This is a genomic window from Streptomyces sp. NPDC001848, assembly GCF_042891915.1.
In the GTDB taxonomy this organism is placed as follows: Bacteria; Actinomycetota; Actinomycetes; order Streptomycetales; family Streptomycetaceae; genus Streptomyces.
In genome coordinates, this window is sequence record NZ_JBIATP010000005.1 from 1 (window position 1) to 54,256 (window position 54,256).

55 protein-coding genes and 3 pseudogenes (1 of these 58 cut by a window edge) are annotated in these 54,256 nt (G+C 71.7%); 20 read left to right on the forward strand and 38 right to left on the reverse strand.

Features of this window, described 5'->3' with window-relative positions; all coding sequences use genetic code 11:
* Positions 1 to 176: 176 nt before the first annotated feature.
* The 8 genes from ACFYZJ_RS11245 to ACFYZJ_RS11280 form a co-directional block, all read right to left on the reverse strand.
* Entirely contained in the window at positions 177 to 650 is a 474-nt protein-coding gene (locus ACFYZJ_RS11245) for a hydrogenase maturation protease (RefSeq protein ID WP_388565609.1), read from the reverse strand.
* Positions 647 to 2,008: a Ni/Fe hydrogenase subunit alpha gene (locus ACFYZJ_RS11250; protein ID WP_388565611.1), complete on the reverse strand. Its 1,362-nt coding sequence runs from the start codon at positions 2,006 to 2,008 to the stop codon at positions 647 to 649. Before ACFYZJ_RS11250 ends, ACFYZJ_RS11245 begins: the two co-directional genes overlap by 4 nt.
* The gene (locus tag ACFYZJ_RS11255) at positions 2,005 to 2,928 is read right to left on the reverse strand and encodes an oxidoreductase (protein WP_388565613.1); all 924 of its coding nucleotides are present in this window, start codon (positions 2,926 to 2,928) and stop codon (positions 2,005 to 2,007) included. Before ACFYZJ_RS11255 ends, ACFYZJ_RS11250 begins: the two co-directional genes overlap by 4 nt.
* A gap of 1 nt (position 2,929) precedes the next feature.
* On the reverse strand, positions 2,930 to 3,748 hold the full coding sequence (locus ACFYZJ_RS11260) for an FAD/NAD(P)-binding protein (RefSeq protein WP_388565616.1): 819 nt from the start codon (positions 3,746 to 3,748) through the stop codon (positions 2,930 to 2,932).
* Positions 3,745 to 4,146: a Crp/Fnr family transcriptional regulator gene (locus ACFYZJ_RS11265; RefSeq protein ID WP_388566622.1), complete on the reverse strand. Its 402-nt coding sequence runs from the start codon at positions 4,144 to 4,146 to the stop codon at positions 3,745 to 3,747. The genes ACFYZJ_RS11260 and ACFYZJ_RS11265 overlap by 4 nt, the downstream gene beginning before the upstream one ends.
* Positions 4,147 to 4,199: 53 nt before the next feature.
* Positions 4,200 to 5,381 (reverse strand): 4Fe-4S dicluster domain-containing protein, encoded by a 1,182-nt coding sequence (locus tag ACFYZJ_RS11270; RefSeq protein WP_388565619.1) that lies wholly within the window; start codon positions 5,379 to 5,381, stop codon positions 4,200 to 4,202.
* Positions 5,382 to 5,554: 173 nt separating this feature from the next.
* Positions 5,555 to 6,169 carry a CBS domain-containing protein gene (locus ACFYZJ_RS11275; RefSeq protein ID WP_388565622.1) on the reverse strand — a complete coding sequence of 205 codons (615 nt, stop codon included), beginning with the start codon at positions 6,167 to 6,169 and terminating at the stop codon, positions 5,555 to 5,557.
* A gap of 64 nt (positions 6,170 to 6,233) precedes the next feature.
* The gene (locus ACFYZJ_RS11280; RefSeq protein ID WP_388565625.1) at positions 6,234 to 6,656 is read right to left on the reverse strand and encodes an Hsp20/alpha crystallin family protein; all 423 of its coding nucleotides are present in this window, start codon (positions 6,654 to 6,656) and stop codon (positions 6,234 to 6,236) included.
* Between the two features lie 226 nt (positions 6,657 to 6,882).
* Between ACFYZJ_RS11280 and ACFYZJ_RS11285 the strand changes: the two genes are divergently transcribed.
* From ACFYZJ_RS11285 to ACFYZJ_RS11295, 3 genes are read left to right on the forward strand one after another with little or no spacing between them, the layout of a single operon-like run.
* A complete protein-coding gene (locus tag ACFYZJ_RS11285; RefSeq protein WP_388565627.1) occupies positions 6,883 to 6,984 on the forward strand; it encodes a hypothetical protein in 102 nt (33 codons plus the stop codon).
* An 11-nt stretch (positions 6,985 to 6,995) separates the two neighbouring features.
* Complete coding sequence (locus tag ACFYZJ_RS11290; RefSeq protein WP_388565630.1) at positions 6,996 to 7,880, forward strand: universal stress protein; 885 nt, start codon at positions 6,996 to 6,998, stop codon at positions 7,878 to 7,880.
* Between the two features lie 3 nt (positions 7,881 to 7,883).
* Positions 7,884 to 10,235 carry a heavy metal translocating P-type ATPase gene (locus tag ACFYZJ_RS11295; protein ID WP_388565632.1) on the forward strand — a complete coding sequence of 784 codons (2,352 nt, stop codon included), beginning with the start codon at positions 7,884 to 7,886 and terminating at the stop codon, positions 10,233 to 10,235.
* Between the two features lie 5 nt (positions 10,236 to 10,240).
* On the opposite strand, the gene ACFYZJ_RS11300 is transcribed toward ACFYZJ_RS11295, so the two are convergent.
* Entirely contained in the window at positions 10,241 to 11,116 is an 876-nt protein-coding gene (locus ACFYZJ_RS11300) for a universal stress protein (protein WP_388565635.1), read from the reverse strand.
* 268 nt (positions 11,117 to 11,384) lie between these two features.
* Between ACFYZJ_RS11300 and ACFYZJ_RS11305 the strand changes: the two genes are divergently transcribed.
* Both ACFYZJ_RS11305 and ACFYZJ_RS11310 read left to right on the forward strand, forming a co-directional pair.
* Positions 11,385 to 12,374: an Acg family FMN-binding oxidoreductase gene (locus ACFYZJ_RS11305; protein ID WP_388565637.1), complete on the forward strand. Its 990-nt coding sequence runs from the start codon at positions 11,385 to 11,387 to the stop codon at positions 12,372 to 12,374.
* Positions 12,375 to 12,444: 70 nt separating this feature from the next.
* Positions 12,445 to 13,170 (forward strand): CBS domain-containing protein, encoded by a 726-nt coding sequence (locus ACFYZJ_RS11310; RefSeq protein WP_388565640.1) that lies wholly within the window; start codon positions 12,445 to 12,447, stop codon positions 13,168 to 13,170.
* A 316-nt stretch (positions 13,171 to 13,486) separates the two neighbouring features.
* On the opposite strand, the gene ACFYZJ_RS11315 is transcribed toward ACFYZJ_RS11310, so the two are convergent.
* The 3 genes from ACFYZJ_RS11315 to ACFYZJ_RS11325 all read right to left on the reverse strand — a co-directional run bounded on the left by ACFYZJ_RS11315 (position 13,487) and on the right by ACFYZJ_RS11325 (position 16,332).
* The gene (locus tag ACFYZJ_RS11315; RefSeq protein ID WP_388565643.1) at positions 13,487 to 13,930 is read right to left on the reverse strand and encodes a universal stress protein; all 444 of its coding nucleotides are present in this window, start codon (positions 13,928 to 13,930) and stop codon (positions 13,487 to 13,489) included.
* Between the two features lie 693 nt (positions 13,931 to 14,623).
* Positions 14,624 to 15,802: an acyl-CoA dehydrogenase family protein gene (locus ACFYZJ_RS11320; RefSeq protein WP_388565646.1), complete on the reverse strand. Its 1,179-nt coding sequence runs from the start codon at positions 15,800 to 15,802 to the stop codon at positions 14,624 to 14,626.
* A gap of 143 nt (positions 15,803 to 15,945) precedes the next feature.
* The gene (locus ACFYZJ_RS11325) at positions 15,946 to 16,332 is read right to left on the reverse strand and encodes a ferredoxin (protein WP_388565648.1); all 387 of its coding nucleotides are present in this window, start codon (positions 16,330 to 16,332) and stop codon (positions 15,946 to 15,948) included.
* Positions 16,333 to 16,456: 124 nt separating this feature from the next.
* Between ACFYZJ_RS11325 and ACFYZJ_RS11330 the strand changes: the two genes are divergently transcribed.
* Together ACFYZJ_RS11330 and ACFYZJ_RS11335 are read left to right on the forward strand one after the other, a co-directional pair.
* Positions 16,457 to 16,861: a ChaB family protein gene (locus ACFYZJ_RS11330; RefSeq protein WP_388565651.1), complete on the forward strand. Its 405-nt coding sequence runs from the start codon at positions 16,457 to 16,459 to the stop codon at positions 16,859 to 16,861.
* Positions 16,862 to 16,906: 45 nt separating this feature from the next.
* Positions 16,907 to 17,257 (forward strand): hypothetical protein, encoded by a 351-nt coding sequence (locus tag ACFYZJ_RS11335; RefSeq protein ID WP_388565653.1) that lies wholly within the window; start codon positions 16,907 to 16,909, stop codon positions 17,255 to 17,257.
* A gap of 15 nt (positions 17,258 to 17,272) precedes the next feature.
* Here the strand turns inward: ACFYZJ_RS11335 and ACFYZJ_RS11340 are convergent, their stop codons facing one another.
* Together ACFYZJ_RS11340 and ACFYZJ_RS11345 are read right to left on the reverse strand one after the other, a co-directional pair.
* On the reverse strand, positions 17,273 to 18,628 hold the full coding sequence (locus ACFYZJ_RS11340; protein ID WP_388565655.1) for an NAD(P)/FAD-dependent oxidoreductase: 1,356 nt from the start codon (positions 18,626 to 18,628) through the stop codon (positions 17,273 to 17,275).
* Between the two features lie 150 nt (positions 18,629 to 18,778).
* A pseudogene (locus ACFYZJ_RS11345) lies at positions 18,779 to 19,084 on the reverse strand (cell wall anchor protein); the annotation flags it as partial.
* 35 nt (positions 19,085 to 19,119) lie between these two features.
* Here ACFYZJ_RS11345 and ACFYZJ_RS11350 point away from each other — a divergent pair.
* Positions 19,120 to 19,998, forward strand: coding sequence for a family 43 glycosylhydrolase (locus ACFYZJ_RS11350; RefSeq protein WP_388565657.1), 879 nt, complete (start codon positions 19,120 to 19,122; stop codon positions 19,996 to 19,998).
* Positions 19,999 to 20,216: 218 nt separating this feature from the next.
* Here the strand turns inward: ACFYZJ_RS11350 and ACFYZJ_RS11355 are convergent, their stop codons facing one another.
* On the reverse strand, positions 20,217 to 21,857 hold the full coding sequence (locus ACFYZJ_RS11355; protein ID WP_388565660.1) for an APC family permease: 1,641 nt from the start codon (positions 21,855 to 21,857) through the stop codon (positions 20,217 to 20,219).
* Positions 21,858 to 22,212: 355 nt separating this feature from the next.
* On the opposite strand from ACFYZJ_RS11355, the gene dhaK reads away from it, so the two are divergent.
* From dhaK to ACFYZJ_RS11370, 3 genes are all read left to right on the forward strand, one after another.
* On the forward strand, positions 22,213 to 23,205 hold the full coding sequence (dhaK, locus tag ACFYZJ_RS11360) for a dihydroxyacetone kinase subunit DhaK (protein WP_388566625.1): 993 nt from the start codon (positions 22,213 to 22,215) through the stop codon (positions 23,203 to 23,205).
* Positions 23,206 to 23,276: 71 nt separating this feature from the next.
* Positions 23,277 to 23,876: a dihydroxyacetone kinase subunit DhaL gene (gene dhaL, locus ACFYZJ_RS11365; protein ID WP_388565662.1), complete on the forward strand. Its 600-nt coding sequence runs from the start codon at positions 23,277 to 23,279 to the stop codon at positions 23,874 to 23,876.
* On the forward strand, positions 23,869 to 24,285 hold the full coding sequence (locus ACFYZJ_RS11370; protein WP_388565665.1) for a PTS-dependent dihydroxyacetone kinase phosphotransferase subunit DhaM: 417 nt from the start codon (positions 23,869 to 23,871) through the stop codon (positions 24,283 to 24,285). Before dhaL ends, ACFYZJ_RS11370 begins: the two co-directional genes overlap by 8 nt.
* 246 nt (positions 24,286 to 24,531) lie before the next feature.
* Here ACFYZJ_RS11370 and ACFYZJ_RS11375 read toward each other — a convergent pair whose 3' ends face one another.
* From ACFYZJ_RS11375 to ACFYZJ_RS11385, 3 genes are all read right to left on the reverse strand, one after another.
* Positions 24,532 to 25,077 carry a PadR family transcriptional regulator gene (locus ACFYZJ_RS11375; protein ID WP_388565669.1) on the reverse strand — a complete coding sequence of 182 codons (546 nt, stop codon included), beginning with the start codon at positions 25,075 to 25,077 and terminating at the stop codon, positions 24,532 to 24,534.
* 43 nt (positions 25,078 to 25,120) lie between these two features.
* The gene (locus ACFYZJ_RS11380) at positions 25,121 to 27,136 is read right to left on the reverse strand and encodes an FAD-dependent oxidoreductase (protein WP_388565672.1); all 2,016 of its coding nucleotides are present in this window, start codon (positions 27,134 to 27,136) and stop codon (positions 25,121 to 25,123) included.
* Positions 27,137 to 27,237: 101 nt separating this feature from the next.
* The gene (locus ACFYZJ_RS11385) at positions 27,238 to 27,660 is read right to left on the reverse strand and encodes a MarR family winged helix-turn-helix transcriptional regulator (RefSeq protein WP_388566628.1); all 423 of its coding nucleotides are present in this window, start codon (positions 27,658 to 27,660) and stop codon (positions 27,238 to 27,240) included.
* Between the two features lie 112 nt (positions 27,661 to 27,772).
* On the opposite strand from ACFYZJ_RS11385, the gene ACFYZJ_RS11390 reads away from it, so the two are divergent.
* The gene (locus ACFYZJ_RS11390; RefSeq protein WP_388566631.1) at positions 27,773 to 28,594 is read left to right on the forward strand and encodes an alpha/beta fold hydrolase; all 822 of its coding nucleotides are present in this window, start codon (positions 27,773 to 27,775) and stop codon (positions 28,592 to 28,594) included.
* Here the strand turns inward: ACFYZJ_RS11390 and ACFYZJ_RS11395 are convergent.
* On the reverse strand, positions 28,591 to 29,367 hold the full coding sequence (locus ACFYZJ_RS11395; protein WP_388565675.1) for a putative protein N(5)-glutamine methyltransferase: 777 nt from the start codon (positions 29,365 to 29,367) through the stop codon (positions 28,591 to 28,593). The genes ACFYZJ_RS11390 and ACFYZJ_RS11395 overlap by 4 nt on opposite strands.
* A 349-nt stretch (positions 29,368 to 29,716) precedes the next feature.
* Here ACFYZJ_RS11395 and ACFYZJ_RS11400 point away from each other — a divergent pair, with 349 nt between their 5' ends.
* Positions 29,717 to 30,136 carry a MarR family winged helix-turn-helix transcriptional regulator gene (locus tag ACFYZJ_RS11400; protein ID WP_388566633.1) on the forward strand — a complete coding sequence of 140 codons (420 nt, stop codon included), beginning with the start codon at positions 29,717 to 29,719 and terminating at the stop codon, positions 30,134 to 30,136.
* Between the two features lie 71 nt (positions 30,137 to 30,207).
* Here ACFYZJ_RS11400 and ACFYZJ_RS11405 read toward each other — a convergent pair whose 3' ends face one another.
* Positions 30,208 to 30,921 carry a GNAT family N-acetyltransferase gene (locus ACFYZJ_RS11405; RefSeq protein WP_388565677.1) on the reverse strand — a complete coding sequence of 238 codons (714 nt, stop codon included), beginning with the start codon at positions 30,919 to 30,921 and terminating at the stop codon, positions 30,208 to 30,210.
* Positions 30,918 to 31,844: an NADP-dependent oxidoreductase gene (locus tag ACFYZJ_RS11410; protein ID WP_388565680.1), complete on the reverse strand. Its 927-nt coding sequence runs from the start codon at positions 31,842 to 31,844 to the stop codon at positions 30,918 to 30,920. The genes ACFYZJ_RS11405 and ACFYZJ_RS11410 overlap by 4 nt, the downstream gene beginning before the upstream one ends.
* 392 nt (positions 31,845 to 32,236) lie before the next feature.
* Between ACFYZJ_RS11410 and ACFYZJ_RS11415 the strand changes: the two genes are divergently transcribed.
* Positions 32,237 to 32,821: a hypothetical protein gene (locus ACFYZJ_RS11415; protein ID WP_388565682.1), complete on the forward strand. Its 585-nt coding sequence runs from the start codon at positions 32,237 to 32,239 to the stop codon at positions 32,819 to 32,821.
* Between the two features lie 100 nt (positions 32,822 to 32,921).
* Positions 32,922 to 33,887: an acetylxylan esterase gene (locus ACFYZJ_RS11420; protein WP_388565684.1), complete on the forward strand. Its 966-nt coding sequence runs from the start codon at positions 32,922 to 32,924 to the stop codon at positions 33,885 to 33,887.
* Between the two features lie 24 nt (positions 33,888 to 33,911).
* Here ACFYZJ_RS11420 and ACFYZJ_RS11425 read toward each other — a convergent pair whose 3' ends face one another.
* Positions 33,912 to 34,637, reverse strand: coding sequence for a class I SAM-dependent methyltransferase (locus tag ACFYZJ_RS11425; RefSeq protein WP_388565686.1), 726 nt, complete (start codon positions 34,635 to 34,637; stop codon positions 33,912 to 33,914).
* Positions 34,638 to 34,715: 78 nt separating this feature from the next.
* On the opposite strand from ACFYZJ_RS11425, the gene ACFYZJ_RS11430 reads away from it, so the two are divergent.
* The 3 genes and pseudogenes from ACFYZJ_RS11430 to ACFYZJ_RS11440 all read left to right on the forward strand — a co-directional run.
* The gene (locus ACFYZJ_RS11430; protein ID WP_388565688.1) at positions 34,716 to 35,378 is read left to right on the forward strand and encodes a protein-L-isoaspartate(D-aspartate) O-methyltransferase; all 663 of its coding nucleotides are present in this window, start codon (positions 34,716 to 34,718) and stop codon (positions 35,376 to 35,378) included.
* Positions 35,379 to 35,727: 349 nt separating this feature from the next.
* Positions 35,728 to 36,864 carry a transcription termination factor Rho gene (rho, locus tag ACFYZJ_RS11435; protein WP_388565691.1) on the forward strand — a complete coding sequence of 379 codons (1,137 nt, stop codon included), beginning with the start codon at positions 35,728 to 35,730 and terminating at the stop codon, positions 36,862 to 36,864.
* Between the two features lie 121 nt (positions 36,865 to 36,985).
* Positions 36,986 to 37,810: pseudogene (locus tag ACFYZJ_RS11440) on the forward strand (D-alanyl-D-alanine carboxypeptidase family protein); the annotation flags it as partial.
* Positions 37,811 to 37,896: 86 nt separating this feature from the next.
* Here the strand turns inward: ACFYZJ_RS11440 and ACFYZJ_RS11445 are convergent.
* The 15 genes and pseudogenes from ACFYZJ_RS11445 to ACFYZJ_RS11515 form a co-directional block, all read right to left on the reverse strand.
* Positions 37,897 to 39,264, reverse strand: coding sequence for a glycosyltransferase 87 family protein (locus tag ACFYZJ_RS11445; RefSeq protein ID WP_388565694.1), 1,368 nt, complete (start codon positions 39,262 to 39,264; stop codon positions 37,897 to 37,899).
* Positions 39,261 to 40,811, reverse strand: a complete 1,551-nt coding sequence (gene mptB, locus ACFYZJ_RS11450) for a polyprenol phosphomannose-dependent alpha 1,6 mannosyltransferase MptB (RefSeq protein ID WP_388565697.1) — start codon at positions 40,809 to 40,811, stop codon at positions 39,261 to 39,263. The genes ACFYZJ_RS11445 and mptB overlap by 4 nt, the downstream gene beginning before the upstream one ends.
* Positions 40,812 to 40,933: 122 nt before the next feature.
* Entirely contained in the window at positions 40,934 to 41,857 is a 924-nt protein-coding gene (locus tag ACFYZJ_RS11455) for a glutaminase (RefSeq protein WP_388565700.1), read from the reverse strand.
* Between the two features lie 172 nt (positions 41,858 to 42,029).
* The gene (gene aspA, locus ACFYZJ_RS11460) at positions 42,030 to 43,442 is read right to left on the reverse strand and encodes an aspartate ammonia-lyase (RefSeq protein ID WP_388565702.1); all 1,413 of its coding nucleotides are present in this window, start codon (positions 43,440 to 43,442) and stop codon (positions 42,030 to 42,032) included.
* Positions 43,439 to 44,512, reverse strand: a complete 1,074-nt coding sequence (locus ACFYZJ_RS11465; protein ID WP_388566636.1) for an asparaginase — start codon at positions 44,510 to 44,512, stop codon at positions 43,439 to 43,441. The genes aspA and ACFYZJ_RS11465 overlap by 4 nt, the downstream gene beginning before the upstream one ends.
* A gap of 11 nt (positions 44,513 to 44,523) precedes the next feature.
* A complete protein-coding gene (locus tag ACFYZJ_RS11470) occupies positions 44,524 to 45,966 on the reverse strand; it encodes an amino acid permease (RefSeq protein WP_388565704.1) in 1,443 nt (480 codons plus the stop codon).
* Positions 45,963 to 46,640: a FadR/GntR family transcriptional regulator gene (locus ACFYZJ_RS11475; protein WP_388566638.1), complete on the reverse strand. Its 678-nt coding sequence runs from the start codon at positions 46,638 to 46,640 to the stop codon at positions 45,963 to 45,965. The genes ACFYZJ_RS11470 and ACFYZJ_RS11475 overlap by 4 nt, the downstream gene beginning before the upstream one ends.
* Positions 46,641 to 46,839: 199 nt before the next feature.
* Positions 46,840 to 47,673: an undecaprenyl-diphosphate phosphatase gene (locus tag ACFYZJ_RS11480; RefSeq protein ID WP_388565707.1), complete on the reverse strand. Its 834-nt coding sequence runs from the start codon at positions 47,671 to 47,673 to the stop codon at positions 46,840 to 46,842.
* A gap of 85 nt (positions 47,674 to 47,758) precedes the next feature.
* A complete protein-coding gene (crcB, locus tag ACFYZJ_RS11485) occupies positions 47,759 to 48,133 on the reverse strand; it encodes a fluoride efflux transporter CrcB (RefSeq protein WP_388565710.1) in 375 nt (124 codons plus the stop codon).
* Between the two features lie 9 nt (positions 48,134 to 48,142).
* Complete coding sequence (locus tag ACFYZJ_RS11490; protein ID WP_388565713.1) at positions 48,143 to 48,532, reverse strand: DUF190 domain-containing protein; 390 nt, start codon at positions 48,530 to 48,532, stop codon at positions 48,143 to 48,145.
* A 34-nt stretch (positions 48,533 to 48,566) separates the two neighbouring features.
* The gene (gene crcB, locus ACFYZJ_RS11495; RefSeq protein WP_388565716.1) at positions 48,567 to 49,043 is read right to left on the reverse strand and encodes a fluoride efflux transporter CrcB; all 477 of its coding nucleotides are present in this window, start codon (positions 49,041 to 49,043) and stop codon (positions 48,567 to 48,569) included.
* 190 nt (positions 49,044 to 49,233) lie between these two features.
* Positions 49,234 to 50,196, reverse strand: a complete 963-nt coding sequence (locus ACFYZJ_RS11500; protein WP_388565719.1) for an SMP-30/gluconolactonase/LRE family protein — start codon at positions 50,194 to 50,196, stop codon at positions 49,234 to 49,236.
* Positions 50,197 to 50,314: 118 nt separating this feature from the next.
* On the reverse strand, positions 50,315 to 50,755 hold the full coding sequence (locus ACFYZJ_RS11505; RefSeq protein ID WP_388565721.1) for a hypothetical protein: 441 nt from the start codon (positions 50,753 to 50,755) through the stop codon (positions 50,315 to 50,317).
* A gap of 311 nt (positions 50,756 to 51,066) precedes the next feature.
* Positions 51,067 to 51,354, reverse strand: a complete 288-nt coding sequence (locus tag ACFYZJ_RS11510) for an ArsR family transcriptional regulator (RefSeq protein ID WP_388565723.1) — start codon at positions 51,352 to 51,354, stop codon at positions 51,067 to 51,069.
* A gap of 148 nt (positions 51,355 to 51,502) precedes the next feature.
* Positions 51,503 to 52,042 (reverse strand): annotated as a pseudogene (locus tag ACFYZJ_RS11515) (glycosyl hydrolase 53 family protein); the annotation flags it as partial.
* 165 nt (positions 52,043 to 52,207) lie between these two features.
* On the opposite strand from ACFYZJ_RS11515, the gene ACFYZJ_RS11520 reads away from it, so the two are divergent.
* Positions 52,208 to 52,558 (forward strand): VOC family protein, encoded by a 351-nt coding sequence (locus ACFYZJ_RS11520; protein ID WP_388565726.1) that lies wholly within the window; start codon positions 52,208 to 52,210, stop codon positions 52,556 to 52,558.
* Positions 52,559 to 52,639: 81 nt separating this feature from the next.
* Positions 52,640 to 53,056 carry a MarR family winged helix-turn-helix transcriptional regulator gene (locus tag ACFYZJ_RS11525; protein WP_388565729.1) on the forward strand — a complete coding sequence of 139 codons (417 nt, stop codon included), beginning with the start codon at positions 52,640 to 52,642 and terminating at the stop codon, positions 53,054 to 53,056.
* 150 nt (positions 53,057 to 53,206) lie between these two features.
* Here the strand turns inward: ACFYZJ_RS11525 and ACFYZJ_RS11530 are convergent, their stop codons facing one another.
* Positions 53,207 to 54,256: the 3' portion of a hypothetical protein gene (locus ACFYZJ_RS11530; RefSeq protein WP_388565731.1), read on the reverse strand. 36 nt of this gene lie beyond the right edge of the window; 1,050 of the gene's 1,086 nt are visible here — the last part of the coding sequence; its start codon lies beyond the right edge, outside the window — the gene reads right to left on this strand; it ends in the stop codon at positions 53,207 to 53,209.

Here is a 54,256-nt window from a genome sequence, read left to right on the forward strand (position 1 = left end):
CACCCCCCAGGTCATCCGTTCGACAGGGGGGAACAGCCATGCCGGGCCCGGAGGCCAGCGGCCCTCTTGCAGGACCGCGAAGAACATAACGGGGGACGACGGCTCCGTCCCGGTTCTGTCTCCGGCACTTGCGTCGCAGCGCAGCACCACCGGCCGCAGAGGTGGTCGTCCGCCTCCTAGCGATCACGACCACATGCCTTGCGTACGGAAGCGGCAACACGGTCGATCAGTTCGGGGAGGGCCGAACGCACCGGTTCGCTCAGGTCGGTACCCAGGCCGATGTCGGACGCCTCCACGGCATGCACCACAAGCTCGCGTGGGAGCCGGTCGAGGGTTTTCCCCAGGGCCAGGCACTCCCCCAGGCCCAAGGCATGGGTGCTCGCCGGACCCGTTGCCTGCGCGGCTGCTTCCGCCGCTGACAGGGTGTGGAGCCGGCCGGGCCGGGCAGGGTGCGTGCGGACGGCTTCCACCACGACCACGGTGTCGGCGCCGTGCCACAGGTCGAGCATCCGGCTCGGTTCGCCGTCACTGACCGCGAGCACGGTGCCGTCGGGAACCTGGTCCCGCAGTGCCTCCACCACCGCCGGCCCGACGCCGTCGTCGCGGCGGAATGGATTGCCCACACCGATCACCACGACCCGGCCGGTCATGTGCGCTCCACCGTCAGGTCGAGGAAGTGGGTGGAGCAGGAGATGCAGGGGTCGTGGTTCCTGATGGCGCGCTCGCAAAGGGTGGTGAGCTCCTCATCGTCCGCGGCGGGGCCCGGCCGGTCGAGTCGCGCCTGGACGGCCCGGCGCAGGTCCTCCTCGATGGCCGACTGGTTCTGGGCGGTGGGCGGAACGATGCGGGCCGCGGTGAGCGTGCCGTCCTCCGCCAAGGCGTAGCGGTGGTAGAGCAGTCCGCGAGGTGCCTCGGTGGCGCCGGTGCCGACCGCCTTGCGTGGCGGGACGTCGACGGCCGGACGTGGAGGTGGTTCGTAGGCGTCGATGATCCGCAGGGCTTCCTCGACGGCCTGCACCACTTCCACGGCGCGTACGACGATGCTGCGGAAGGGGTTGCGGCAGACCGCGCCCGCGGCCGGGTCGCCGAGCCCGGCGTCTCGCGCGGCCTCGGCCGCCACGGGGTGCAGCCACCGGCCGTTGAGGGCGTAGCGGGCCAGCGACCCGGTCAGGTAGCGGCGGCCGTCCAGGGCGGCGGTCAGGGCGGTGGAGTGCGGTACCTGCTCTTCGCGCACGTGCTGCTCGAAGTCGGCGACCGGGAACTCGCGCAGGGCCGGCCCCCGCTCGGTGCCGCTGCCGTCGGGAGCGGCCATGACGGTGGGTGTCCCGGAGTCGATGGCGTAGCGGCCCGGATCCCGTAGGGCCAGCAGTTCGTAGTCGCACACTGCGTCGGGGAAGTCGAACGCGGCCACCCAGCGCACGGTCTCCAGCGCGTCCTCGCGAGCCTGCCGCAGCCGGTCCGCCACGGGGCGCAGTTCCTGGATCGTCGGCGTGCGGTAGAAGCCACCGACGCGGACGTTGACCGGGTGGATGGAGCGGCCGCCCAGCAGTTCCAGGATCGCGTTGCCGGTCTGCTTGGTCCGCAGGCCGCGTTCGACGGCGGCGCGGTGGTCGCGGGCGAGTTCGACCGCGCTCGGGCAGCCGAAGAAGTCCGGAGCGTGGAGCAAGTGGATGTGCAGGGTCTGGCTCTCGATCCATTCGCCGCAGTACAGCAGGCGGCGCAGCTCGGCGAGGGGGCCGTCCACAGTGACGCCGCAGGCGTTCTCGACCGCCTGGCAGGCGCTCATCTGGTAGGCGACCGGGCAGATGCCGCAGATGCGGGAGGTGATGTCCGGTGGCTCGGTGTGTCCCCGGCCGATCAGGAAGGCCTCGAAGAACCGTGGCGGTTCGTAGATGCGCAGCCGTGCCTCGGCGATCGTTCCGTCGTGGACGCGCAGGTGGAGGGCGCCTTCGCCTTCCACGCGGGCCAGTGCGTCCAGCCGCAGGACGCGGGATCCGCGATGGCTCATACCGGCCCTTCCGGGGTGGTGTCTGTCCTGGTCTGGGAGTCGTCCTGCTCCTCGGCAGCCTCAGCCGCGAGATCGGGTACGGGGGCATATTCCGGCGACGCGGCGTTGAAGGTGTGGAAGACACGCAGGATGTCGCGCTCGCTCATCCCGTCGTGGCGCAGTTGCCGGACCATGGAGCGCAGGTTGGGGCTGTTGCTCGGGCCGAAGCAGCCGTAGCAGCCGCGTCCGTAGGCGGGGCAGATCGCGCCGCAGCCGGAGTGGGTGACCGGGCCCAGACATGGGGTGCCGTGGGCCACGGTGATGCAGGTCGTGCCGCGCCTCTTGCACTCGAAGCAGACGCTGTGATCGGGGATGCCCGGTTTGCGTCCGGCCAGGTAGGCGGTGATCACTTCCAGGAGTTGGCGGCGGTCGATGGGACAGCCGCGCAGTTCGAAGTCGACCGGTACATGGGCCGAGATCGGCGTCGAGGTCTCCAGCGTGGCGATGTACTCCGGGCGGGCGTAGACCGCGGCGCGGAACTCGGCGACATCCCCGAAGTTGCGCAGCGCCTGGATGCCGCCCGCGGTGGCGCAGGCTCCGATGGTGACCAGGCGACGGGAGATGCGCCGGATGTGCCGGATCCGCTCGGCGTCCTCGGCCGTGGTGATCGACCCTTCGACCAGGGAGAGGTCGTACGGTCCGCGCCCGGACAGCTCCGCGCGCTCCCCGTCGGGTCCCTCGGCGGCGGACATCTCCAGGAAGTGCTCGATCCGTATCCGCTCGGTGAGACCGAGCAGTTCGTCCTCGCAGTCGAGCAGGGTCAGCTGGCAGCCGTCGCAGGAGGCGAACTTCCACACGGCGAGTGTCGGCCGGGGGTCGGCGTCCGGGTGGGGACCGGTGTCCGGTCGGGTACCGGCGCCAGGAGGGATGTCGGTGGTCATCTCACAACTCCCGTACGGCGAGCAGTGGTTCAACCCGGTCGTAGCCGACGACCGGGCCGTCCCGGCACAGCAGGATCGGGCCGAGCTGGCAGTGACCGCAGTGGCCGGTGGCGCAGCGCATGTTGCGTTCCAGGGACACCTGGACGCGGTGCGGGGGCACGCCCCGGTCCGTCAGGGCGCGTGCGGTGTGACGGATCATCACCTCGGGGCCGCACACCAGCGCACACGTGCGGTCGGGCCGAATGTCGAACCGGTCCAGGAGTGCGGTGACCACCCCAACCGCGCCGTGCCAGCCCGGGTCGGGGCGGTCGACGGTCACTGCCACCCGGGCCGGGCCGCGCCAGCTTTCGATCTCCTCCCGGTGGACCAGGTCGCCGGGGGTACGGGCGCCCACCAGAATCCCGAGCCGGCCGTACGCCGCGGGCCGCTCCAGAACCGTGTGCACCACCGGCCGCAGCGGCGCCAGCCCGATGCCGCCGGCGATCACCAGCACGTCCTGGCCGACTGCCGCGTCCATGTCCCAGCCGGCGCCATACGGCCCGCGCAGCCCCACGGTGTCCCCCGGGCGCAGTCGGTACAGCGCCGTAGAGACTGCGCCCACCGCGCGCACGGTGTGCACCAGCCCTCCGTGCCGGCCACGCAGGGCGCTGACCGAGACGGGCACCTCTCCGACACCGAACGCGTAGATCATGGCGAACTGCCCCGGCGAGAACGGCGGAAGCTCCCGCCCGACCGGCACCAGCTCCACCGAACAGGTGTCGGCGGTCTCCGGCCGGGTGCCGACGACCCGGTACGGCAGCGGAGGCGTCACCGTGCTCATGCCGGGCCGCTTCCGTAGGGCGCGTACAGGTCCAGCAACCTGATGCGGGTCGCCTGCAGGCGCTCGGCGACGACCTCGGTGAAGCGGCGCATCAAGGCGTAGCCGAGTTCGGGGTCGGCCGCGCACACGCCGAGTACGTCGGCGGCGGGGAACTGCGTCGCCTCCACCGCGGTCACCGCCTCCGCCCCCAGGTGCCAGCGGTACGGCGGGGAGATCCACGACCAGCCCAGCAACTGACCCGGGCCGAGCGTCTCCACCACGGGCGCCGGGTGCCGACCGGGGACGTACAGGTCGAGGGCGACCTCTCCGGAGCGCAGCAGCCAGAAGCGGTCGGCCTTCCCGCCCTCGTCGAACAGCCGCGTACCGGCCGGGTACGAGACGTCCAGTCCTGTGACCATCAGCCGTTCGCGGTGTTCGGCCGGGAGGAAGTCCAGGGCCGACGGCAGGGCGGTCACGGAGCATCCGCCTCCCCCGCTGCCCGGGACTGCGTCCAGTCGTGCAAGGCGGCGGCCTCCTCGGTGATGTCGATGCCGACCGGGCACCACACGATGCAGCGACCGCAGCCCACACAGCCGGAGGAGCCGAACTGGTCGTACCAGGTGCCCAGTTTGTGGGTCATCCACTGCCGGTAGCGGCTGCGCGCGGACGCGCGGACCGGGCCGCCGTGCAGGTGGGAGAAGTCGAGGTCGAAGCAGGAGTCCCAGAGCCGCCAGCGCTCCGCGTGGTCACCGGTGAGGTCGGTGACGTCCTCGGTGGTGGTGCAGAAGCAGGTGGGACACACCATGGTGCAGTTGCCGCACGTCAGACAGCGCCCCGCGACGTCGTCCCAGCGGGGGGCGTCCAGCGTGCCGGCCATCAGTTCCCGCAGGTCGGCTTCGGGCATGGTCCGTCCCATGCGGTCCGCGGCGGAGGCGACGCCCGCGCGGGCCGCATCGCGGGTGGCGGGGTCCGCCGGGCGGGCGGGCAGTTCGGCGAGGACCTCCGCGCCTTCCTCGCTGCCGCCGCGGATCCAGAAGCGGTGACCGTCGTCGTCGACCACCTCGGTCATCACCAGGTCGTAGCCCGGTCCGGCTGCCGGTCCCGTGCCCATCGAGACGCAGAAACAGGTGCTGCCGGGCTCCGTGCACTCCACCGCCACCAGGAACGCTCCGGTGCGCCGCTCCTGGTAGACGGGGTCGCGGTGCGGCCCCCCGGTGAGCACCCGGTCCTGGATCGCGATGGCCCGCAGGTCGCAGGATCGCACCCCGAGGAATGCGTACCGGACCGGCGGGGGCTCGTCGGCCGTGAACACCGTCTCGTCCCCCACCCGGTCGGCACTCCACTGCCGTACCCGCGCCGGGTGCAGAAACGTCTTCCACGACTGCGGGCCCGCCGCGTTCGCGAACGCGGCACCGTCCGGCCTCTCGCGCAGCCGGTACTGCCCGGCCTCCAGCTCCACGCCCCATCCGTAGGGCAACTGGTCGGCCGACTCCAGCTCCGCCAGCACGATCGCGCCGTCCCGCACGGTGGGGCCGACCACGGTGAAGCCGCGCCCGATCAGGGCGTCGACCAGCGCGGCCATCCCGTCCTTGCCGATCACCATCCCGTCGCAGACGGATGGCGACGAGGAGTTCACGTCGGTGTACGTGTTCATGGCCTTGCTCCCTCAGCACCGCGGAAAGCAGGTGCGGCGGCCGTCAGCTCACTGGAGACCAGGGACGCTGGAGCCCACGGATGCGGGACTTCCGGCACAATCGTACAAATACGGAGGTATCGGAAGCATGTGCATGTGGCTTCCCGTCCCCGCCCTACCAGCGTCGAAGTCGCCTACGGAGCAGTCCCGAGCACGGTGTCGTCCCGGTCGAAACCCAGCCGGTCGACCACGTCCACCACGCCGTCGACGCTCTCGCACAGCCGCACGACGACCGGGACCATGCTCTTGTGCTCCACGGTGCCGCTGAGCGTGACCCTGCCGTCGGTGACCCCGACGGTCAGCGCGGAGGGAGCCAGGCCGAGCGTCCGGACGATGACGTCCTCAAGGATCTCCTCCTGGATCGCGCGGTCCCTGCGGAGAAAGAGCTGCACCAGGTCGCTCCGGCTGAGCACGCCGATGAGCCGGCCGTCGCCGTCCACCACGGGCAGCCGCTTGACGCCGCGCCGTTCCATGGTTCGCGCCGCACGCACCGCGTTCCACCCCGGCTCCGCGACCACGGCGGGACTGGTCATCAGCTCCCGGGCGCTGCTCCCGACGCCGACGGACGTCTGCTTGCGGATCAGGTCCGCCTCCGAGACCACCCCGACCGGCCTGCCCTCGTCGTCGACCACCGGAACGGCGGTGATGTCGTACTCGTCGAGGAGGCGTGCGATCTCCTTGAACGTGGTGTCCGGTCGCACGCTGACGGCGGTCGGGGTCATCAGATCGCCCACGCTGCGGTGTCTCACCGCCTCGGCCCCCTTCTCGACTCACTGTGCGGGTGGCTGGAACGTTCCGTCCGTGGAGGCACGATCACCCACCATGCCTGACCTCGATGTGCTTCGCCTCGGCCTTCTCACGCCCCAACCCGACGCTGATGGTGAGCATGCCGTTGGTGAAGTCGGCCCGGACGTCATCCTCGTTGGCTCCGGGCGGCAGGGTGACGCTGCGGCTCAGGGAGCCGTAACGGATCTCGCTGCGGTTCTTCTCCACATCGCGCTCGGTGCGCTCGGCCTTGACGGTCAACGTCCCTTCGCTGATCACGACGTCGATGTCCTCGGGCGAGACGCCCGGAAGCTCCGCCCTCATCACGTACCGGTCGCCCTCCGTGTAGTCCTCGATCCGCATCGCGGAGAGGTCGCCCATCGTGGGCATCCCGAACCGCGTGGGGAAGGACTCGAACCACTCGGGAATCTCCGGGAAGGGGAACCTCTGCCTGCGTGAGAGTGTCGCCATCGCCGTACCTCCTGCAGTGTGGGTCGACTGCCGACGCTTCCAGTCCACCGCGTGCACTTCTTGATCGCAGAGGTCGAACGGCCCATGCCGGGGGCCGGAAGGTCCCTTCCCCATCGGTGCCGGGGCGGGGACCAACGGCCCTGGAAACCCTGGCGTACCGGTCCTTTCATGAAGGACGCAAAGAAGCAATCGGTGTCCACCACCAGGACGGGAGCCGCCATACGACGTGCGTTGGGACTCGGGACGGGTGACGCTGTATTTCTCCGGACCCGACGCGTACGCCAAGCACCCGGGTACGCGCCCCGCATCCCCTGACCGCCACTCATGACGGAGATCACGATGGCACGACCGGATGCCCATCTGCCGATCGTGGTCGGTGTGGATCCCGACCCCGCGAAGCGCATGGCGCTGGCTTGGGCGGCCGACGAGGCGGCACGGCGCGGACTGCCGCTGCGCCTGGTGCACGCCGAGAGCATGCCGACCGTCGGATTCGGTCGGTGGGAGGTACCGCCCTCCTGGGAGGCGTGGAACGAGGTGCTGCACAGGGCCGGCGAGCGTGTGCTGAAGGAGGCGGTGTCCTTCGTGGAGGCTCGGCAGTCCCGGGTGCCGGTCTCCGGGCTGCTGGCTGAGGGGAGCCCGGCGTGGGTCCTGCGGGAGCAGAGCCGTCAGGCCACAGCCGTCGTGCTGGGCTCGTGGCACCTCAGCCGAGCGCGGGAGGTGTTCGGCTCCTCGTCCGTCGCCGTGCCCGTCATGGCGCATGCCCGCTGCCCGGTGGTCGTGGTCCCCGAGCCGGAGCACGTGACCCAGCAGCCGGCGCACTTCGTCGTCGGCGTGGACGGCAGCGCGCATTCCGCCGCCGCCATCGACTTCGCCTTCCAGGAGGCCGCCTTGCGGGGCGCCGCGCTGCGCGCCGTGTACGCGTGGCAGCCGGGCCCCTTGCACTGGATGTTCGACGAGGACGCGGAGCAGCAGGAGTACCGGCGGGTGCTGTCGGAAACCGTCGCGGGGCGCGGCACGGCGTACCCGGACGTGGAGGTGCATCACGAACTCGTCAGCGGCCATCCGGTGGAGGTGCTGACCGGGGCGTCCGCCCACGCTCTCGGTCTGGTGGTGGGGACCCGGGGGCGCGGCGGCTTCGCCGGCATGCTGCTCGGCTCGGTGAGTCAGGGCGTGCTGCACTACGCCCGCTGTCCCGTCATCGCCGTCCCGCACACATCGGCGTGAGCCATGAAGACAAAGGCCGGTGGCCGCGGCGGGCGGCAGGAGACGAACCTTGGGGCGGTATCGGCTCGGCAGGGCCGGCGTCTGCCGGAGTCCGGACTGCTGGCGGTGACCGCGGGCGCCCTGCTCGCCGGCGGTATCGCATGGCTGCTGGGGCGTCACGATGTCGCGGGTGCCTGCTGGGCGGCCGGTACCGCGCTGGCCCTCGTTCCTGCGATCGCCTGGGTGGTGGGCGATCTGCGCAGGGGACGGGCCGGCGTCGATCTGATCGCGGTGCTGGCGCTGGCCGGGACTCTCGCGGTCGGCGAGTACCTGGCGGGTGCGCTGATCGGACTGATGCTGGCGACCGGGCGGGCACTGGAGAAAGCTGCGGAACGGCGCGCCTCACGGGACCTGCGTTCCCTGCTGGAGCACGCCCCGCGTTCGGCCCGTCGACGCGACGGGGCGGCCGTCCAGGTCGTGCCGCTGGACGTGGTGGTACCTGGTGACGTGCTCGTCGTCGGCTCCGGTGAAGTGGTCCCTGTGGACGGCGAGGTCACAATCGGCCTGGCGGTGCTCGACGAATCCGTGCTGACGGGTGAGTCCGCCCAGGTGGAGCGGGGTGTCGGCGAGGCGGTGCGCAGTGGTGTGGTGAATGGTGGGACTGTCTTCGAGCTGAGAGCGAAGGCCACCGCCGCCGACAGCACCTACGCCGAGATCGTGCGCCTCGCCCGGCAGGCCGCGGCGGAGCGGGCTCCCATGGTGCGGCTGGCGGAGCGCTACGCCGCCTGGTTCCTGCCCCTGTCGCTGGGGTTGGCCGCCGTCGCCTGGGTGGTGAGCGGTTCCGCTGTTCGTGCGGTGGCCGTCCTTGTCGTCGCGACCCCCTGCCCGTTGCTGCTCGCGACTCCGGTCGCCGTCGTCTCCGGCCTGTCGCAGTGCGCCCGGCGGGGCGTCGTGGTACGGGACGGCGGTGCCCTGGAGCGGCTGGGCCGGGCCCGCACCCTGGTGATCGACAAGACGGGGACGTTGACTGTGGGACGTCCGCGGGTGCTTGAGGTGGTGGGCGCTCCGGGCGGTCCGGCTCCGGCGGAGGTGCTGCGGCTGGCCGCCTCGCTCGACCAGGTGTCGGCGCACCTCCTGGCCGAAGCCATCGTCCATGAGGCCAGGGCACGCAACCTGCCCCTGACCGTTCCGCAGGACGTGACCGAGGAACCCGGACGAGGAGTCACCGGCACCGTGGACGGCCTGCGCATCGCCGTCGGCAGGACGGGACTGTCCCCTGCCGACCTGCCCGGCTGGGCGCGTGCGGTGGACAACCGGGCCCTGCTGGACGGCGCCGCGACCGTCTGGCTGACCGTGAACGGCATGGTGTCCGGTGCCCTGCTGCTGCGCGACCCGCTGCGCCCCGATGCGCCCCGCACCATCCGCCGTCTCAGGGCGGCCGGGCTGGAGCGGCTGCTGATGCTCACCGGAGACCGTCCCGAACCGGCCCGTGAGGTGGGGGCGGTCCTGGGCCTGGACAACGTACGCGCCGGGCAACTGCCCACCGACAAGATCGCCGCGGTGCGCGAGGAAAACAAGCGGGCCGTCACGGTCATGGTCGGCGACGGTGTCAACGACGCTCCCGCCCTCGCCGCGGCCGACGTCGGTGTCGCCATGGGCGCCCGCGGGTCCACCTCAGCCTCGGAGGCCGCCGACATCGTCCTCACCACAGATCACGTGGGACGCCTGGCCGACGCCATGGAGATCGCCGCACGCGCCCGCCGGATCGCGGTGCAGAGCGCCGCGGGCGGCATGGCGATGTCCCTGGCCGCCATGACGGCCGCGCTCCTCGGCCTGCTCCCGCCAGCGCCCGGCGCCCTCCTCCAGGAGGCCATCGACGTCACCGTCATCCTCAACGCGCTACGGGCCCTGCTCCCGCCACCCGGCGTACGCCCCACGCTCGAACCGGAGGCGGAGAGCCTCATCCACCGCTTCGCCACCGAGCACGACGACCTCAGGGACGCCCTCGACGCCATCCGGGAAGCCGCCGGCCTCCTCACCACGGACCACGGCCCCCGAGCCCTGGCCGCCGTACGTGAGATCGACCACCTGATCAGAGACCGTCTGCTTCCCCACGAACACGCGGAGGAACACGAGCTCTACCCCGCGCTGGACCGGCGACTGGGCCCGGAGGTCACCGACACCATGAGCCGCGCCCACGCCGAGATCGAACGCCTGGCGGAGCGCATCGCCACCCACGTACGCCTCGCCGACGAGGAAGGAGGGCTCCGGCCGGAGCAACTCGACGACCTGCGCGCCTCGCTGTACGGCCTCCACACGATCCTGCGCCTTCATTTCGCGCAGGAGGAGGAGAGCTACTTCTCGCTGGCGCAGTGACCCGCTCACGGCAGCTCCGGTACGACGGCCACCGGGCACTGGGCGTGGTGCAGCAGAGTGTGTCCCACCCTCCCCAGGCGCAGTCCATGGGGGTCGTGGCCGCGGCGGGCTCCGATGACCGCGAGGTCCGCGGCAGCCGAGCGGTGCAGCAGCACCCTGTGGGCGGGCCCCTCAACCGTGGTCCTGTTCACCCGGACGTCCGGATGGTCGACCATGGCGTCCTGCAGCAGAGCGTCGATCAGCGTGGACGCCCGCTCCTGGTGATAGAGCGCCGGATCCCCGGTGAGCAGCGGGTGCTGCATGGGTTCGTGTCCCGGACGGCGCCAGGCGCGGACGACATCCAGGACGCAGTGGCGCACCTCGGCCTCCCGCAGGGCGAACCGCGCCGCCGCACCGCTCGTGCCCGGTTCGCCGACGCCGAGCAGGATCCGCTCGTGGGTGCCCCGCAGCCCCGCCTCGTCTCCCCGGACGACGATCACCGGCCCGGAGGCGCGACCCGCCACGGCCAGGCTGACCGTGCCGAGGAGCAGCCCCTGCAGCTCGCCACGGCCACGGCATCCCGTCACCACGGCCGTGGCGTTGCCACTCTCGCGCAGCAGGGCGTCCACCGCGTCCTGGGGCAGGACCTCGGCCGTGACCGTCACGTCCGGATCGCGGCGCCGGGCGCGTTCCGCCGCCGTGCCGACGATGTTGTCCGCCATCACCTGGTGCGCCGGCCGCTGCAGACCGGCCGAGGGCACGACACCTTCGTACCGCTCCCACAGGGACGCGTAGACGAGCCGCAGCGGCAGGCCGTGCCGAGCTGCCTCGTCGGTCGCCCAGTCCACCGCGAGGAGACTGGAGTCCGATCCGTCGACGCCTACGACCACAGGCAGTCCCATGGTCCCCACCGCCTTTCCTCAGTCCGGGAAACCACGCAGGACCAGGTACTGCCACCATCACGCCGAACAGGGGCCGCATGAAGGGCATGTTGCCCTCTTCGGTGCGGCATTCGGCCCAAGCCGCTCGATGTGCCGGCCACACATCTCCGTCCGGAAGACACGGTCCGCACGGTCCTCCAGGAGGTCCGAACGGCCCTACCCCGGCGTCCCCGGCACGCCACACTCTGGAAGGTGATCAACCATCCGGATCGACTCCGGAGGGGGTTCAGTGACCGCACCGCCTATGGACGTGTCCGTCATCGCCGCATTCGTCGAAGACGCCACGGCCGCTCCGTCCCAGCACAACGCGCAGCCCTGGAGATTTCGGTTCATCAGTGACAGCGGTCTTCTGCAGCTGTACGCCGACCCGGAACGCACCCTCCCCAAGACCGACCCCGACACCCGCGGCATGCACCTGGGCTGCGGTGCCGCACTGTTCAACCTGCGGGTGGCCGCGGTGGCGGCGGGCCGGGAGCCCGACACGCGGCTCCTGCCCGACTCGTCCGTCCCCGAGTTGCTGGCAGAGGTGGACCTCACGCGTGACGCGCGCCCCGATGACGATCTCGCCCTTCTCCACCCGGCGATCCGACGGCGCCACACCAGCCGAAATCCCTTCCGTGAGGACGACATCCCGGATGCCCTGAAGGACGGACTGTGCGCAGCGGCCCGCCTAGAAGGCGCCCGGCTGGTCTTCCCCGAAGCCTGGCACGCGCGATCGGTCCTGGAACTGGTGCACGACGCCGAAGGCCGGGAGGCACGGAACCCCGGTGTGCGTGGCGAGACGGCCCATTGGGCCCGGACCGAGCCCGCCGACGGGCCCCCGGCTTCGGAGGGGATCCCCGCCGAGGCGTTCGGCCCCCGCCAGTGGGGAGCCGACTCCCCCGTACGGGACTTCGCCGTCGGCCGCGAGGTACCCGGGCGCGGTTGGGCCCCGTTCGAGAAACGGCCTCAGATCGCTCTGCTGGGTACGGCGCAGGACCGGCGGCTGGACTGGGTGCGGGCGGGCCAGGCGCTGGAGCGGGTCTGGCTCCAGGCCACTCTCGACGGCCTCGTCGCGTCCCTGACCTCCCAGCCACTCGAATGGCCCGAACTGCGGTGGGTGGTGCGGGACCCGACGACGGCCATGGGGCACGTACAGATGGTGATCCGTCTGGGATACGGCCCTGAGGGCGCCTCGACTCCGCGACGTCCGGTGGCCGATGTGCTCGACGTCGTCTGACGGCTCGCCCTCGCCGCGCCCACTTTCCACAGCCATGAGGCTTGTGACCACGCGTGGAAGGAGTGGAAGCATGCAGCACCGAACAGTCGCCGAAGTCATGACGCACAGTGTCGTCACGGCACACCCCCGCTCGTCCTTCAAACAGATCGCCCAGCTGCTGCGCGACAACGACGTCACGGCCCTCCCCGTCGTCGACGACGAGGGACGTCCCGTCGGTGTCGTGTCCGAGGCGGACCTGCTCCGCAAGGCGGCGAGTCTGCCCGACCCGGAGGGACGGACGCTCGGTCGCCCGCTGGGGCCGGAGGAGCTGGCACGCGCCGGTGCCGAGACCGCGGAAGCGATGATGACCACACCCGCGGTCATGGCACGTCCGGGCTGGAACGTCGTCGAGACGGCAAGGACCATGTACCGCCACAAGGTGAAGCGGCTGCCCGTGGTCGACGAGACCGGCAGGCTCGTCGGGATCGTCAGCCGCTCGGATCTGCTGCGGCCGTTCCTGCGCAGCGACACGGCGATCAGCGACGAGATCCACCAGGACGTGCTGCGCGCGACCCTGGGTCTTCCCTCGGACGCCGTGCAGGTCGACGTGCGGGACGGCGTGGTGACGCTGACGGGCCGGGTGGAGGAGAGAACGCTGATTCCGGTCATCGACCGTCTGTGCCGGTCCGTGGACGGCGTGGTCGCCGTACACCAGTCGATCGGCTACGCCTACGACGACCTCGGATCCGACCTCGAACCGCCCCGGCTGCCCGGCAGGGAAGGCAGCGGCCAGGAGACATCTGCTCACCATGGGTGAGCGATGATGCCGCCCGGCCTGGGGAGTCCTTCCCGGCATTGGGGTGATCCCCCCCGTCGCCACGGGTGTCGTGTGCCCTGCCGACGCGAAAGTCCCCACACCTTGAGGACCGACCGTCGTGCAGCACCGCACAGGCCGCCACCGCTGCGGCCGGTGGCGTGTGCCGGATGCCAGGAGGACTCCATGGACATGCGTACATCAACGAGTGCTCGGTGGAGGCGTGTTCGGACAACGTCGGCAGCGCATGCCACGCACTGGCCATCACCGTCGGCGATCCCCCGCACGCCCACTGCGACACGTAGCCGGCCGGACCGCCTCATCGCGATTCCGGGCGCACGATGACGACCGGGCACTTCGCATGCTGAGCGACATGCTGGCTGACGGACCCCAGCAAGGCCCGCGCGAACCCGCCCCGCCCCCTGCTGCCCACCACCAACGCCTCAGCGCCCTCGGCGGCCAGCAGAAGCACCTCGACGGTGTTCCCTCGGACCAGGAGCGCTCTGACCGAGTCGGTCTCCTCGGCTCCCAGCACCTCGCTCAGCTCGTGGCTCAGCCGTTGCCGGGCCACGGCCTCGTCGAAGTCGGCGTCCACGGCCAGAGCCGACCAGCCGTACGCGCCGGGCATGTCCCACGCCGTCACCGCGTCCACCGTGCCGCCGATCAGGCCGGCGTACCGCACGGCCCAGCGCAGCGCCGCGTGTGACGACGGCGAACCGTCGACACCGACGACAACACGAGGCCTGGAAGTGTCCGTGCCCATAGGTCTCCCCTCTTCCGCGGCCTTCTCGCCGACCACGCCGGATGCCGTCCTCCACCTCCACGCTGCGCGACTTCGGGGTGGCGCGCCAGGGAAGCGCAGCCGAGTGGGCCCTGTGCGCCGCTCAGTGGGCCGATCGGCCCTTGGCGCGCTGCGGGGAACGGGAGGACCGGAGAAGGCGGGCGTCGAAACAGCCCGACGAAGGCCCGGCTCAAGGATCTCGTCGAGCGGGCCGTAGGTGAACGGCGACCGCTACCCGGTCGCCCCAGGTCCCTTCACCCAGCGCGACGCCCCGTCCACCGTGGTTCCCCGAACTCCCACTCCCGATCGCACGGCTCGAAGCGGCGACGATCGAGGCAGATGCGCACACCGTTCCACGCGCCGCCGCCCAGGATCAGGGCAGCACCCGCCGCGACAGCGAAGCCCGTCTCGACACCGGCGAGCGCTGCCGAGTCCGACGTGGGAGGCGGCGTGGAGACGTGGCTGTACCGACGGTCGTTCCAGGGGCTTTCCCAGCGCCTCGTGCCCACCGTGGCGTGCTACGGCCCGGACCGGTAAGGGCCCTGCAGCCCCAGGTCGAACACAGCCTGCGCCACCTGCCTCGAAGTGATGCCCCGTCGGCTCCGAAAGCGAGAGCGGATCGCGGTGCCAACCGGAGATCGCAAGTGCCGACCGTGAATCCTGGTCACACTGCCGTCACCTGCGCACCCGGGGCATGCCGAGGCCGATCCACGAGATGATCTCGCGCTGGATCTCGTTGTTCCCGCCGCCGAAGGTGAAGATCACCGCCGAGCGGTAGCCGCGCTCCAGTTCGCCGTGGAGCGCGGCGCCCGCCGAGCCCTCCTTCAGCGCCCCTGCGGCCGCCACGATCTCCATCAGCCAGGCGTACGCGTCACGGCGGGCCTCGGAGCCGTAGACCTTGACCGCGGAGGCGTCCTGCGGGGTGAGTGTGCCCTCCTCGACCGCGCTCACCATCTGCCAGTTCAGCAGCTTCATCGCCTCCAGCTTCGTGTGCGTCAGGGCCAGGCGGCGGCGCACCCAGGGCAGGTCGATCACCCGGCGGCCGTCGGTGAGCTTGGTCTCCATGGCCCAGCGCTGCACGTCGTGCAGGGCGCGGACGGCCATGGTGCCGTGGGCGGCGAGGGTGACGCGCTCGTGGTTCAGCTGGTTGGTGATCAACCGCCAGCCGTGGTTCTCCTCGCCCACGCGACGGGAGAGGGGGACGCGGACGTTCTCGTAGTAGCTCGCGGTGGTGTCGTGCCCGGCGAGCGTGCGGATGAGGGTGCAGGAGTAGCCGGGGTCGGACGTCGGCACGAGCAGCATGGTGATGCCCTTGTGCGGCGGGGCATCGGGGTCGGTGCGTACGGCGAGCCACACCCAGTCGGCGGTGTCGCCGTTGGTGGTCCAGATCTTCTGCCCGTCGACCACGTACGCGTCGCCCTCGCGGACCGCTCGGGTCTTCAGGGAGGCGAGGTCGGTGCCGGCGCCGGGCTCGCTGTAGCCGATCGCGAAGTCGATCTCCCCGGAGAGGATCCTCGGCAGGAAGTACGTCTTCTGCTCGTCCGTGCCGAACCGCATGAGCGTCGGACCGACCGTGTTCAGCGCCATCAGCGGCAGCGGCACCCCCGCCTGGGCGGCCTCGTCGAAGAAGATGAACTGCTCCATGGCGGTCATCCCGCGCCCGCCGTACTCCTTCGGCCAGCCCACGCCCAGCCAGCCGTCACTGCCGAGACGGCGGATGGTGTCGCGGTAGAACCGCTTCTGTGCCGCCGGGTCGGTGTGCCGGGCGTAGGCGCCCTCGGGCACCAGCTGCGCGAAGTAGCCGCGCAGCTCGTTGCGCAGCCGCTGCTGTTCGGGCGTGTAGTCGAGATGCACAGCGCCTCCAGGCTCCCCAAGGCCGGTCCTGACGGCGCTCACCGTAGAACGTGTTCCAGAAATTGGGAATGCCGAGGAAGCGGAATGCTCGGCGGGGCGTCCGGCCCGATCAGGCCCGGTGTGCGGAACCGTCGGCCCGGGGTTCAGCCCAGGGTCCGGAGGAAGTCGGAACAGGCCCGCGCAGCCCCGCGGCAGGCCCGTGCCGCCTCCTCACCACCCGGATCCACGTCGAAGACGTGCGCGGTGTCCAGGCAGACGGCCCGGCACCACGTCACCTGACCGCAGATGTCGTCCTCGTCCTGGCTGCCGTACGCGGACAGCACGCGGCAGGTCGCGTCGCAGACCTCCGCGCACATGATGCCCTTGCGCCGCAGACGTTCCTGGCTCTCGGTACCGCCCGGTTCGGCGAGGCTCGCGCGCAGGGCGCAGGCCCGCGCGCACTCGGTGCACGCCTGTGCGCACGCGAAGCGATCCTCCAGGAACCGGATGGGATCCTGCTGTGAAGTCGTGTGCGAAGTCGTGGCTGTCACACCGCGCGGGTAGCCGATGGCGACCCGGTCAAACCGGCCTTCGCGGGGGCTCTGCCCGTTTTTCGGCCGGGCCCCAGGGCACTCGTGGGGCACGGAGCAAGCGACGAGACGAGGAGGTGGATCCATGCCCGGACGACAGGAACTGCCGTCGACGCTGGAGCGCTCCTCCCAGGAGGCGCAGCGCACCTGGATCAAGGTGCACGACTCGGCGGTCGAGAGTTACGGCGAGGGCGAGCGGGCGCACCGGGTGGCGTACGGCGCGCTCAAGCACACCTTCGAGAAGGTCGGCGACCACTGGGAACGCAAGGAGGGCGGCCGCAAGGGCCCCTCGGACCCCAGGTCGGCGCGGCCCCGGCAGCAGGGCGGGCGCAGCGGCGAGGGCGTCGACGAGAAAGCCTCCAAGGAGCACCTCTACCACGTCGCGCAGCGCCTGGGCATCGACGGGCGGTCCCGGATGTCGAAGGCGGAGCTGCTGGACGCGATCCGCAAGGAGAACCGCTCGCGCACCCGGGCCGCACGGTCGCGGTGAGCCGCGTCCCACGTCAGGCCGTCGCACAGAGGGAAGTGAAGATCCATGGCTGAGCCCGGCCGCGGCACCCTGCCGCTGCCCGACTACGACGAACTGCCGCTCGGCAGCCTGGAGAGCCGCATCCGTGCGCTGCACGCGGACGAGGTGCAGCAGCTGCTCGCGTACGAACGTGAGCACGCCGGCCGGGTCCCGGTGACCGAGCTGCTCACGGCCCGGCTGGAGCAGTTGCGCGCGGGCGCCGAGCCGACGTCCGGTGACACCGCGGGCCTGCGTCCCGAGGCGAGCCGGAGCAGTGGGGGCTCGCCGGTGTCCCCGGCGACCTCACCGGAGCCCATGAGCCCGCCTCCGCACGGGACCCCCGATCAGCGCGGCAAGCCGAAGGGCAACCGCACCTGAGGGGCGTCGGTCGGCTCAGTCGGCCGCCTTCGGTGCCGTGTACGAGGCGATCAGGTCGGGCGTGAGGTAGGCGTCGGTCCGCTCGAAGTCCTTGAGTGTGGCCGGGCGACCGGCCTGGAAGCCGGTGCGGACGAAATCGTAGCCCGCCATCGCGTTCAGGGCCCAGTTCGTCAGGGTGCGCAGGCGGGCCGGAACCGTGCGCAGGGCGCCCACGTGGTAGCCACGTGCGACGACCTGCGCGGGCAGTCCGGTCAGCTCCACGCCGAGCGGTTTGGAGACGGCCTGGACGCCGCCGAGGTCGACGACGAGGCCCAGGTCCCGGTGGCGGTAGGGGGTGAGCCGCGCGCCGTGCAGCGCCGCCGCGACGTTCTTCGCGGCCCTCCAGCCCTGCCGCATGGCGTGCTGGGCGGTCGGCGGGCAGATGGCGTCGGGGCCCTTGGCGAGGTCGGGCACCGCCGCGGCGTCACCGAGGGCGAACACGCCGTCCAGGCCCGGCACGGCCAGGTCGTCGCGCACGACCAGCCGGCCGCGGTCGGTCTTGGCGTCCAACGTGGCGATCAGCGGGCTGGGTGCCACCCCGGCGGTCCAGATCAGGGTGTGGCAGCGCAGCTTGCGGCCGTCGGTGAGGGTGACGGTGTCGGCCGTGACCTCGGCGACCGAGACGCCGAGTGAGACGTGCACGCCGCGCCGCTGGAGGATGGCGAGGGCCTTCGCGCCGAGCCGGTCGCCGAGTTCCGGCATGAGCCTGGGCGCGATGTCGACGAGGTGCCATTTCACCAGGGAGGGGTCCAGGCCCGGGTAGCGCTTCACGGCGGCGGTGGTGAGGTGGTGCAGATAGGCGGCCGTCTCGGTGCCCGCGTAGCCGCCGCCGACGACCATGAACTGCAGCCGGGTCTCGCGCTCGACCGGGTCGGAGCTGGCCGCGGCGAGGTCGAGCTGGGAGATGACGTGGTCGCGCACCCAGGCCGCCTCCGCCAGCGTCTTCATGCCCACCGCGTGCCGGTCCACGCCCGGGATGTCGAACTGCCGGGTCACGCTGCCGGGCGTCAGCACCAGGTAGTCGTAGTGCTCGACGGTCGTCTCGCCGTTGATCTTGTGCACCACCACGGCCTTGGCGGAGGGATCGACGCCGACGGCCTGGCCGGGCAAGAGCAGCGTACGGTGCAGCAGCCTGCGCAGCGGAACCGCGACCGACTGCGGGGTGAGGATTCCCGACGCTACGTGCGGCAGCAGGGGCAGATAGAGCTGGTGGCTGTAGGGGGCGACCAGCCGGATCGCGGCCTCGGCGGGTTTGAGGATGCGCTCCAGTCGGCGCGCGGTCTCCATCCCGGCGAATCCGCCGCCGATGATCAGGATGCGGGGCACGGCCATGACAGTTCCTCCCAGCGGGAGATTTCGACCCCTGCCACGCTAGGGAACTCCGCCCACATCCGCACCCCTGCAACCACCGCCCGTTCCGGGCGGTCCGGCGCGGGCTCGCGGGCGACTCTGCCGCGGCGAGCCCGCTCCCTTCCGCCTCCGCTACTTGGCGTACGTCAGCGTGCCGAAGCCGAGCTGGTCGTAGCCGCCGCTGGTGGAGCCGTAGTCACCGCCGCCGCCCTCGGGGGCGACGAGGATGTAGTACATCGCCGAGATGTACGTGTCGTCGAGGTACAGCCGCCGGTTGTAGTGCAAGTGGAGCATCGCCCACACCGGGCGGATCTGTCCGCGGGAGGCGGAGGAGATCGCCGTCTGCGAGTTCTGGGCGCAGGTCGTGCCGCTGCCCAAGGTGTAGGTGGTGAAGGGCACGTCCTGGCCGATGTTGTACTTGGCCGCTGGCCGACACGCCCCTGCTGACGAGCCGGGACGACCCCTCACTGCCCTTGCAGAAGGCAGGGCACGCGGAGCTCGTCGAGACGCCGGACGGATCCTGGGTCATGAGCCATCTGGCGGCCCGTCCGCTACGGACCCCGCACGGTCCCCGGTGCACCCTCGGCCGTGAGACGGCGATCCAGGCCGTGACGTGGGACGCGGACGGGTGGCGCCGGCTGCGTCAGCAAGGCCACCATCCCGCGGTCGAGGTCGAGGTCCCCACACGGCCCGACCCGGCGCCACCGACCGCGCGGCCCGACGCCGGCACGCTGCCCTGGCCGTGGAGCACCCTGCGCGGATACCCGGACTCCTCCTGGGCCGACACCACCAGCCGCCCGGGCTGGATCCGGCTGCGCAGCCGTCACGGGCCCGAGTCGCTGTGGGCGCAGAGCCTGCTCGCCCAACGCATCACCGAGCACCGCGCGGAGGCCGAGGTCACGGTGGAGGCGACGCCGCGCACCTTCACCCAGGCCGCCGGCCTCGTCCTGTGGTACGACACCCGGTCCTACCTCACGCTCGATCCGACCTGGGCCGAGCCCGACGGCGAACCGCAGCGCGGCCGGCAGTGGCGGGGCGCCGGCCGTACCGTGCTCAGCCTGGTGGAGCGGGACGAGCAGGACCTCCGGCAGGTGGCCCTGCTCGACGTACACAAGCGCGGCCCGGTCACGCTGGGCGTCACCGTCGACGGCGCGGAGGCCCGGTTCTGGTTCCTGCGGGCGGGGACGCCCACACCGATCGGACCGCCGCTCGACTTCAGCCGGCTGTCCGACGACCACGGCTCCCGGCTGCGGTTCACGGGCGCCTTCGCGGGCATCCACGGGCGCGACCTGGTCGACGCGGCGTTCACCGCCGACTTCACCGGCTTCCGTCTCACCTGTACGCCCGGGTGACGGTGCCGGGGGTGCGGAGCCGACGCCGCATCGCCGGTGAGGCTGCCGTCGGCGCACGGCGGCTCGGGTGTCCCGGGGAAACAAGAGGCGGGGGTCCTGCCGGAACGACGATTCCGGCAGGACCCCCGCCATGCCGCTGAGAGATCCGAGTCGAAAGGTGCGGTGTCCCGTCAGCCATGGCTCGGCTGACGGGACACCGTTCGCTCAGGCGACAGGGGTCAGTGCGTGGGCACGTCCACGACCACGACCTCGTCGATGCTGCGCTGGATCTCCTCCGGGCGCGGGGCGACGGCGCGGGCCCAGAAGTAGATCACCAGGGAGAAGGCGGCGATGACCAGGATGTCCCACCACAGCGGGAGGTTGCCCTGGCCGCCGAAGGTGCCCTGCCAGGAGATCAGGCCCATGCCCAGCAGGTAGACCGGCAGCCACTGGGCGGCCTTGAAGTCCATCCGGGGCGCGTCGGGCAGACCCTTGTTGTTGGCGTAGAGGGCGTAGCCGCCGAGCAGCGCGTATCCCAGGACGATCGCCACGCCGAGCCGCCAGAGGATGTCCCAGCCGGACCAGAAGATGATCAGGTTGGCCACCACGAAGGACAGCGGGGCGATCACCTTGCCGCCGGGCAGGCGGTAGGGGCGCTCACGGTCCGGCAGCTTGTCGGTGAAGACACCGTAGGCCAGCGGGGCGCCCGCGTACATCAGGACGCTCGCCGAGGTGATGAAGCCGACCAGCTTCTGCCAGCTCGGGAAGGGCAGGAAGCAGAGGACGCCGGTGGCGAAGGAGAGGAGCAGACCGAACCACGGCACGCCGCGGGCGTCGACCTTCTCGAACAGCTTCGGCGCGTAGCCGTTCTTGGAGAGACCGAAGGAGACGCGGGAGGTGGCGGTGGTGTAGATGAGGCCGGTGCCGCCGGGGGAGATCACCGCGTCGATGTAGAGCACGACGGCCAGCCAGCCGAGGCCGACCAGCGTGGCAAGGCCGGCCCAGGGGCCCTCGATGCCCTTGAAGGCGAGCTTGGCCCAGCCGTGTGCGAAGGAGCTGTGCGGCAGCGCGGCGATGAACACGACCTGGAGCAGGACGTAGATGATCGCGCCGATCGCGACGGAGCCGAGGGTCGCGCGCGGCAGGTCGCGCTTGGGGTCGCGGCTCTCACCGGCGAGCTGGATCGCCTGCTCGAAGCCCAGCAGGGCGAAGATGATGCCGCTGGTGCTGATGGCGCCCAGCACACCCTTCGCACCCATCGGGGCGAAGCCCTCCGAGGTGAAGTTGCCCGGGTGGAAGTTGCCCACCGCGACGATGAAGATCGCGGCCAGCGGGACGGCGATCTTCCACCAGGTGGCCGCGCTGTTGGTGTGCGCGAGGACCTTGACGCCGAGGAAGTTCACGGCGACGAAGACGGCCATCAGGAAGATGGCGACCACGAGACCGCTGGCCGTCAGGGTGCCGTCGGAGGCGTGCTGGAAGCCCTGGGCGAAGTGCCAGTGCCCGAGGTAGCCGATCATGGCCTCGACCTCGATGGGGGCCACGGTCGCCGCCTGCAGCCAGGAGAACCAGCCGAAGGACATACCGGCCAGGCCGCCGAAGGCGTAGTGCGGATAACGTGCGGTGCCGCCCGCCACCGGGAACATGCCGCCGAGTTCGGCGTGCACGAGGGCGAGGAGGACGATGGCGACAGCGCCGATCACCCACGAGATGGTCGCCGCAGGGCCGGCTGTCATCACGGCGTTCTTGGCGCCGTAGAGCCAGCCGGAGCCGATGATGGACCCCACCGAGGCCCACATCAGTCCGATCAGGCCGACGTCCCGCCGCAGACCGGTTCGGTCACGGGTGGCGTCGGGGGCTGCATGGTCAAGGTTCACCATGTCAAGGGGCCTCTCACTATCTGAGCAGGGAATTAACGCGCAATTGGCGGCTCAGGGTAGGAACGGAGACCTGATCGACAGAAGGTCGTCACCTGAAATTTGACTCTTCCAGGGGGATTTCTTTTACTCGCCCTTTGCGCAGGTCAGCTGGGCTTCCGGAATGTCCGTATTCAGCCCGGGAATGCGAGAAGAGAGTAAGACAGGTCACACCTGCCGAGATATTGAACCGGCCAATGCGGTCATGCTCATGACCAACACCTTGGGCGCGACGGACGCGCTCGAGAACGTCCGCCCACGTGACCACCGCCTCCCGAACATCGATACTGCCGACAGCGAGTGGACGCAGGAGGCTCCGATGAAGATGTTGATCAATGTCCCGGAGACGGTGGTCGCCGACGCACTGCGGGGCATGGCGGCCGCGCACCCCGAGCTGACCGTCGACGTGGAGAACCGGGTGATCGTACGGCGTGACGCCCCGGTCGCCGGAAAGGTGGCGCTCGTCTCCGGCGGCGGCTCGGGTCACGAGCCGCTGCACGGCGGCTTCGTGGGCCCCGGCATGTTGTCGGCGGCCTGCCCCGGCGAGGTGTTCACCTCCCCGGTGCCGGACCAGATGGTCCGTGCGGCGGCGGCCGTGGACAGCGGCGCCGGCGTCCTGTTCATCGTCAAGAACTACACCGGCGACGTGCTGAACTTCGACATGGCGGCCGAACTCGCCGAGGACGAGGGCATCCAGGTCGCGAAGGTCCTGGTCAACGATGACGTCGCCGTCACCGACAGCCTCTACACGGCGGGCCGGCGCGGCACCGGTGCCACCCTGTTCGTGGAGAAGATCGCGGGGGCGGCGGCCGACGAGGGGCAGCCGCTGGAGCGGGTGCAGTCCGTCGCCCGGCAGGTCAACGAGAACTCCCGCAGCTTCGGTGTCGCCCTGAGCGCCTGCACCACGCCCGCCAAGGGCACCCCCACCTTCGACCTGCCGCCGGGCGAGCTGGAGCTGGGCATCGGCATCCACGGCGAGCCGGGGCGCGAGCGGCGCCCGATGATGACCGCGCGGGAGATCGCCGACTTCTCGGTGAACGCCGTCCTGGACGACCTGGAGCCGCGCAACCCGGTGCTGGTCCTGGTCAACGGCATGGGCGCCACCCCGCTGCTGGAGCTGTACGGCTACAACGCGGAGGTGCAGCGGGTGCTGTCCGAGCGTGGCGTGGCGGTGGCCCGGACACTGGTCGGCAACTATGTGACCTCCCTCGACATGGCCGGCGCCTCCGTCACCCTGTGCCAGATCGACGAGGAGCTGCTGCGGCTGTGGGACGCGCCGGTGAGCACGCCGGCGCTGCGCTGGGGCCGGTGAGCGACCTGTCCGCCGGGCCGGTGGCGGGGCAGACGAGTGGGGTCAACGTCCGTATCACGCAAGGAGATGCAGTGCTCGACGCCGACTTCTTCCGCCGTTGGATGACGGCGGCCGCCGCGTCCGTCGACCGCGAGGCCGAGCGGCTGACCGCGCTCGACTCGCCGATCGGCGACGCCGACCACGGCAGCAACCTGCAGCGTGGCTTCCGCGCGGTCACGGCCGCACTGGAGAAGGAGGCGCCCAACACGCCCGGTGCGGTTCTCCAGCTCGCCGGCCGTCAGCTGATCTCCACGGTCGGCGGTGCCTCCGGCCCGCTGTACGGGACGCTGCTGCGCCGTACCGGCAAGGCCCTCGGGGACGCCACCGAGGTGACCGAGCAGCAGCTGACGGACGCCGTGCGGGCGGGCGTCGACGCGGTGATGACGCTGGGCGGGGCCGCGCCCGGCGACAAGACCATGGTCGACGCCCTGGTGCCCGCGGTCGACACACTCGGCACCTCCTTCAGGGCGGCGGCGGCCGCCGCCGAGGAGGGTGCCGTGGCCACGACCCCGTTGCAGGCCCGCAAGGGCCGGGCGAGCTATCTGGGTGAGCGCAGCATCGGGCACCAGGATCCCGGCGCCACCTCCTCCGCCCTGCTGATCGCCGCGCTCGTGGAGGCCTCCGGTGAGTGACGGCACGGAGAAGCTGGTCGGGATCGTGCTCGTCTCGCACAGCCCGGCGGTCGCCGAGTCGGTGGCGACGCTGGCGAAGGCGCTGTCGGGCGGCGGGACCACCGCGCCCATCGCCGCGGCGGGCGGCACGGCTGACGGCGGGTTCGGAACGAGCTCGGAGCTGGTGTCGGCCGCGGCGGCCGCCGTCGACCGGGGCGCGGGGGTCGCCGTACTCATGGACCTGGGCAGCGCGGTCCTCACCGTGAAGGCGCTGCTGGCGGAGGGCGACGAGCTGCCGCCGAACACCCGGGCCGTCGACGCTCCCTTCGTCGAGGGCGCGGTCGCCGCGATGGTCACGGCGTCGACGGGCGCGGACCTGGCTGCGGTGGAGGCGGCGGCCAGGGAGGCGTACTCCTACCGGAAGGAGTGACGGGGCACCCGGACCGCGGGGGTGTGCGGCCGAGGGCCGGGGCGGAACGGGGCCCCGGCCGCTCGGCCGCTTTCGTCGGCGCGGGATCAGCGACGACAGCGAACCGCGCCGTCGGCACGAACTGCCCTGGAAGGCAAGCGAGTTCACGCCGCGTCGGGCACCAGCATACGTAGCCCGGGCGCGCCCCGGCCAACGCCGCCCCCGTTCGCGGGCCCCGGTTGGGCTGTCCGGGTGCGGGCGGATCCGCTATTCGGGTGCGGGCACCTCCTGGAACTCCTCCAGGGCGTGGGTGAGCCACTGGATCCAGAAGGTCTCCAGGTCGATGCCCGCCCGTAGCACGAGGTGCTGGAGGCGGTCCCGCACCGAGTCACGGCCGGGCCCGAAGTCACGTTCCTCGATCTCCCGGTATTCGGCCAGCTGACGCCGGTGCAGGTCGAGATGGCGGCGCAGGTCCGCCTCCATGCCCTCGGTGCCGACGACGGCCGCGGCGCGCAGCCGCAGCAGCAGCACGTCCCGGTGCGGCTTGGGGTCCTGGGGCGCGGCCGTCCAGCGGGCGAGTTCGGCGCGGCCGGCGGGCAGGACCTCGTACGACTTCTTCTGCCCGCGGGCCGGCTGCTCGGCGGGCAGGGCGCGGATCAGGCCGTCGCTCTCCAGGCGTCCCAGCTCGCGATAGATCTGCTGGTGGGTGGCCGACCAGAAGTAGCCGATCGACCGGTCGAACCGACGCGTCAGTTCGAGCCCCGACGACGGCTTCTCCAGCAGGGCGGTCAGGATCGCGTGCGGGAGGGACATGGCCTCATCCTAGGGATCGGGTCCCGGGGACGGCTCCCGGCGCCTACAGCGCCGCCGCCAGCTCGGTGCCCTGCTTGATGGCGCGCTTGGCGTCCAGCTCGGCCGCCACGTCGGCGCCGCCGATGAGGTGCGGGGTGCGGCCCGCGGCGAGCAGTTCCTCGTACAGGTCGCGGCGCGGCTCCTGCCCGGTGCACAGCACGATCGTGTCGACCTCGAGGACGCGGCTCTCCCCGTCCACGGTGATGTGCAGCCCGGCGTCGTCGATCCGGTCGTAGCCGACGCCCGGCACCATGGTCACGCCCCGGTGCTTCAGCTCGGTGCGATGGATCCAGCCGGTGGTCTTGCCGAGCCCGGCGCCGACCTTGGAGGTCTTGCGCTGCAGGAGGTGGACGGTGCGCGGCGGGGCGGGCCGCTCGGGGGCGGCGAGACCGCCGGGAGCGCGGTAGTCCATGTCGACGCCCCAGTGGCGGAAGTACGTCGCCGGGTCCTCGCTCGCCTTGTCGCCGCCGTCGGTGAGGTACTCGGCCACGTCGAACCCGATGCCGCCCGCGCCGAGGATCGCGACACGGTCACCGACGGGCGCGCCGTCCCGCAGTACGTCGAGGTAGCCGAGGACCCGGGGGTGGTCGATGCCGGGGATGTCGGGGGTGCGGGGGGTGACACCGGTCGCCACGACGATCTCGTCGTATCCGGTGAGGTCGCCGGCGGCGACAGGGGTGTTCAACCGGACGTCCACCCCGTGCAGGTCGAGCTGGGTGCTGAAGTAGCGCAGGGTCTCGTCGAACTCCTGCTTGCCCGGCACCTTGCGGGCCACGTTGAGCTGGCCGCCGATCTCGCCCGCGGCGTCGTAGAGCGTGACGTCGTGGCCGCGCTCGGCGGCGGAGACGGCGCAGGCCAGTCCGGCGGGACCGGCGCCGACGACGGCGACGCGCTTGCGCAGCCGGGTCGGGGCGAGGACGAGTTCGGTCTCGTGGCAGGCGCGCGGGTTGACCAGGCAGGACGTGATCTGCCCGCTGAAGGTGTGGTCGAGGCAGGCCTGGTTGCAGCCGATGCAGGTGTTGATGGTCTCGGGCCGCCCGGCCGCGGCCTTGGCGACGAAGTCCGGGTCGGCCAGCATCGGGCGGGCCATGGACACCATGTCGGCGTACCCTTCGGCGATCAACTGATCGGCCAGCTCCGGGGTGTTGATGCGGTTGGTCGTCACCAGCGGTACCGAGACGGCCCCCATGACCTTCTTGGTGACCCAGGCGTACGCGCCGCGCGGCACGGAGGTGGCGATGGTGGGGATACGGGCCTCGTGCCAGCCGATACCGGTGTTGATGATCGTCGCTCCGGCGGCCTCGACCGCCTTGGCGAGCGTGACGACCTCCTCCAGGGAGGAGCCGCCGGGGACGAGGTCCAGCATGGACAGCCGGTAGACGACGATGAAGTCCTCGCCGACCGCCTCGCGGACGCGGCGCACGATCTCGACCGGGAAGCGCGTCCGGTTCTCGTAGGAGCCGCCCCAGCGGTCGGTGCGCCGGTTGGTGCCCGCCGCGATGAACTCGTTGATCAGGTAGCCCTCGGAGCCCATGATCTCCACGCCGTCGTACCCGGCTTCCCGGGCCAGGCGGGCGGCGCGCGCGTAGTCGTCGATGGTCTGCTCGACCTCGGTGTCGGTGAGGGCGTGCGGGACGAACGGGCTGATCGGCGCCTGGAGGGCGCTGGGCGCGACGAGGTCCTGGTGGTAGGCGTAGCGGCCGAAGTGGAGGATCTGCATCGCGATCCGTCCGCCCTCGCGGTGCACGGCGTCGGTGATGACGCGGTGCTGTTCGGCCTCCGCCTCGGTGGTGAGCTTGGCGCCGCCCTCGTAGGGGCGTCCGGCCTCGTTGGGCGCGATACCGCCGGTGACGATGAGTCCCACTCCCCCGCGCGCCCGCTCGGCGTAGAACGCGGCCATGCGGTCGAAGCCGTGCTCGGCCTCCTCCAGGCCCACGTGCATGGAACCCATGAGCACGCGGTTGGGCAGCGTGGTGAAGCCCAGGTCGAGCGGGGTCAGCAGGTGGGGGTAGCGGCTCATGGGGCCCTCCGTGCGGCGTGTCGTGCGTCTGTTGTAGACGACGGCCGGAGGTTTATGCAACTAGTTGCACAAGGCGGGAGAGCCTTTTCGGGACAGCCGCCTCAGTCCACGTCCACGTCGCCGAAGAGGTCGAGCATCCGGGTCAGCACGCGCAGACACGCCTGCAGATCGGCCTCGGTGAGGTCGCCGCGCACCTGCCGCAGCAGGGCGTACTCGCGGGCGGTGACGGCGTCGATCACCGCTTGCCCCTCGTCGGTGAGCCGGAACAACGAAGAGCGCTTGTGGGCGGGGTTCGGGATGCTCTCGACCAGCCCGCGCGCCGCCGCCTCGTTGACCATCCGCTGCACGAACTGCCTGCTGAGCGCCTGAGCGCGCCCCATCTGCGGGACGGTCATGGGCCCGTGGCCGCACAGCAGCGCGAGAACGGCGCGTACGCCGACGGAGACGCCCTCGATCGCCTCGGCCTGCTCCACCTTGCTCTGCACCCGCCGGTACAGCGGGCCCACCAGGGCGAAGACCTCCATGAGACGGGGGGCGAGGGCATCCGGGGCGAGTGGCGCGTTCTGTTCGGTCACACCGCCAATTATGACACCTAGGTTGTCAAACTCTCGATAAGTTGACACCTTGGTTGTCATGATGGACACGGTGGAGACACTCAAGAGCTTCGAAACCGACGACGGCCGGCTGGTGTATCGCGACGTGGGTGCGGGGGCGCCGCTGGTGCTGCTGCACGGCGGCTTCCTCGACCACCGGATGTGGGAGGACCAGATCCCGGTGTTCGCGCGGACCCACCGGGTGATCGCCCCGGACGCGCGGGGCCACGGGGCGTCCTCGAACGCGACCCGGCCGTTCCGCCACACCGACGACCTCGCCGCGCTGCTGCGCCACCTCGACACCGGTCCCGCGACCCTGGTCGGGCTGTCGATGGGCGGAGCGATCGCGGTGGACACCGCCCTGGAACACCCCGACCTCGTCGGCGCCCTGGTCGTCAGTGGCGTCGGCACGAGTGAGCCCGACTTCCGGGACCCGTGGACGCAGGCCGCCAACTCCGCGTACTGGCAGGCGCTCGGCGCAGGCGACATCGACACCTTCGTGGACGCGTTCGCACGGTTCACGTACGGACCGCAGCGCACGGTCGAGGACGTCGACCCCGAAGTCGACCGGCGAGTACGGGAGATGGCCCGGTCGACGATCACCAAGCACACCCGCGACGAGCCGGACCACTGGGTCCGCCTCACCGACACCTGGGCCCGCGCGGCGAAGATCGAGGTACCCGTGCTGGCCGTCAACGGCGGTGTCGACTCACCCGACCACATCCGCATGGCCGAGCGGCTGGTACGCACCGTCCCCCACGGCCGGGCCACGCCCGTGGAAGGCACCGCGCACTACCCCAACATGGAGCGGCCCGACGCCTTCGACGCGATCGTCCGGGAGTTCCTGGACTCGTTGGCCGACTAGCGGCGGGTGCCGATCAGGACGTTCGCGTACAACTCCGCCGAGACGGCGAGCCGGACGTCGAGGTTGCCGCGGGTGAACGCCTCGAGCGCGGAGGGGACTTGGCGTTCGCTCGCCTCGACCAGCAGGTGGCCGCCGGGGGCCAGCCACGCGGAGGCCTCCGCGGTGACCCGGCGCAGCACCTCCAGGCCGTCGAAGCCGCCGTCCAGAGCGGTCAGGGGCTCGTGGTCGCGGGCCTCCGACGGCAGCAGCGCGACCTCCTCCGTGGGGACGTAGGGGACGTTGGCGGTCAGAACGTCGACACGGCCGCGCAGTTCGACCGGGAGGGCGGCGAACAGGTCGCCCTCGTGGACCCGGCCGCCGTACGCGGCGACGTTGCGGCGGGCGCAGCGTACGGCGGCCGGGTCGATGTCGGCGGCGTGCAGTTCGGGGCGGTCGAGCCCGGCCGCCAGCGCCGCGCCGACCGCGCCCGAGCCGCAGCACAGGTCCACGACGAGACGGGCGCCGGGACCGACGGCGAGGGCCTGCTCGAGGAGGAACTCGGTGCGGCGGCGGGGCACGAAGACGCCCGGCTCCACCGCGATGCGCAGGCCGTGGAACTCCGCCCAGCCCAGGACGTGTTCGAGGGGATGCCCGGCGATGCGCCGGTCGACCATCCGGGCGGCCTCGTCGGCGGTGCGGGCGGTGGCCAGGATCAACTCCGCCTCGTCCTCGGCGAAGACACAGCCGGCGGAACGCAGCGCGGAGACGACGTGGGAACGTGACAGTGGTGGCATGGAGCCGGGAAAGCCTTCCGAGGGAGCGAAGGGTGCCCTCACCCGGCGGCGGTGATCCGCGCCGTCCTGAGGTGGGAGAGCACCCGAGCCGACACAGCGGTGATGGGACTCACCTCCTCGGCCACACCGGCCGGGACGGTCCGCGGCCAGGACGGACACCTTAGCAGGAGGGGCGTTCGCGGAAGCCTCCCTCGGCCGCGGAGACATCCAGCACTCCTCGGCCACGGAGACGTCCACCCGCACTCAAGTTGTACTCTACAACTAGAGCGACGAGGGAGGTCCCGTGCAGGCAGAGCGTGCCACCGCCGCGTCCGCCGCGGCAGCCGCCGTCGAGACCATTCAGCGCGAGATGACGGTGTTCGCCCGGCGCGCCCGGGCCTCGGCGGGACGTATGCACCCGGAGCTGTCCCTGGTCTCCTACACGCTGCTCGGGCACCTGGAGGAGAGCGGTGGCTGCCGGGCGACCGATCTGGCCGCGCACTACGCCCTGGACAAGTCCACGGTCAGCCGGCAGGTGGCCGCGCTGGAGCGGGCAGGGCTGGTCGAGCGGCGGCAGGATCCGGACGACCACCGGGTCCAGGTGCTGCAGTTGACCGGGGCGGGCACGCGGATCCTCGCCCAGGTCACGGAGAGCCGCCGGGAGGCGTTCCGGGAGCGGCTCGCGGGCTGGCCGGAGGAGGACCTGCAACACTTCGCGGCCTACCTCCTGCGCTACAACGCGGCGGCCGCCGCCACGCCGGTCGGGCAGCCCGCCACGGCGGCTCGCTGACGGCCGGTGACGGGAAGGGGTCCGCCGACGGCGAACCCCCTGAACCTGTTGTCAGATCCACACCGCTGCTGTCAGATCCCCACCACCTGCTCGTCGCCCAGCCGCTCGGGGACCCGTGCCGCCAGGAACTCCGTCGTGCGGCGCAGGCGGAAGCCGAGGGACTCGTAGAGGCGTATGGCGCCGGTGTTCCCCGCGCCGGTGTGCAGGAACGGGGTCTCGCCACGCTCGCGGATGCCGTGCGCGACCGCCAGGACCAGCCGGCCGGCCAGGCCCTGACCGCGGAAGGCGGGATCGGTGCACACGGCGCTGATCTCGGTCCAGCCGGGCGGGTGCAGCCGTTCGCCGGCCATGGCGACCAGGGCTCCACCCCGGCGGATGCCCAGGTAGGTGCCCAGTTCGATGGTGCGCGGCAGGAACGGGCCGGGCCGGGTGCGCGCCACCAGGTCCAGCATCTCGGGCACGTCGGCCGGGGTGAGCCGTACGGCTTCCGGGTCGGGGGCCGCGGCGATCCCGTCGTCGACGAGCTGCACACCGTCGACAGCGAAGGCGATTTCCCAGCCGTCCGGTACCGCCCCACGGAAATAACCGGCAAGCGGAACCTCAGCGCCCGGCCCGGCGAGCGCGGCGACGTCCGCCCAGTCGTCGGCGTCCGGCTCGTCGGGCAGGCCCACCCATGGCGACACGTCGACGGGGTAGCGCAGGACGCGGCCCCGGCGCTCCGCGAAGTGGGCGTGCGGGCCGGTCAGCGAGGCGAGCGCCGGGTTGTCGAGCACGTGGTCGCTCATGCGGCGACCTCGATCACGACCTTGCCGCGGGCGTGCCCGTCCTCCACCAGACGCAGGGCCTGTTCGGCCTGTTCGAGCGGGAACGTCCGCGTGACGTGCGGGTCGAGGTCGCCGGCCACCACCAGCCGTGCCACCTCGTCGAGTACCGCGGCGGTACGCGCCCGCTGCACCCGCGCGCCGCCCAGCCGCTCGACGTCCGCCGGGGGCGCTCCGGCGGTGATCAGCTTCGAGCGGTCGGCGAGCAGGGTCGCCGCCTCCTCCAGCACCTGGCCGCCGACCAGGTCGTAGACGCCGTCGACGCCGTCCGGGGCTGCCGCGCGCACCCTGGCGGCGAGATCCGGTCCCGCGGGGACGTGGACCGCGCCGAGCTGCTCGACGAAGTCCTTCTTGCCCTCGCTCGCCGTGCCGATGACGCGCAGCCCGAAGCCGCGGGCGAGTTGCACGGCGGCGACGCCGACTCCCCCACCGGCGCCGGTGACCAGCAGGGTCGCACCGGCGGGCAGGCCGAGCTGGCGCAGGCCGTCGTAGGCGGTGGCCGCGGCGACCGGCAGGACCGCGGCGTCCGTGAGGGACAGGCCGCCGGGCACGTGCGCGGTCACCGCCGCGGGCAGCAGCGCGTACTCGGCGTATCCGCCCGTCACGGTGTTGCCGAAGACCGCGTCCCCGACGGCGAAACCGGTCACGCCGTCGCCAATCTCCTCGACGATACCGGCGGCCTCGCTGCCGAACACCACGGGGAACTCGGGGGTGCCGGTGTCGCCGGGGCGCCGTAGACCCGAGCGCAGCTTGAAGTCGACCGGGTTGACGCCCGCCGCGCGCACCGCGACGAGGAGCTGTCCGGGGCCCGGGCTCGGCCGCTCGGCGTCGATGAACGACTCCGTCTCGGGGCCGCCGTAGCGGGTGTATGCGTACGCCTTGGGCATGTCCTGCCTCACTCTCCTTCGCTGTCGCCGGACCACCCGTCGCAGGAGCCACCGGTCCCGGCCACTTCAGCGCAAGGAAGATCACGGAGCGGCTATTCCCGGACGTGGGGAGAGTTCATACACCTGCAATGACCGGCCCCGGCGAGCGTCCCGGGGAGCGGTGCGCGGGGGGGTCGCCGCGGTGGCGGGCCAGGTTTCCCGGGCACAGGTCCGGGAACCTGGCCCGAGAGGGAGAATGGGCACAAAAGCCGCTTCACAAGCCGCTTCGTCCAGGACATGTTCGTCGTGGACGGTCTTGCCCCGGGCCGCGGGAGGCACCCCCGGCCACGCGTCGAGTGGCAGCGTCCGCCGCGCAGCGACCCGTCGGCGGGGCAGGCGGCAAGGAGGTCGAGATGCGAACCCGGGTGCGCGGCTGGCGCTGGAAGCGCAATCCGCTGCGCCGCCGTTGCGATGTCGTCGAGGCGTGGACGGCGCTGATCGTCGCCGTGCTGCTGTGCCTCGGGGCGCCGCTCGTCGGCACGGCCGTGGGCTGGCGGGCGTACGACCAGGGGCATGCCACGCAGGTGGTCCAGCGCGCCGAACGCCATCAGGTGACCGCGGTCCTCGCCGAGGACGCCCCGGGAGCGGCGCCCGCCACGCAGGGCGGGAAGCAGCCCCTGTACCCGGCGAAGGTGCACTGGGGCGAGCCGGGCAAGGGCACGCTCACCACGATCGCCGAGGTCCCCGCGGGTTCGCGGAGCGGCGACCGGGTGCCGGTGTGGCTGGACTCCAGGGACCGCGGGGCCGCTCCGCCGCCGAGTGACGGCGCGGTGTGGCAGCACGCCCTGACGGCGGGTGTGTGGGCCGCGGGCGGCATGGCCGGGACGGTGCTCCTGGCCCGCGCCGTGATCAGGCGGGTCGCCGAGCGGCACCGCATGGCGGAGTGGGAGGCCGAGTGGGCCCGCACCGGGCCGGAGTGGGGGCGTCGGACGGCCTGACGCGCGGCGGGCCGACCAGGAGGTCGGTGAAGGTCTGGCGGGTGCGTGACGGCCACCGTACGGTGTGATCGTCCGCACCCGACGTCAAAGGTGGTCCTTCATGGCCCTGTTCGACCTGCCGGTGGACGAACTCCGCGAGTACCGCAGCCAGTCCGTCGAGCCCGCGGACTTCGACGCGTTCTGGACGAAGACACTGCAGGAGGCCCGCGAGCACGACCTGGACGCCCGTTTCGAGCCCGTGGAGACGGGGCTGAGGACGGTCCAGGTGTACGACGTGACGTTCGCCGGGTTCGGCGGCCACCCGGTGAAGGGCTGGCTGACCGTGCCGGTCTCCCTGGAGGGTCCGCTGCCGACGGTCGTGGAGTTCGCCGGCTACGGCGGCGGGCGCGCCCTTCCCCATGAGCACCTGCTGTGGGCGTCGGCGGGTTTCGCGCACTTCGTGATGGACACGCGGGGGCAGGGCAGCGGCTGGGGCGGCGGTGAGACGCCGGACCCGGTGGGCAGCGGGCCGTCCTTCCCCGGGTTCATGACGCGCGGGATCGAGGACCCGGAAAGCTACTACTACCGGCGGGTGTTCACGGACGGGGTGCGCGCCGTGGAGGCGGCCCGCGCGCATCCGCTGACCGACGCCTCCCGCACCGCGGCCGTCGGCGGCAGCCAGGGCGGCGGCATCACCATCGCGGTCGGCGGTCTCGTACCGGACCTGGTGGCCGTCGCACCGGACGTGCCGTTCCTGTGCGACTTCCCGCGCGCGACGACGCTCACGGACCGCCATCCGTACCGGGAGATCGGCAGCTGGCTCAAGACGCACCGCGGCCGCACCGAGCAGGTGATGCGCACACTGTCGTACTTCGACGGCGTGCACTTCGCCGCACGCGGCCGGGCGCCCGCGCTGTTCTCGGCCGCCCTGGAGGACCAGACGTGTCCGCCGTCGACGGTGTTCGCCGCGTTCAACGCGTGGGCGCACCAGGACAAGACGATCGAGGTGTACGACTTCAACGACCACGAGGGCGGCGGCTCCCATCAGGAGGCGGTCCAGCTGCGCTGGCTGCCGGCCCGTGTCTGACCGCCGAGGTGCGCCCGGGTCCGGTCAGGTCCGGGTGGCCACGATGAGCCGGCAGCGCGGGCTGCCGTCGGGCCGGTGGCCGAAGTCCGTGAGCGCCCGGTGCTCCACGGTGAATCCGGCCCGGGTCAGCTCGCGCCGGACGTCGCCGAAGCGGAACGTCCGGTAGTACATCACGAACGGCGGCCGCCACACGGCGTTCCGTACCCGCATCCCGGTGTCGAAGCCGAGCAGCGCCCAGTACCAGGGCGAGGACGGGGACGGCGGGGCGCCGATCGGGAACACGAACCGTCCGCCGGGCCGCAGCACGGAGTGCACCTCGGCGAACAGGCCGGGCAGTTCGCGCGGCAGGAAGTGCCCGAACGCGCCGAAGCTGACCGCCAAATCGAAGACGGGACCGAAGGGCAGGGCGCGGGCGTCACCGCGCACCCAGGCGACGTGCGGCGGTCCGTCGGACCGCACCCGTGCGCGTGCGACGGCCAGCATGCCCGCGCTGAAGTCGACGCCGGTGACGCTCTCGCGGCACACCGTGCGCAGCACCTCGGTCCCCGCGCCCGTACCGCAGCACAGGTCGAGCCCGTGCGCGAAGGGCCCCATTCCCTTCAGCTCCCCTTGGACGGCGTCGAGGACCGTGTCGGGCGTCCGGAAGGGAGTGTGGTCGAACTTGGGCGCGAGCAGGTCGTAGCCGCGCTCGACCGACGACAGCGCCTGGACGGTCAACTCGCGAAGGGTGGGACCGTGCGGGGAGAACATCGGCTCAGCTTACGCCGGTCGCTCCATGGCACCCGAGGGTTCTGTCTAGGCTGGCAGTGAGAGTGAGGTGAGCCGGCCGTGCACTCGGTACCCAGCAGCCCCGAAGATCTGGTGCGGGCACTCAGAGCCGTCGGCATCCGGGACGAGCGGCTGCTGGAGGCCGTGCGGACCACGCCCCGCGCCCGGTTCGTCCCCGCCGCTCAGGCGGCCGCGGCCTACCGGGACGTCCCCGTTCCGATCGGGCAGGGACAGGTCACCACACAGCCGTCGCTGTCCGCCGCGATGATCGAGAGCCTTGAGCTGGACGGAAGCGAGCACGTCCTCGAGGTCGGTACCGGTCTCGGCTTCCAGACCGCGCTGCTCGCCCGGCTGGCCGGCGACGTGGTCAGCGTCGAGATGCGGCCGGACATCGCCCGGCAGGCGCGCGGCAACCTGGCCGTGCAGGGCGTGCGGAACGTGGAGCTGCGGGTCGGTGACGGCAGCGGCGGCGTGCCGGAGCGCGCGCCGTACGACGCGGTGATCGTGTCGGCCGCGTTTCCGGAGGTCCCCGAGCCGCTGGTCGCGCAGCTGCGGCCGTCCGGCCGTCTCGTGCAGCCGGTCGGGCCGGGCGGGCACGAACAGGTGGTCTGCTTCGTGCGCACCGCGTCCGGACTGCGGCAGTGGCGGATCGTGACCGCTGCCTGCTTCGTCCGGCTGCTCGGCCGGTACGGCTTTCCGCAGGACGACAGGGATTCCACCTGAGGCTGGAACAGACCGCGTCCCGTGCGTGTTCTCCCCAGCAGAGCCGCCTGGTGCTACAGTGCGGTGAGCACTTGTGTACGCCCCGTCGTCCGGGGTGCCGGTGCCTGTTTCTCTCCGTTCGCCGTCCCGCCCGTCGTTCCCGACCGGCGCACCGGCTTTCCGACACCACCTCGTCAGGCAGTGCGGTTTCCCCCGTTCGCCATACCCGAGGTGCCGTTCCCCGCTGCGGCGAGGCGTGATCATGCCGCCTCCCGGACGCTGTCCCCTTCCCCTCCTCCTTCCTTCCGTTCCTTCCGTTCCTTCCGTTCCTTCCGTTCCTTCCGTTCCTTCCGTTCCTGAAAGGCCGTCCATGACCACCACACTCGAACACCCCCCGATCCAGCAGGAGCGAACGCCCCAGACCGTCACCGGTGTCCTCGACGTCGACGCCGGCGGGAAGGGTCACCTGCGTGCCGAGAGCTGCCTGGCCTCGCCCGCCGACCTCCCGGTCTCCCCCGCCCTGATCCGCCGTCACGGCCTGCGCAAGGGTGACACCCTCGTCGGCACCCGTACCGGGCGCTCCCTCACCGAGGTGGAGTTCGTCAACGGCCGCACCCCCGAGGAACTGCGCGGCCGTCCCCACTTCCGCGACCTCACCCCGCTGCATCCGCGCGAGCGGCTGCGGCTCGAGCACCCGGCGTCGGGCCTGGGCGGACGCGTCATGGACCTCCTCGCGCCCGTCGGCAAGGGGCAGCGCGGGCTGATCGTGGCCCCGCCCAAGACCGGCAAGACCGTGCTGCTGCAGCAGATCGCCGCGGCTGTCGCCGGCAACCACCCCGAGTGCCACCTGATGGTGGTACTGCTCGACGAGCGGCCCGAGGAGGTCACCGACATGCGGCGCTCGGTCCGGGGTGAGGTGTACGCCTCCACGTTCGACCGGACGCCGAAGCAGCACCTCGCGCTCGCCGAACTGGTCGTCGAGCGCGCCAAGCGGCTGGTCGAGCAGGGCCAGGACGTCGTCGTCCTGCTGGACTCGCTGACCCGGCTGTGCCGGGCGCACAACAACGCGGCCGCCGCCGGTGGCCGCATCCTCAGCGGCGGTGTCGACGCATCCGCCCTGCAGGGCCCGAAGCGCTTCTTCGGTGCCGCCCGTCTGGCCGAGGAGGGCGGCTCGCTCACCATCCTGGCCACCGCCCTGGTGGAGACCGGCTCCCGGGCCGACGAGTTCTTCTTCGAGGAGCTGAAGAGCACCGGGAACATGGAGCTGCGCCTCGACGGTGCTCTGGCCGCCCGCCGGATCCACCCGGCCGTCGACATCCCCGCGTCCGGCACCCGGCGTGAGGAACTCCTGCTGTCTTCGGTCGAGTTGGCGGCCGTACGGGGACTGCGGCGCGCCCTGCGGACACCGGGGCAGCCCGCCGTGGAGACCCTGCTGGAGCGGATGCGGGCGACGCCCGACAACGCGGCCTTTCTGCGCCAGGTCCAGCCGACGCTGCCGGCCGGCTGATCCGACCGGCTGATCCCTCCGGCCGATCACGCCCCGGCGTCAGGCATCCGGGTGCACGATGCCCCCACTCGGCTCACTCCGACCGGGCGGACGCGCCCTCACCATTCCTACGGTGTCCGGTATGAGCATCGGATTCTCCTCTCGCGCCCTCGTCTCCTGCTGCGCTCTCGGCGCGGCCGGCCTGTCGGTCCTCGCGCCGCTCCCCGCCGCCGCCGGCACGGGCGGCTCCGACTCCGGCACTCCCCGGCCCACCGCATCGCAGCCCTCGCTCCTGTACGGGCCCGGAACCCAGGTGCGGCCGCGCGCGGGAGCGCCCGAGGTGCCGTATGTGTCCGCGCTGTCGTGGCTGGTGGCCGACGCCGACACCGGTGACGTGCTCGCCGCGCACGACGCGCACCGTCCGCTGCCACCCGCGAGCACCCTCAAGACGCTGTTCGCGCTCACGGTGCTGCCGGCGCTGCCCGCCGACACCCGGCACACCGTCACGGAGCGGGAGCTGGCGGACGTCGGGCCCGGCAGCAGCCTCGTCGGGGTCAAAGAGGGGCTCACGTACCGGGTGAGCGACCTGTGGAAGGGGGTCTTCCTGCACTCCGGCAACGACGCGGTGCATGTGCTGGCCGCGCTCAACGGCGGTGTGGAGACCACGGTCCGCCGGATGCAGGCCAAGGCCCGGCAACTGGGCGCCTTCGACACGCAGGTGGTCTCGCCGGACGGGTACGACGCCCCCGGGCAGGTGTCGTCGGCGTACGACCTGGCGGTGTTCGGGCGCGCCGGACTGCGGAATCCGGACTTCGCCCGGTACTGCTCCCTGAGGGAGTCGACGTTCCCCGGCGACGGCACCTCGTACGGGATCCGCAACACCAACCGGCTGCTGACGGGCGCCGACGGCGTCGAACGCTACCCGGGCCTGATCGGCATCAAGAACGGCTACACCAGCAACGCGGGCAACACCCTCGTGGCCGCGGCCCGCCACGGCGGGCGCACCCTCGTGGTGACGGTGATGCACCCTCAGGAGGGCGGCGGCCTCGCGGTCTACGAGGAGGCCCGCTCGCTGCTCGACTGGGGCTTCGCCGCCGCCGGGCGGGTCACGCCGGTCGGCTCGCTGCTGCCCGAGAGGTCGCGCGGGGCGCAGTCCGGTCGCACCGCGCTGCCGACGGCGACGCCCCGCAAGGAGGACGACCCGTCCGACTGGCCGGGGGCGGGGACGCTCGCGGGCGCCGTCGGTCTGGGTACGGGCGCGACGGTCGCGCTGGCGCTGCGGCTGCTGGGCAGGCGACCGAAGCGCGACTGACCGACCGGCAGCCCGAGCAGCAGGCCGAGGGTGATCCATGTGTAGGTGTTGCTGCCGAGGAAGCCGTCGATCCCGGACGCGTCGTCGAACCACAGCCACACCACGCTGGTGCACAGCACCGCGTACAGGGCGGCGGCGGTCCGCGGCCGGCGTGCGTGCGCCAGCACCGCGAACGACGGCAGCAGCCACACCAGATGGTGCACCCAGGTGATCGGGGAGACCAGGCAGGCGGTGAGCCCGGTGAGGGCGAAGGCGGCCCGCCAGTCACCGGATCGCAGCGCGCGGTGCGTGCGCCACGCCCAGACCCCGAGCACCAGGACGACGACCAGCGCCCAGGCGGCCCGGCTCGGCTCGTCGGGCGCGGCGAGCCGGGCGAGGACGCCCTGCAGGGACTGGTTGGAGACGTAGTCGAGGCGGCCGACCCGGGTGGTGTCCCACACGGCGCGCGTCCAGTAGAAACGCGACGCGTCCGGCACCACCCACGCGGCGAGCACGGTGGCGGCCCCCGCGAGGGCGGCGGCCACGGCGGCGGCCCGCCATCTGCGGGCGAGCAGCAGCAGACCGATGAAGACCGCGGGGGTGAGCTTGACGGCCGCCGCGAGTCCGATACCGGCCCCCGCCCAGCGCCCGCGCCCGGTGGACAGCAGCCAGGCGTCGGCGAGCACCAGGGCCAGCAGCAGGAGGTTGACCTGCCCGAAGCTGAAGGTGTCCCGGACGGGTTCGAACAAGGCCAGCGCGCAGGCGGCCAGGCCCCAGCCGAACCAGCCGTAGCGGGCCAGCTTCCGGCCGATGAGGATCCACACCACGGCGGCGAGGGCCGCCAGGTTGAGCAGCAGGGCGAGCGCGATCGCCGTGTGCAGGCCGACGAACGCCATCGGCAGCATGCACAGCGCGGCGAACGGCGGATAGGTGAAACCGTACGTGGTGCCCGGCACCCGGTAGTCGTAGATCCGGCCGCCGTGGTGCATCCAGGCGTCCACGGTCCCGTAGTAGACGCGCAGGTCGAACCAGCCGCGCAGCAGCGGCACGGTGACGGTGAAGACGGTCACGGCGGCGGCGAGGCCGAGGACGAGGGCGAGCCGTCCCTTCTCGGTGCGGGGCAGTCTCACGCGGTCCGTCCCAGCACCGGTGCCCGGTCCGCCTGGTGGGCCTGCCACAGCACGACCACGGCGAGCATGCCGCCGGAGACGGCCAGCACCACCTGGGCCAGGTCGGGCGGTCCGCCGCTCGGCAGCACGGCGAGCGCGAGGACGGCGGTGGCGGCGGCCACCCGGTGGCGTACGGAGGCGCTGGGCGCCGCGGCGGCGATGAGGAACAGTCCCCACAGGGCATACCAGGGGCGGATGGCCGGGCCGAGGACGGCGACGACGGCGAGGCTCAGGCCGAGCGCGTAGACCGGGGCGGGCCGCAGCTTCACCCAGATGACCAGCACGGTGATGGCGGTCGCGGCGACGCCGACCGCGTGCCAGGCCGGTTCCGCGAGCGGCGCGAGGTCGCTGCCGAGACCGTCGAGCAGTCGGCCCGTGGCCCGGCCGAGGACGCTGGTGGGTGACCAGTTGTGCGGGGAGACAGGTGTCTTCAGGGCCGCTATCCAGCCGTATCCGGTGCCGGCGACGGCGGTGGCCGCGACGGTGGTGGCGAGCGCGACCAGTGTGGTCGTCACCGTCGCCCGGACGACGCCGACGTGCCGGCGCAGCGCGATCACGGCGAGCAGGCCGAGCGCGGCGGGGGCCTTGACCAGAGCGGCGAGCGTGACCAGGACGACGCCGAGGACGTGCGACCGGCCGCGGGCGGCCGGGGACTGTCTGGAGCTCCGCGGGAAAAGGAGCGGCGTTCGGTGCGTGCGATCGGCGTGCCGGACGAATGCCCTGGTAGCGGAGCTACTCGGGCGTTCGGCCGATGCGGCGAGCGTGCGTGCCGGGCGTCGCGACGCCGCGGAGGAACTCCGGACAGTCCCTAGCAGCCCCATGCCGAGCAGTCCGAGCATGAGGGCGTCGTTGTGGGCGCCGGCGACCAGGTGCAGCAGGACGAGCGGGTTGAGGGCGCCGAGCCACAGTGCGGCGGCCGGGTCGGCGCCGCAGTGCCGCGCGAGCCGCGGCAGTGCGAACGCCATCAGTGCCACGCCGAGCAGCGCGACCAGCCGCATGCCGAGCAGCCCGGTCGGCAGTTCACCGCGGGTCAGTCCGGACAGCGCGGAGGCGACGACGAGGAAGACCGGTCCGTAGGGGGCCGCGGTGTCCCGCCACACCGGAGCCACCTCGTCCGCCAGTGGGCCGCCGAGCTGGGCGGGCCCGTAGGCGTAGACGTCGAGGTGGGCGTGGACCATGGCGCCCTGGGCGAGATAGCTGTAGACGTCCCGGCTGAACAGCGGCGGGGCCAGGAGCAGCGGCGCCGCCCAGGTGGCGAGGACGAGCAGGAGGGCCCGCGGCGTCGGCGGTTCGGGCCCTCGGATCACCCGGCCGAGCCCGGCCCAGGCGGCGATCAGCAGGACGACGCCGAAGTACACGCCCACCAGCCCGAGCGCTGCGCGCCCGGACTCGGGGGAGACCAGATCCTCGACCGGCAGGGCCCCGGCGGTCTCACCGCCCAGTGCGAGAAAGGCGGTACCGGCCAGACCGAGCGCCTGGCAGCGGCGGAGATCGACGGGAAAAGCCATGGCCAACACTCGGGAAGCGTGTCAACACCGGGTGGCCGGGAAGCGACGTCCGCCTCTCACGGGGGCGGCCTGCATGTGACCGCCGTGTGATCGGCGCGCGCACGGACGCGGGGAGGTCCCGGTCAGAACACGGACAGCCCCGTCAGTGTGGTGAAGCGGTCGAGTGCCGCGACGCCCGCGACGGAGTTGCCGCGCTCGTCGAGGCCCGGGCTCCACACGCACAGCGTGCAGCGGCCCGGCACGACGGCGATGATGCCGCCGCCGACGCCGCTCTTGCCGGGCAGGCCGACCCGGTAGGCGAAGTCGCCCGCCGCGTCGTACGTGCCGCAGGTCAGCATCACCGCGTTGACCTGCTTGGCCTGGCTGCGGGTCAGCAACCGGGTGCCGTCGGCGCGGATGCCGTGACGAGCCAGGAAGCCGGTGGCGAGGGCGAGGTCGGCGCAGGACGCGGTGAGGGAGCACTGCCGGAAGTACTGTTCGAGCAGCACCGGCACGGGGTTGCCGATGTTGCCGTAGGACGCCATGAAATGCGCGAGGGCGGCGTTGCGGTCGCCGTGCGCGGCCTCGGAGGCGCAGACCTCCTCGTCGAAGGAGAGGTCGGGGTTGCCGCTCTCGGCGCGCAGGAAGTCGAGCAGGGTGCCGGCCGTGTCACCCGTACGGGTGTGCAGCCGGTCGGTGACGACGAGGGCGCCCGCGTTGATGAACGGATTGCGCGGGATGCCGCTCTCGTACTCCAGCTGGACGAGGGAGTTGAACGGGTTGCCGGACGGCTCCCGGCCCACGTGCTCCCACAGCGCGTCACCCTCGCGGGCGAGGTCGAGGGCGAGCGTGAAGACCTTGGTGATGGACTGGGTGGAGAACGGCTGCCGCCACTCCCCCACCCCGTACACCGTGCCGTCCAGTTCGGCGACGGCCATGCCGAAGCGGCGCGGGTCCAGGGCGGCGAGCGCCGGTATGTAGTCGGCGGCCCGGCCGCGGCCGGGGCGCTGCTCCATCTCTTCGGCGATACGTTCCAGCACGGGCTGGAAGTTCAGCGACGGGGCCATGGTCACCATCGTGCCGCCCCCCGGGACGGACCGCTCACCTGACGTACCTCGTGATCATGCGGAGGATCCTATGACGCGGTGGGGGCTGCTCCACCCGGCGGGGCGGCAGCCGACGGCCACCGCCCCAGGGGGTGTTCTCCCTGCTCATCGGGGAGGCCTGCTCATCGGGAGGTCAGACCTCCGGGGAGCCGCTGCCCGCCACCACTTCGGGCCGCAGCAGCGCCTGGAGCCGCTCGGCCGGCAACAGGCCCTTCTCCAGGACGAGTTCGGCGACACCGCGCCCGGTGGCGAGGGCCTCCTTGGCGATGTCGGTGGCCGCCTCGTAGCCGATGTAGGGGTTGAGGGCGGTGACCAGGCCGATGGAGTTCTCCACCGCCGCCCGCAGCACCTTCTCGTTGGCCGTGATACCGGCGACGCACCGCTCGGCCAGGGTCAGGCAGGCGCGCTCCAGGTGCGTGATGCTCTCGGAGAGGGAGTGCAGGATGACCGGCTCGAAGGCGTTGAGCTGGAGCTGACCGGCCTCGGCGGCCATGGTGATGGTGACGTCGTTGCCGATCACCTCGAAGGCGACCTGGTTGACGACCTCGGGGATGACCGGGTTGACCTTGCCGGGCATGATGCTCGAACCGGCCTGCACCGGCGGCAGGTTGATCTCGTTCAGCCCTGCGCGCGGACCGGAGGAGAGCAGGCGCAGGTCGTTGCAGCTCTTGGAGAGCTTGACCGCGATCCGCTTGAGCACACCGGACATCTGCACGAAGGCACCGCAGTCCTGGGTGGCCTCGACCAGGTTGGCGGCGGTCACCAGCGGGAGGCCGGTGATCTCCGCGAGGTGGCGGCGCGCCGACTCGGCGTAGCCGGCAGGGGCGTTGAGGCCGGTGCCGATCGCCGTGGCGCCCAGGTTGATCTCGTGGATCAGCTCCACCGCCTCCGCGAGCCGGCTGCGGTCCTCGTCCAGCATGACCGCGTACGCCGAGAACTCCTGCCCGAGGGTCATCGGCACCGCGTCCTGGAGCTGGGTGCGGCCCATCTTCAGCACGTCGCGGAACTCGACGGCCTTGCGGGCGAAGGCGTCCTGGAGCACGGCCATCGCCTTGAGCAGCCCGCGTACGGCGTACACCGTCGCGATCTTGACGGCGGTCGGGTAGACGTCGTTGGTGGACTGGCCGAGGTTGACGTCCTCGTTGGGGTGCAGGTGCCGGTACTCGCCCTTGGCGTACCCCAGCAGTTCCAGCGCCCGGTTGGCGACGACCTCGTTGGCGTTCATGTTGGTCGAGGTGCCCGCGCCGCCCTGGATGACGTCGACCACGAACTGGTCGTGCAGCTTGCCGTCGCGGATCTCGCGGCAGGCCTCGACGATGGCGGCGGCCTTCTTGGGCTCCAGCAGGCCGAGTTCCTCGTTGGCGAGGGCGGCGGCCTCCTTCACGGCGGCGAGGGCGTCGATCAGGTGCGGGTAGGCGGAGATCGGCGTCCCCGTGATGGGGAAGTTCTCCTTGGCGCGCAGGGTGTGGATCCCCCAGTACGCCTCGGCGGGTACGTCGCGGTGGCCGAGCAGGTCGTGTTCGCTGCGGTGGGCTGCGGCGGTCATGGCTGTGCGGGCCCTCTTTCGGAGGTGGACGAATCGAGCTGGACGAGTCGGTCAGGCGCAGGTCTGGGGGTGGTGAGAGGGTCGAGCGCGCGGACCGGCCGGACGCTGCCGACCGGTTCGCCGCCGCCGAGCAGCGGCTCGCCCGCGAACTCGGTGAGCGCCGCCGGGTCGACGCCGGCGCGGGCGAGGGCAGCGGCGGCGACCGGGATCCGTGCCCGGTTCGCCCCGTCGGCGATCTTCACGGCGACGGCACGGCCGTCCGGCAGCGCGGCGACCTGGACGCCCTCGAAGCCGTCCTTGGCGAGCAGCCCGGGCACGGCCCGCATCAGCGCGGCGACGTCGCGCCCGGAGCCGGACGCCATCTCGGCGTGCTCGCGCATGGCGTCCGCCACGCGCGCCTCGGGGGTGCCGGCCGGCGCGGTGGTGATGCGGGCGGCGGCGCGGGCGAGCCCGTGCAGCGATATGGAGAACAGGGGCGCGCCGCAGCCGTCGACGGTCACCCGGGCGATCGCCTGGCCGGTGAGGTCCTCGACGATCTCGGCGATGGCCTGCTGGAGGGGGTGGCCCGGGTCGAGGTAACCCTCCAGCGGCCAGTCGTTGAGCTTGCAGGTGTACAGCATGGCCGCGTGCTTGCCGGAGCAGTTCTGGGCGATCCGGGACGGCAGGCGTCCCTCACGGATCCAGTCGTCGCGGACGACCGGGTCGTACGGCAGGTCCGGGACGTTGCCGAGGTCGTCCTCGGTGACACCGGCCAGCTCCAGGATCCGCCGGGTGCCGGCCAGGTGCCGCTCCTCGCCGGAGTGGCTGGCCGCGGTCAGCGACAGCAGCTCCCCCTCGAGCGGAAGCCCGGCGCGCACCATGGCCACCGCCTGCACGGGCTTGAGCGCCGAGCGCGGGTAGAAGGCGGCCTCGATGTCACCGAGTTGGAGCTCCACCGTGCCGTCGGCGCCGAGGACGACGACCGAGCCGTAGTGGATGCCTTCCATGACGCCACCTCGGACGAGGTGGGCGACCGGTGCGTGCAGGGGCTCCCGGATCACAGGGGCCTCGGCCACCGGACTTCCGTACAACACTGCGTGGTTCACACATTCACCTTGGGGGATTTACTGCGGCCGACCCGCCCACGGACGCCGTACCAGCCGGCGACGAGGGCGGCGACGATCAGCGGCAGGCACAGCACGGTGGTGCGGCCCGCGCCGCCGTCGGCGTACATCAGGACGAACACGGAGGCGAGGAAGCCGAGCGTGACGATCTCGGTCCACGGGGAGCCGGGCAGGCGGTAGCCGGGGCGGGACAGCTCGCCCCGCTGCGTCTTCCGCCAGAAGAGCAGGTGACAGAGCATGATCATGCCCCAGGTGGAGAGGATGCCGATCGCCGCGAAGTTCAGCACGATCTCGAAGGCGTCCGCCGGGACCACGAAGTTGAGGCCGACACCGAGGACGCAGATCCCGCTGGTGAGCAGGATGCCGCCGTAGGGGACCTGACTGCGGCTCATCACGCCGGTGAACTTCGGCGCCGAGCCGGACATCGCCATGGAGCGCAGGATGCGGCCGGTCGAGTACAGGCCGGAGTTGAGCGAGGACATGGCCGCGGTGAGGACGACGAGGTTCATCACGCCGCCGGCCGCCGGGACGCCGATGTGGGACAGGACCGTCACGAAGGGGCTCTCGCCCGCGGAGTACATGTTCCAGGGCAGCAGCATCGACAGCAGGACGACGGAGCCGACGTAGAACAGGCCGACGCGCCACATGATGGAGTTGATCGCCTTCGGCATGATCTTCTCGGGGTTCTCGGTCTCGCCCGCGGCGACGCCGACCAGTTCGACGGAGGCGTAGGCGAAGACGACGCCCTGGATGATCAGCAGCATCGGCAGCACACCGTGGGGGAAGACACCGCCGTGGTCGGTGATCAGGGACGGCCCGGGGCTGTTGCCGTCGACCTTGTGCTGGGTGACCAGCAGGAATATGGCGATCGCCATGAAGACCACGAGCGCGCCGACCTTGACGATGGCGAACCAGAACTCCAGTTCGCCGAAGATCTTCACCGAGATGAGGTTCACGGTGAGCACCACGGCCAGGGCTATGAGCGCGATCACCCACTGCGGGATGTCGGAGAACATGCCCCAGTAGTGGGTGTAGGTGGCCACGGCGGTGATGTCGGCGATACCGGTGGTCGCCCAGTTGAGGAAGTACATCCAGCCCGCGGTGTACGCGCCCTTCTCGCCCAGGAACTCACGGGCGTACGACACGAAGGCGCCGGACGAGGGCCGGTACAGGACCAGTTCGCCGAGCGCGCGCACCACCAGGAAGGCGAAGACGCCGCAGACGGCGTAGGCGACGAAGAGGGAGGGGCCGGCGTCGGCCAGGCGGCCGCCGGCACCGAGGAAGAGGCCGGTGCCGATGGCGCCGCCGATGGCGATCATGTTGACGTGCCGGGACTTCAGGGACTTGCTGTAGCCCGCGTCTCCGGCATCGACGTGACCGGACGATGGGCGCGTCTCTTCTTTGAGGTGCTGTTCGCTCACGCCTCTGGTCCGCCTTCCGTGGGGAGATCCGTGCGCCCGGGGCGCAGGATGTCGGTGAGGGTCGTCTCGACGCGGTCGAGGTGGTGGGCCATGGCCGCCACCGCGTCGTCTTCGGAACCGTCCGTCAGCGCCTCGACGATCGCCCGGTGCTCCCGGTTGGACTGCTCGCGCCGGCCGCCCAGCTCGTTGAGGAAGGCCGACTGACGCGCCAGTGCGTCACGGATCTCCTCGATGACCCGGCGGAAGACCGGGTTCTGGGCGGCCTCGGCGACGGCGAGGTGGAAGAGGGTGTCCATCGCGACCCACGCGGTGGTGTCCGTCTCCCGCTCCATCCGGTCCAGCAGATGGGCCAGGTGGTCCAGGTTCTCCGGGGTGCGGCGCAGTGCCGCGTACCCGGCGACCGGGATCTCGATGTGGCGGCGCACCTCCAGCAGGTCGCTGGCCGCGTAGTCGCCGAAGGTCGGGTCCTCGACGGTGTTGGCGACGACGAAGGTGCCCTTGCCGGTCCGGGACACGGTCAGCCCCATGGTCTGCAGGGCCCGCAGGGCCTCGCGCAGTACGGGGCGGCTGACCTCGAGGGTCCGGCACAGCTCGGCCTCGGAGGGGAGCTTGTCACCGATCGCGTACTCGCCGCGCTCGATGGCGCCGCGAAGGTGGGTGAGGACCGCTTCCATCGCGCTGACGCGCCGCGGCCCCCGGCCACCTGTCTGGCTGTCTGACAGGTTCACGGGGGTTGATCCTCCGGGGAACGGGACGGGACTGTCAAGGGGCGGAGTAAGGAAACTTTCAGGGGGCCGGGAAGCCTGAATATCAGCTTCCCGACCCCCTACGATCAGCGGTGATCAGCTCGGGCGCCGCTTTCCCAGGGCTTGGTCAGCTGAGCACGCCGGTGGCGAGCAGGCCGAAGAGGGCCACGCCGACCACGATCCGGTAGATCACGAAGGCGTTGAAGGAGTGCTTGGCGACGAACTTCAGCAGCCAGGCGATCGAGGCGTAGGCGACCACGAACGACACGATCGTACCGACGGCCAGCGGCGCGGCGCCCACCCCCGTACCCAGGGCGTCCTTCAGCTCGTAGAGGCCGGCGCCGGTGAGGGCCGGGATGCCCAGGAAGAAGGAGAGGCGGGTGGCGGCCACCCGGTCGAGGTCGAGGACGAGCGCGGTCGACATGGTGGCACCGGAGCGGGAGAAGCCCGGGAAGAGCAGGGCGAGGATCTGTGAGCTACCGACCAGCATCGCGTCCTTGAACGAGGTGTCGTCCTCGCCGCGCTTGTGCCGGCCCATCTGGTCCGCGCACCACATCGCGGCACTGCCGACGATCAGCGAGCCGGCCACCACCCACAGCGACGCGAGCGGTCCGTCGATGAGCGGCTTGGCGGCCAGGCCGACCACGACGATCGGGACGGTGGCGGCGATCACCCACCAGGCGAACTTGTAGTCGTGGTGGTACCGCTCCTGCTTGTTGAACAGGCCCCGGAACCAGGCCGAGACGATCCGCACGATGTCCTTGAGGAAGTACAGGAGCACCGCCGCGATCGCGCCGACCTGGATGACGGCCGAGAAGCCGACGACGGCCTGGTCGTCGACGGGGATCCCCATCAGTCCCTCGGTGATCTTGAGATGGCCGGTCGAGGACACGGGGAGGAATTCGGTCAATCCCTCGACGACTCCGAGGACGGCGGCCTGACCGACGTTGATGACGCTCATGGGATCCAGTTCTGAGGAGTTGATCGACAGTGCTGTGGACGGCGGTGTCGAGGAAGTTGTACTACGTCCGGGGGACGGCCCCCGACTAGGGCCACAGGGCCTGGGCTAGCGAAACCCCGGCAAAGGCCGCACCCAGGCCCGCCGTCACACTGACGACGACGTTGGCGGCAGCGTAGAACCCCGCGCCGGTCTCGGTCAGCCGCAGTGTCTCGTACGAGAACGTCGAGTACGTGGTCAGCGCCCCGCACAGCCCCGTGCCGAGCAGCAGCTGCACGTGCGGGGAGGCATGTCCGGCCGCGGCGGCCCCGGTCAGCAGGCCGAGGATCAAGGAGCCCGTGACGTTGACCACCAGGGTGCCCCAGGGAAACACCGTGTCGTGCCTGAGCTGAACCGCGCGGTCGGTGAGGTAACGCAGGGGTGCGCCGACCATGGCCCCCACGATCACAAGCAGCCAATTCACAACGAGTTCTCACCTGTCCCCTCGTCCGGTTCCCCCGTGCCCGGTTGCCCCGCGCCCCGTTTCACCGCGTCCGGCGTACCGGATGACCTCACAGTCGTCGAGCGTCACGAGTCCTTCGGTGACGAGTTCGTCGAGCTGGGGCAGGAAGGCACGGACGCGCTCCTCCGTGTCGACGATCACGATGGCGACGGGCAGGTCCTCGCTCAGGGACAGCAGCCTTGAGGTGTGGATCAGCGAGGAGGCGCCGAAGCCCTCGATGCCGCGGAAGACGCTCGCGCCCGCGAGACCCTCCGCGTGCGCCCGGTGCACGATCTCGCTGTAGAGGGGCTTGTGGTGCCAGGTGTCGTGCTCGCCGATGAAGACGGTCAGTCTGAGGGCCCTGCCGGTCAGTCGTGTCATGGCCGCCTCCACGGGCGCCGTCGGGTGGTGTCGTTCATCGCTGCCGCCACGCCAGGACGCGACGGGTGGCCGTCATCGCGAGCCAGACCGAGGCGAGGGCCCCGAGGAGGGTCGCGAACAGATACGCGAGGGCGGTACGCGGATGGCCCGCGTCGACGAGTTTCTGGATGTCGACGGCGTACGTCGAGAAGGTGGTGAAGCCACCGAGCACGCCGGTGCCGAAGAAGGGCCGCACCAGCCGGTGGGCCGCCCACACGTCGGTGATCACGACCATGAAGACGCCGATCACGGCGCAGCCGACGAGGTTGACCCCGAAGGTGGTCCAGGGGAATCCCCCGGCCCGTGCGGGCCACAGCAGCGAGGAGCCGTAGCGGGCCGTGGCGCCGATGCCGCCGCCGAGGGCGACGACCGCGACGACGGGTCCCTGTCCGTGCCAGGGGGACGGCCGCCGCGCGGGCTCGGGCGAAACGGCACCGGTCGTGTCGGCGCTCTTGGGGTGCGGGACTGACATGGACGTACTTCTCCTACTCGCCGGGGCCCTGCCGGACGGGCACGCTCATCGCAAGTAGGGACCGTTGGCGGCGGCGCTGCCGCGGTTCGGGTACGGCGGGCCCCACCGCCGCGCCGCGGCGCATGATCGCGGCCGGGGAACACATTACCGCTGGGCACGGCGGCCGCGCACACGCGGGGTCGAGCGCCCCCTACGGGGTGGCGGGCAGCTCGCACACGGCGATGCCGCGCTCCCACACGCTGCCGAGGACCAGCCGGCCGTCGGCGACGCAGGCGCTGGTGGACATGCGGAAGCCGGAGGGGCGGTGGACGAGATGCCGCCGTACACGGCCGTCGTCGTCGACCGCGAGGACGCCGGCCATGGCCGCGGGGCGGTACGGGGCGCGCACCGCGAGCCGGGCGGCGGCGCGGCGCACGGCCGGGGTGGCGCGGTGCAGCAGGTCCAGGGCGGGGACGCGGGGTCCGGCGAGGGCCACCCAGATCGGTCCGTCGGGTCCTTGGCGCCAGAGGTTGTCCGGCATTCCCGGGAGGTTCTCGGCGAAGGATTCGGCGCGGCCGGAGCTCGGTCCGGTGAGCCAGTAGCGGGTGAGGCGTCGGGCCCCGGTCTCGGCGACGACGAGGAAGGACTCGTCCTGGGAGGGAGCGAGGCCGTTGGCGAACTGGAGCCCCTCCAGGAGCACCTCGGGGGCGTCGGCGCCGGGGGCGAGCCGTAGCAGCCGTCCCGTTCCGGTGTGCTCGACGATGTCGCCGACCCACTGCTCGAAGGGGTGGCTCCGGCTGGACACCGTGAAGTACAGCGTGCCGTCGGACAGGGCGACGACGTTGCTGCAGAACCGCAGGGGTTCCCCCGCCACCGAGTCGGCGAGAACGCGCACGGTGCCGTCCTCGAGGTGGATGCGCAGCAGTCCGCGGTGCGCGTCGCACACCAACACCGCGCCGTCCGGGAGGAGTTCGAGGCCGAGGGGGCGGCCACCGGTCTCGGCGAGCACCTCGACGCGGGTGCGGTTCGGATCGGCGAGTCCGTCGAGGCGCAGGATGCGGCCGTCCTCGACACCGGTGAGCACTCGCCCGCGTCGGTCGACCACGACGTCCTCGGGGCCTCGGCCGCCGATCGCGACGTAGCCGAGCGGAACAAGAGCCGTGGGACGGTCCATGCGTGCCTGCCCTTCGCTGCGAAGACGGTTCATCCTCGCAGGGGGTACCCGGAGACGCCCGCTCCCTTTCGGACTCGCGTGCGACCGTGCCGTCCGCCCCCGCGCGCACCGCCGTGGGTCAGGACGTCACGTCCGCCGTTCTGCGTGCTCTGCCGTGCAACGTCAGATGGAAGAGCTGCAGGAACTCCTCGGGGCCGCCCAGCTCGAAGCGGTTGAGAACCTTGCCGAGAAGGTTCCGGACCCGCCCGTCCGGCATGCGTACGCCGACCGGCTGCCCGAAGTAGGCGCGCTGCTCGGCGTCGAAGTCCACCCACGCCGCCCCCGCACGACGCACGAGCACCTCACCGACGTATGCACCGAGACCGAACAGCGTCCGGGACAGCTGCTCGCGGCCGGCCCCGCCCTTGCGCAGGCCGTCGACCATGAAGTCCACGACGCGCAGGCCGGCCACGGAGTAGTCCATGGGCAGCCGGTTGCGGGCGGTGACACGTGCGATGAAGGCGGCCGCGTGCGGCCGCATCTCCTGCGCGCATGGCATGTGCTTGTTCGCCTGACCCATGGGACCCCACCCCTTTGCTCGACCCAGGGGATCGCCAACCGGTCCCCTCGCATTGGCCAAGCGCATGCCAACTCGGGAACATCACAGGTCACCGACATGTCGAACACCACACGGGAATCCGGCAGCCGCGTACAACCCTTTCAGCTCCGTGTACGTCGGTGACCATCACCATTCCCGGAGCGAGCACGGGAGCGAGGGCCTCGAGCGCGACCGTCACCGGGGAGTTCGGACGGGCCACGTGCAGCGGCGAACTGTGTGGGGCCGCTGTCGCCGAGGGCTGACCGCAGGCCGGGGGCCGGAGTGTCGCTGACTCACCACCCCTTCTCGAACATCCGCGCCACCTCGGCGATCCGTACCTCGTCGCGCCGGTAGTGGGTCCGGCGGCGGATTCGCCTGGTGCGGAGGAGGCCGATGGCGGCGAGGAGGCGCAGGTCGGACTCGGCGACCGACCGGGGTACGCCGAGTTTCGAGGCGACGGCGGCCGCGGTCACGCCGTCCTCGGTGAGGTCGGCGTGCCGCTGGGGCGGGAAGTGGGCACCCGGTTCCTTCAGCCACTCCAGGATCCGCAGCCGCCTGTCTCCGGCGGGTCTCTTCAGCATCTCGTCCCTTCCGTACCGCCCTCTGGTCCCACTGTGCCGTGACGGACGGTGCGGCGCCGAGGCCCGATCGGGCCGAACTGGCGTTGCGGAACAGCTGCTTGGACGGGAATGGCCCGGCCGCACGGCCGGGCCATTCCCCACGGGTGTTTCAGCATTGGCTGAACCAGTTCATCGCCGGGGTCGCCTTGTTGTCGTAGTCGAACAGGGCCTGGTTCTCCCATCCGTTTCCGGAGGACGGGTCGGTCGGGTCCCAGCCGTTGCCGGTGACCGCGGTCCAGGTGGCCTCCCGGTAGAAGACACCGAGGCCACGGCCGTTCGGGACGGCCTCCACGATGTTCAGCACGTCCCGCAGCCAGGCGGCCTGCCCGGCCGTGGTCGCCGGGTAGCCGTTCACCAGCTCACCGGTGGTGTCGATCTGGTTGGTCAGCGAGTCCTTGCTGTCCAGCCGGAACGGGTACGCGGTCTCGGCGACGAACACCGGTTTGCCGTAACGCGAGGCCGCGTCGTCGATCGTGCTCTGGAAGTCGCTGAGCGAGCCGTGCCGGTAGCCGTAGTACGACAGGCCGATGGCGTCGAACCTCACCCCGTCGGCCACCGCGTTGTCGAACCACCATTCCGTGCCGGACTTGTCCCCGCCCATGGCGAGGTGCAGCGCCACGACGGTGGACGAGGAGACCGTCTTGGCGGACGCGAGTCGGCGTGACCTCCCGGTCGCACGGGGCGCGCCGCTCGGCCCACCGAGCCGTCGGCGCCCCCGCGACCGGTCAGTTTCGGAGAAGCCGTCCGCCGCTCCCCCTCCGTAGCCTGGGACCACCGGCGAACGACGCCGGCCCACTTACCGCGGAGGCACCCCATGAGCACCGGCCTGAAGACCATCGTCTATCCCGTCAAGGACCTGGCTCGGGCGAAGTCCCTGTTCAGCGCCCTGCTGGAGACGGAACCGTACGTGGACGAGTCGTACTACGTGGGGTTCCGGGTCGCCGGGCAGGAGATCGGTCTCGACCCCCACGGGCACGCCAAGGGGCTGACCGGTCCGGTGCCCTACTGGCACGTGTCCGACATCAGGGCGCTGCTCGGGGCGCTGGTGGACGCCGGAGCCGAGGTGCTGCAGGACGTCCAGGACGTCGGCGGCGGCCGGCTGGTCGCCTCGGCGAAGGACGCGGACGGCAACCTCGTGGGTCTCCTCCAGGACCCGGTCGCGTAGCCGGTTCACCCTGCGTGAAGTGCTTGCACGCACACTAGTTGCGCTGTAAACAAACGGGGACTTTTCTGTTACCGTGCGGGTATGGCAGTGAAGACGGCCGGTGCCCGGCTCGAGGAACAGTGGCGGGACATCCTCTCGGTGCACGCACGCACCATGTGCGAGATCGATCGTGTACTCCACCCCCACGGCCTGGGCGCCAGCGACTTCGAGGTCCTCGACATCCTCGCCGCCGAGACGCCCGCCCACGGCGACCAGTGCCGGGTGCAGAACCTCGCCGGGCGCGTCCATCTGAGCCAGAGCGCGCTGTCCCGGCTGATCGGGCGGCTGGAGAAGGAGGGTCTGGTGCGGCGTTCGGTGTGCCAGGAGGACCGGCGCGGAGTGTGGGTCGCCCTGACCGACAAGGGCCGCGCGCTGCACGCCGAGGTACTGCCGCTGCAGCGCGAGGTCCTCGCCCGTATGCTCACGTCCCAGTCCCAGTCCCAGTCCCGGGCTTCCTGATCGGGGGTGCGCCGCGGCCGTCGACGGATCACGACAGTGGGTACGGCGCCGGATGCGTCGTGGCTCCAGGTCGGACCGTTCAGTTCGCGCACGGCGTGCATCACCCGTCGGCCCGCGGGAGCCCGGTTTCCACACCCGGAGGTCGCACACTCACCCCGCCGCCGGCCGCCGGTCCATCGGGCGGCGCGGCGGGATCTGAGGGCAGTCGAAGTCGCGTGGACCGCTCCACAGCGCGGGTACGGCGTCGCAGCGGCGGCACAGTTCGTATGCGATCGCCTCGTAGTTGACCCGCCAGCCGTGGAAGTGCGGCCATGCCTCCCGTGCCGTCCGCTCCGCCGTGAAGCCCGCCGCCTCCAGCATCGCCACCGCCGCGTCGAACTCCTCGAAGGTGAGACGGATCGGCGTGTCAGGCGCCGGGTCGGCCTCGAACGGGAAGCGCAGCGAGCGGGCGATGTCACGCAGGGCCGTGAACCCGGCCCGGAGCACCAGGCGGGCCTCCGGTGGGGCGGCGCGCGGCGCGAGGGAGAGTTGCATCGCCGCCGCGTCCATGACGGCGAGCATCCCGACCAGCCAGTGCCGGTACGGGCGCGGCGAGCGGAACGAGATCAGCACCGGGTAGGTGGAGTGGCTCTCGCCGATGTCGGCGGCCAGCCGCTCCCACGCACGGTACAGCTCGGGCAGCGCGGTCTCGGTGTCGACGAGCCACTGACGGGCCAGGATCTCCGGGCCCCAGGCGGGCTCGCCGGCCCGGGACTGCAGCAGGGTGACCTCCAGTTCCCGGCGGTTGTAGGCGCTGTACAGGGTGGGCAGGTAGGCGATCTGCAGGGCGATGACCACCGGCCCGGTGGCCGCCGCGCCGAAGTCCAGCGCGGACAGCCGCAGCCGTATACCGCTGGCGAAGCCGAGGGTGAACAGGCTGGAGCCCGCCTCACGGAACGCATTGCTCCAGTTCAGCGGGGACACGGAGTACAGCAGCAGGCCGTAACCCGCGAGCGCCCCACCGAGCCAGATGGCGAGCATGCCGATCAGGATCAGCGGGGCGAGCCAGGTCTGCGCCCGGTCGATGTCCTCGTAGCGGCCGCGGGGCGCGGCCAGCCGCAGCAGTCGCCGTAGCGCCCACCACAGTTGGTACACGAGGATCGAGTACAGCCCGCGGGGCACCACCAGAGTGCGCACGATGCTGGAGAGCACGGTCACCAG

Bases quoted from the DNA above. Each gene is read 5' to 3' on its own strand.
- ACFYZJ_RS11355 (WP_388565660.1), bottom strand. From the start codon at position 21,857: ATGGTGAACCTTGACCATGCAGCCCCCGACGCCACCCGTGACCGAACC.
- ACFYZJ_RS11520 (WP_388565726.1), top strand. From the start codon at position 52,208: ATGAGCACCGGCCTGAAGACCATCGTCTATCCCGTCAAGGACCTGGCT.
- ACFYZJ_RS11490 (WP_388565713.1), bottom strand. From the start codon at position 48,532: ATGACACGACTGACCGGCAGGGCCCTCAGACTGACCGTCTTCATCGGC.
- ACFYZJ_RS11300 (WP_388565635.1), bottom strand. From the start codon at position 11,116: ATGGGACTGCCTGTGGTCGTAGGCGTCGACGGATCGGACTCCAGTCTC.
- ACFYZJ_RS11245 (WP_388565609.1), bottom strand. From the start codon at position 650: ATGACCGGCCGGGTCGTGGTGATCGGTGTGGGCAATCCATTCCGCCGC.
- ACFYZJ_RS11500 (WP_388565719.1), bottom strand. From the start codon at position 50,196: ATGGACCGTCCCACGGCTCTTGTTCCGCTCGGCTACGTCGCGATCGGC.
- ACFYZJ_RS11475 (WP_388566638.1), bottom strand. From the start codon at position 46,640: ATGGAAGCGGTCCTCACCCACCTTCGCGGCGCCATCGAGCGCGGCGAG.
- ACFYZJ_RS11510 (WP_388565723.1), bottom strand. From the start codon at position 51,354: ATGCTGAAGAGACCCGCCGGAGACAGGCGGCTGCGGATCCTGGAGTGG.
- mptB (WP_388565697.1), bottom strand. From the start codon at position 40,811: ATGGCTTTTCCCGTCGATCTCCGCCGCTGCCAGGCGCTCGGTCTGGCC.
- ACFYZJ_RS11505 (WP_388565721.1), bottom strand. From the start codon at position 50,755: ATGGGTCAGGCGAACAAGCACATGCCATGCGCGCAGGAGATGCGGCCG.
- ACFYZJ_RS11415 (WP_388565682.1), top strand. From the start codon at position 32,237: ATGCGAACCCGGGTGCGCGGCTGGCGCTGGAAGCGCAATCCGCTGCGC.
- ACFYZJ_RS11295 (WP_388565632.1), top strand. From the start codon at position 7,884: ATGAAGACAAAGGCCGGTGGCCGCGGCGGGCGGCAGGAGACGAACCTT.
- ACFYZJ_RS11385 (WP_388566628.1), bottom strand. From the start codon at position 27,660: ATGGAGGTCTTCGCCCTGGTGGGCCCGCTGTACCGGCGGGTGCAGAGC.
- ACFYZJ_RS11400 (WP_388566633.1), top strand. From the start codon at position 29,717: ATGACGGTGTTCGCCCGGCGCGCCCGGGCCTCGGCGGGACGTATGCAC.
- ACFYZJ_RS11455 (WP_388565700.1), bottom strand. From the start codon at position 41,857: ATGGCCCCGTCGCTGAACTTCCAGCCCGTGCTGGAACGTATCGCCGAA.
- ACFYZJ_RS11270 (WP_388565619.1), bottom strand. From the start codon at position 5,381: ATGAACACGTACACCGACGTGAACTCCTCGTCGCCATCCGTCTGCGAC.
- ACFYZJ_RS11395 (WP_388565675.1), bottom strand. From the start codon at position 29,367: ATGCCACCACTGTCACGTTCCCACGTCGTCTCCGCGCTGCGTTCCGCC.
- ACFYZJ_RS11315 (WP_388565643.1), bottom strand. From the start codon at position 13,930: ATGGGCACGGACACTTCCAGGCCTCGTGTTGTCGTCGGTGTCGACGGT.
- ACFYZJ_RS11290 (WP_388565630.1), top strand. From the start codon at position 6,996: ATGGCACGACCGGATGCCCATCTGCCGATCGTGGTCGGTGTGGATCCC.
- ACFYZJ_RS11420 (WP_388565684.1), top strand. From the start codon at position 32,922: ATGGCCCTGTTCGACCTGCCGGTGGACGAACTCCGCGAGTACCGCAGC.
- aspA (WP_388565702.1), bottom strand. From the start codon at position 43,442: ATGACCGCCGCAGCCCACCGCAGCGAACACGACCTGCTCGGCCACCGC.
- ACFYZJ_RS11335 (WP_388565653.1), top strand. From the start codon at position 16,907: ATGGCTGAGCCCGGCCGCGGCACCCTGCCGCTGCCCGACTACGACGAA.
- dhaK (WP_388566625.1), top strand. From the start codon at position 22,213: ATGAAGATGTTGATCAATGTCCCGGAGACGGTGGTCGCCGACGCACTG.
- ACFYZJ_RS11265 (WP_388566622.1), bottom strand. From the start codon at position 4,146: ATGGTCACAGGACTGGACGTCTCGTACCCGGCCGGTACGCGGCTGTTC.
- ACFYZJ_RS11390 (WP_388566631.1), top strand. From the start codon at position 27,773: ATGGACACGGTGGAGACACTCAAGAGCTTCGAAACCGACGACGGCCGG.
- ACFYZJ_RS11280 (WP_388565625.1), bottom strand. From the start codon at position 6,656: ATGGCGACACTCTCACGCAGGCAGAGGTTCCCCTTCCCGGAGATTCCC.
- ACFYZJ_RS11425 (WP_388565686.1), bottom strand. From the start codon at position 34,637: ATGTTCTCCCCGCACGGTCCCACCCTTCGCGAGTTGACCGTCCAGGCG.
- ACFYZJ_RS11310 (WP_388565640.1), top strand. From the start codon at position 12,445: ATGCAGCACCGAACAGTCGCCGAAGTCATGACGCACAGTGTCGTCACG.
- ACFYZJ_RS11250 (WP_388565611.1), bottom strand. From the start codon at position 2,008: ATGAGCCATCGCGGATCCCGCGTCCTGCGGCTGGACGCACTGGCCCGC.
- crcB (WP_388565716.1), bottom strand. From the start codon at position 49,043: ATGTCAGTCCCGCACCCCAAGAGCGCCGACACGACCGGTGCCGTTTCG.
- ACFYZJ_RS11255 (WP_388565613.1), bottom strand. From the start codon at position 2,928: ATGACCACCGACATCCCTCCTGGCGCCGGTACCCGACCGGACACCGGT.
- ACFYZJ_RS11340 (WP_388565655.1), bottom strand. From the start codon at position 18,628: ATGGCCGTGCCCCGCATCCTGATCATCGGCGGCGGATTCGCCGGGATG.
- ACFYZJ_RS11410 (WP_388565680.1), bottom strand. From the start codon at position 31,844: ATGCCCAAGGCGTACGCATACACCCGCTACGGCGGCCCCGAGACGGAG.
- ACFYZJ_RS11260 (WP_388565616.1), bottom strand. From the start codon at position 3,748: ATGAGCACGGTGACGCCTCCGCTGCCGTACCGGGTCGTCGGCACCCGG.
- rho (WP_388565691.1), top strand. From the start codon at position 35,728: ATGACCACCACACTCGAACACCCCCCGATCCAGCAGGAGCGAACGCCC.
- ACFYZJ_RS11330 (WP_388565651.1), top strand. From the start codon at position 16,457: ATGCCCGGACGACAGGAACTGCCGTCGACGCTGGAGCGCTCCTCCCAG.
- ACFYZJ_RS11480 (WP_388565707.1), bottom strand. From the start codon at position 47,673: ATGAGCGTCATCAACGTCGGTCAGGCCGCCGTCCTCGGAGTCGTCGAG.
- ACFYZJ_RS11375 (WP_388565669.1), bottom strand. From the start codon at position 25,077: ATGTCCCTCCCGCACGCGATCCTGACCGCCCTGCTGGAGAAGCCGTCG.
- ACFYZJ_RS11405 (WP_388565677.1), bottom strand. From the start codon at position 30,921: ATGAGCGACCACGTGCTCGACAACCCGGCGCTCGCCTCGCTGACCGGC.
- ACFYZJ_RS11380 (WP_388565672.1), bottom strand. From the start codon at position 27,136: ATGAGCCGCTACCCCCACCTGCTGACCCCGCTCGACCTGGGCTTCACC.
- ACFYZJ_RS11525 (WP_388565729.1), top strand. From the start codon at position 52,640: ATGGCAGTGAAGACGGCCGGTGCCCGGCTCGAGGAACAGTGGCGGGAC.